The 56,422-nt window shown below is 62.8% G+C and carries 55 protein-coding genes (2 of these 55 cut by a window edge); 20 read left to right on the top strand and 35 right to left on the bottom strand.

Going from position 1 to position 56,422, the window contains the following annotated elements; translation table 11 throughout:
- The 6 genes in view from lepB to rpoE are tightly spaced (at most 59 nt apart) and all read right to left on the bottom strand, a layout consistent with a single transcriptional unit that may run on beyond the window.
- A protein-coding gene (lepB, locus tag K420_RS0113195) for a signal peptidase I (protein ID WP_027458483.1) crosses the window boundary here: on the bottom strand, positions 1–369 show its start. Its footprint begins 420 nt before the window's first position; only the first 369 of its 789 coding nucleotides appear in the window; its start codon is at positions 367–369; its stop codon lies off the left edge, out of view.
- 17 nt (positions 370–386) lie between these two features.
- Positions 387–2,177 carry a translation elongation factor 4 gene (gene lepA / locus K420_RS0113190; protein WP_027458482.1) on the bottom strand — a complete coding sequence of 597 codons (1,791 nt, stop codon included), beginning with the start codon at positions 2,175–2,177 and terminating at the stop codon, positions 387–389.
- 59 nt (positions 2,178–2,236) lie between these two features.
- Positions 2,237–2,470: a glutaredoxin family protein gene (locus K420_RS0113185; RefSeq protein ID WP_269746432.1), complete on the bottom strand. Its 234-nt coding sequence runs from the start codon at positions 2,468–2,470 to the stop codon at positions 2,237–2,239.
- A 1-nt stretch (position 2,471) separates the two neighbouring features.
- On the bottom strand, positions 2,472–3,896 hold the full coding sequence (locus K420_RS0113180; protein ID WP_027458480.1) for a DegQ family serine endoprotease: 1,425 nt from the start codon (positions 3,894–3,896) through the stop codon (positions 2,472–2,474).
- A 24-nt stretch (positions 3,897–3,920) separates the two neighbouring features.
- On the bottom strand, positions 3,921–4,361 hold the full coding sequence (locus K420_RS19005; RefSeq protein ID WP_051453130.1) for a SoxR reducing system RseC family protein: 441 nt from the start codon (positions 4,359–4,361) through the stop codon (positions 3,921–3,923).
- Positions 4,362–4,363: 2 nt separating this feature from the next.
- Complete coding sequence (rpoE, locus tag K420_RS0113170; protein WP_027458479.1) at positions 4,364–4,963, bottom strand: RNA polymerase sigma factor RpoE; 600 nt, start codon at positions 4,961–4,963, stop codon at positions 4,364–4,366.
- A gap of 169 nt (positions 4,964–5,132) precedes the next feature.
- On the opposite strand from rpoE, the gene nadB reads away from it, so the two are divergent.
- Positions 5,133–6,713 (top strand): L-aspartate oxidase, encoded by a 1,581-nt coding sequence (nadB, locus tag K420_RS0113165; RefSeq protein WP_027458478.1) that lies wholly within the window; start codon positions 5,133–5,135, stop codon positions 6,711–6,713.
- On the opposite strand, the gene K420_RS0113160 is transcribed toward nadB, so the two are convergent.
- The 9 genes from K420_RS0113160 to K420_RS0113120 form a co-directional block, all read right to left on the bottom strand.
- The gene (locus tag K420_RS0113160) at positions 6,685–7,113 is read right to left on the bottom strand and encodes a protein YgfX (protein ID WP_027458477.1); all 429 of its coding nucleotides are present in this window, start codon (positions 7,111–7,113) and stop codon (positions 6,685–6,687) included. The two genes, nadB and K420_RS0113160, sit on opposite strands and share 29 nt — an antisense overlap.
- 37 nt (positions 7,114–7,150) lie before the next feature.
- Positions 7,151–8,386, bottom strand: a complete 1,236-nt coding sequence (gene fabF / locus K420_RS0113155) for a beta-ketoacyl-ACP synthase II (protein WP_027458476.1) — start codon at positions 8,384–8,386, stop codon at positions 7,151–7,153.
- Between the two features lie 75 nt (positions 8,387–8,461).
- Complete coding sequence (gene acpP / locus K420_RS0113150) at positions 8,462–8,698, bottom strand: acyl carrier protein (protein ID WP_027458475.1); 237 nt, start codon at positions 8,696–8,698, stop codon at positions 8,462–8,464.
- Positions 8,699–8,771: 73 nt separating this feature from the next.
- Positions 8,772–9,512 (bottom strand): 3-oxoacyl-ACP reductase FabG, encoded by a 741-nt coding sequence (fabG, locus tag K420_RS0113145; protein WP_027458474.1) that lies wholly within the window; start codon positions 9,510–9,512, stop codon positions 8,772–8,774.
- A gap of 4 nt (positions 9,513–9,516) precedes the next feature.
- Positions 9,517–10,443 (bottom strand): ACP S-malonyltransferase, encoded by a 927-nt coding sequence (fabD, locus tag K420_RS0113140; RefSeq protein ID WP_027458473.1) that lies wholly within the window; start codon positions 10,441–10,443, stop codon positions 9,517–9,519.
- A 17-nt stretch (positions 10,444–10,460) separates the two neighbouring features.
- Entirely contained in the window at positions 10,461–11,420 is a 960-nt protein-coding gene (locus tag K420_RS0113135; RefSeq protein WP_027458472.1) for a beta-ketoacyl-ACP synthase III, read from the bottom strand.
- Positions 11,421–12,443, bottom strand: a complete 1,023-nt coding sequence (gene plsX / locus K420_RS0113130) for a phosphate acyltransferase PlsX (protein ID WP_027458471.1) — start codon at positions 12,441–12,443, stop codon at positions 11,421–11,423.
- 54 nt (positions 12,444–12,497) lie between these two features.
- Complete coding sequence (gene rpmF, locus K420_RS0113125) at positions 12,498–12,677, bottom strand: 50S ribosomal protein L32 (protein WP_027458470.1); 180 nt, start codon at positions 12,675–12,677, stop codon at positions 12,498–12,500.
- 18 nt (positions 12,678–12,695) lie between these two features.
- Positions 12,696–13,256: a YceD family protein gene (locus K420_RS0113120; RefSeq protein WP_084019660.1), complete on the bottom strand. Its 561-nt coding sequence runs from the start codon at positions 13,254–13,256 to the stop codon at positions 12,696–12,698.
- A gap of 39 nt (positions 13,257–13,295) precedes the next feature.
- On the opposite strand from K420_RS0113120, the gene K420_RS0113115 reads away from it, so the two are divergent.
- Both K420_RS0113115 and K420_RS0113110 read left to right on the top strand, forming a co-directional pair.
- Positions 13,296–13,877 (top strand): Maf family protein, encoded by a 582-nt coding sequence (locus K420_RS0113115; RefSeq protein ID WP_027458468.1) that lies wholly within the window; start codon positions 13,296–13,298, stop codon positions 13,875–13,877.
- Complete coding sequence (locus K420_RS0113110) at positions 13,877–14,584, top strand: SAM-dependent methyltransferase (protein WP_027458467.1); 708 nt, start codon at positions 13,877–13,879, stop codon at positions 14,582–14,584. Before K420_RS0113115 ends, K420_RS0113110 begins: the two co-directional genes overlap by 1 nt.
- A gap of 1 nt (position 14,585) precedes the next feature.
- Here the strand turns inward: K420_RS0113110 and K420_RS0113105 are convergent, their stop codons facing one another.
- Genes K420_RS0113105 through K420_RS0113090 form a run of 4 tightly spaced genes read right to left on the bottom strand, consistent with a single transcriptional unit; the run spans position 14,586 to position 17,531 of the window.
- Positions 14,586–15,548 carry a S49 family peptidase gene (locus K420_RS0113105; RefSeq protein WP_027458466.1) on the bottom strand — a complete coding sequence of 321 codons (963 nt, stop codon included), beginning with the start codon at positions 15,546–15,548 and terminating at the stop codon, positions 14,586–14,588.
- Between the two features lie 2 nt (positions 15,549–15,550).
- Positions 15,551–15,901, bottom strand: coding sequence for a Rieske (2Fe-2S) protein (locus K420_RS20195; RefSeq protein WP_084019777.1), 351 nt, complete (start codon positions 15,899–15,901; stop codon positions 15,551–15,553).
- Entirely contained in the window at positions 15,880–16,530 is a 651-nt protein-coding gene (locus tag K420_RS0113095; protein ID WP_035854820.1) for an HAD family hydrolase, read from the bottom strand. Before K420_RS0113095 ends, K420_RS20195 begins: the two co-directional genes overlap by 22 nt.
- Complete coding sequence (locus K420_RS0113090) at positions 16,527–17,531, bottom strand: RluA family pseudouridine synthase (RefSeq protein WP_027458463.1); 1,005 nt, start codon at positions 17,529–17,531, stop codon at positions 16,527–16,529. The genes K420_RS0113095 and K420_RS0113090 overlap by 4 nt, the downstream gene beginning before the upstream one ends.
- 400 nt (positions 17,532–17,931) lie before the next feature.
- Between K420_RS0113090 and K420_RS0113085 the strand changes: the two genes are divergently transcribed.
- Positions 17,932–20,571 carry an Rne/Rng family ribonuclease gene (locus K420_RS0113085; RefSeq protein WP_027458462.1) on the top strand — a complete coding sequence of 880 codons (2,640 nt, stop codon included), beginning with the start codon at positions 17,932–17,934 and terminating at the stop codon, positions 20,569–20,571.
- A gap of 76 nt (positions 20,572–20,647) precedes the next feature.
- Here K420_RS0113085 and K420_RS0113080 read toward each other — a convergent pair whose 3' ends face one another.
- A complete protein-coding gene (locus K420_RS0113080) occupies positions 20,648–21,130 on the bottom strand; it encodes a low molecular weight protein-tyrosine-phosphatase (RefSeq protein ID WP_027458461.1) in 483 nt (160 codons plus the stop codon).
- Positions 21,127–23,199, bottom strand: coding sequence for an excinuclease ABC subunit UvrB (uvrB, locus tag K420_RS0113075; RefSeq protein ID WP_027458460.1), 2,073 nt, complete (start codon positions 23,197–23,199; stop codon positions 21,127–21,129). Before uvrB ends, K420_RS0113080 begins: the two co-directional genes overlap by 4 nt.
- 76 nt (positions 23,200–23,275) lie before the next feature.
- Here uvrB and K420_RS0113070 point away from each other — a divergent pair, with 76 nt between their 5' ends.
- Entirely contained in the window at positions 23,276–24,481 is a 1,206-nt protein-coding gene (locus K420_RS0113070; RefSeq protein ID WP_027458459.1) for an amino acid aminotransferase, read from the top strand.
- A gap of 112 nt (positions 24,482–24,593) precedes the next feature.
- Here the strand turns inward: K420_RS0113070 and purL are convergent, their stop codons facing one another.
- Positions 24,594–28,556 carry a phosphoribosylformylglycinamidine synthase gene (gene purL / locus K420_RS0113065; RefSeq protein ID WP_027458458.1) on the bottom strand — a complete coding sequence of 1,321 codons (3,963 nt, stop codon included), beginning with the start codon at positions 28,554–28,556 and terminating at the stop codon, positions 24,594–24,596.
- 120 nt (positions 28,557–28,676) lie between these two features.
- On the opposite strand from purL, the gene K420_RS19000 reads away from it, so the two are divergent.
- The gene (locus tag K420_RS19000) at positions 28,677–29,492 is read left to right on the top strand and encodes a dynein light intermediate chain family protein (protein WP_232422778.1); all 816 of its coding nucleotides are present in this window, start codon (positions 28,677–28,679) and stop codon (positions 29,490–29,492) included.
- Here K420_RS19000 and nudC read toward each other — a convergent pair.
- Both nudC and K420_RS0113050 read right to left on the bottom strand, forming a co-directional pair.
- Positions 29,489–30,277, bottom strand: coding sequence for an NAD(+) diphosphatase (gene nudC / locus K420_RS0113055; RefSeq protein WP_027458457.1), 789 nt, complete (start codon positions 30,275–30,277; stop codon positions 29,489–29,491). The two genes, K420_RS19000 and nudC, sit on opposite strands and share 4 nt — an antisense overlap.
- Complete coding sequence (locus tag K420_RS0113050) at positions 30,274–32,721, bottom strand: sensor domain-containing protein (RefSeq protein WP_027458456.1); 2,448 nt, start codon at positions 32,719–32,721, stop codon at positions 30,274–30,276. Before K420_RS0113050 ends, nudC begins: the two co-directional genes overlap by 4 nt.
- 200 nt (positions 32,722–32,921) lie before the next feature.
- On the opposite strand from K420_RS0113050, the gene K420_RS0113045 reads away from it, so the two are divergent.
- From K420_RS0113045 to K420_RS0113010, 8 genes are all read left to right on the top strand, one after another.
- Complete coding sequence (locus K420_RS0113045) at positions 32,922–34,304, top strand: 3'-5' exonuclease family protein (protein WP_027458455.1); 1,383 nt, start codon at positions 32,922–32,924, stop codon at positions 34,302–34,304.
- 42 nt (positions 34,305–34,346) lie between these two features.
- Positions 34,347–35,372 (top strand): patatin-like phospholipase family protein, encoded by a 1,026-nt coding sequence (locus K420_RS0113040; RefSeq protein WP_051453129.1) that lies wholly within the window; start codon positions 34,347–34,349, stop codon positions 35,370–35,372.
- Positions 35,369–35,854 (top strand): CreA family protein, encoded by a 486-nt coding sequence (locus K420_RS0113035; RefSeq protein WP_027458453.1) that lies wholly within the window; start codon positions 35,369–35,371, stop codon positions 35,852–35,854. Before K420_RS0113040 ends, K420_RS0113035 begins: the two co-directional genes overlap by 4 nt.
- Positions 35,855–36,042: 188 nt before the next feature.
- A complete protein-coding gene (locus K420_RS0113030) occupies positions 36,043–36,336 on the top strand; it encodes a dienelactone hydrolase family protein (protein WP_084019659.1) in 294 nt (97 codons plus the stop codon).
- Between the two features lie 182 nt (positions 36,337–36,518).
- Positions 36,519–37,124, top strand: coding sequence for a TetR/AcrR family transcriptional regulator (locus K420_RS0113025; RefSeq protein WP_027458451.1), 606 nt, complete (start codon positions 36,519–36,521; stop codon positions 37,122–37,124).
- Positions 37,121–38,311: an efflux RND transporter periplasmic adaptor subunit gene (locus K420_RS0113020; RefSeq protein WP_027458450.1), complete on the top strand. Its 1,191-nt coding sequence runs from the start codon at positions 37,121–37,123 to the stop codon at positions 38,309–38,311. Before K420_RS0113025 ends, K420_RS0113020 begins: the two co-directional genes overlap by 4 nt.
- Positions 38,308–39,501, top strand: a complete 1,194-nt coding sequence (locus K420_RS0113015; protein WP_027458449.1) for an ABC transporter permease — start codon at positions 38,308–38,310, stop codon at positions 39,499–39,501. Before K420_RS0113020 ends, K420_RS0113015 begins: the two co-directional genes overlap by 4 nt.
- Before the next feature lies 1 nt (position 39,502).
- Positions 39,503–40,216 (top strand): ABC transporter ATP-binding protein, encoded by a 714-nt coding sequence (locus tag K420_RS0113010; RefSeq protein WP_027458448.1) that lies wholly within the window; start codon positions 39,503–39,505, stop codon positions 40,214–40,216.
- On the opposite strand, the gene K420_RS0113005 is transcribed toward K420_RS0113010, so the two are convergent.
- Positions 40,213–40,710 carry a nucleoside 2-deoxyribosyltransferase gene (locus K420_RS0113005; protein ID WP_027458447.1) on the bottom strand — a complete coding sequence of 166 codons (498 nt, stop codon included), beginning with the start codon at positions 40,708–40,710 and terminating at the stop codon, positions 40,213–40,215. The genes K420_RS0113010 and K420_RS0113005 overlap by 4 nt on opposite strands.
- 176 nt (positions 40,711–40,886) lie before the next feature.
- Here K420_RS0113005 and K420_RS0113000 point away from each other — a divergent pair, with 176 nt between their 5' ends.
- Positions 40,887–41,243: a hypothetical protein gene (locus K420_RS0113000; protein ID WP_027458446.1), complete on the top strand. Its 357-nt coding sequence runs from the start codon at positions 40,887–40,889 to the stop codon at positions 41,241–41,243.
- A gap of 100 nt (positions 41,244–41,343) precedes the next feature.
- Here the strand turns inward: K420_RS0113000 and K420_RS0112995 are convergent, their stop codons facing one another.
- Positions 41,344–42,036 (bottom strand): YecA/YgfB family protein, encoded by a 693-nt coding sequence (locus K420_RS0112995; protein WP_027458445.1) that lies wholly within the window; start codon positions 42,034–42,036, stop codon positions 41,344–41,346.
- 75 nt (positions 42,037–42,111) lie between these two features.
- On the opposite strand from K420_RS0112995, the gene msrB reads away from it, so the two are divergent.
- On the top strand, positions 42,112–42,507 hold the full coding sequence (msrB, locus tag K420_RS0112990) for a peptide-methionine (R)-S-oxide reductase MsrB (protein ID WP_027458444.1): 396 nt from the start codon (positions 42,112–42,114) through the stop codon (positions 42,505–42,507).
- 230 nt (positions 42,508–42,737) lie between these two features.
- Complete coding sequence (locus K420_RS0112985) at positions 42,738–43,949, top strand: MFS transporter (RefSeq protein ID WP_027458443.1); 1,212 nt, start codon at positions 42,738–42,740, stop codon at positions 43,947–43,949.
- Positions 43,950–43,995: 46 nt separating this feature from the next.
- Here the strand turns inward: K420_RS0112985 and K420_RS0112980 are convergent, their stop codons facing one another.
- The 7 genes from K420_RS0112980 to K420_RS0112945 all read right to left on the bottom strand — a co-directional run bounded on the left by K420_RS0112980 (position 43,996) and on the right by K420_RS0112945 (position 53,016).
- On the bottom strand, positions 43,996–45,705 hold the full coding sequence (locus K420_RS0112980) for a cation:proton antiporter domain-containing protein (protein ID WP_027458442.1): 1,710 nt from the start codon (positions 45,703–45,705) through the stop codon (positions 43,996–43,998).
- A 126-nt stretch (positions 45,706–45,831) separates the two neighbouring features.
- A complete protein-coding gene (locus tag K420_RS0112975) occupies positions 45,832–47,406 on the bottom strand; it encodes an inorganic phosphate transporter (protein ID WP_027458441.1) in 1,575 nt (524 codons plus the stop codon).
- 146 nt (positions 47,407–47,552) lie between these two features.
- Positions 47,553–50,222 carry a cation-transporting P-type ATPase gene (locus K420_RS0112970; protein WP_027458440.1) on the bottom strand — a complete coding sequence of 890 codons (2,670 nt, stop codon included), beginning with the start codon at positions 50,220–50,222 and terminating at the stop codon, positions 47,553–47,555.
- Between the two features lie 15 nt (positions 50,223–50,237).
- Complete coding sequence (locus K420_RS0112965; RefSeq protein ID WP_027458439.1) at positions 50,238–51,131, bottom strand: universal stress protein; 894 nt, start codon at positions 51,129–51,131, stop codon at positions 50,238–50,240.
- 32 nt (positions 51,132–51,163) lie between these two features.
- Positions 51,164–51,520 carry an HPF/RaiA family ribosome-associated protein gene (locus tag K420_RS18995; protein WP_051453128.1) on the bottom strand — a complete coding sequence of 119 codons (357 nt, stop codon included), beginning with the start codon at positions 51,518–51,520 and terminating at the stop codon, positions 51,164–51,166.
- A gap of 180 nt (positions 51,521–51,700) precedes the next feature.
- On the bottom strand, positions 51,701–52,591 hold the full coding sequence (locus K420_RS0112950) for a radical SAM protein (RefSeq protein WP_027458438.1): 891 nt from the start codon (positions 52,589–52,591) through the stop codon (positions 51,701–51,703).
- Positions 52,588–53,016, bottom strand: coding sequence for an acyl-CoA thioesterase (locus K420_RS0112945; protein ID WP_027458437.1), 429 nt, complete (start codon positions 53,014–53,016; stop codon positions 52,588–52,590). Before K420_RS0112945 ends, K420_RS0112950 begins: the two co-directional genes overlap by 4 nt.
- Before the next feature lie 79 nt (positions 53,017–53,095).
- On the opposite strand from K420_RS0112945, the gene K420_RS0112940 reads away from it, so the two are divergent.
- The gene (locus K420_RS0112940) at positions 53,096–53,464 is read left to right on the top strand and encodes a YajD family HNH nuclease (protein ID WP_027458436.1); all 369 of its coding nucleotides are present in this window, start codon (positions 53,096–53,098) and stop codon (positions 53,462–53,464) included.
- Positions 53,465–53,471: 7 nt separating this feature from the next.
- On the top strand, positions 53,472–53,885 hold the full coding sequence (locus K420_RS0112935; protein ID WP_027458435.1) for a secondary thiamine-phosphate synthase enzyme YjbQ: 414 nt from the start codon (positions 53,472–53,474) through the stop codon (positions 53,883–53,885).
- On the opposite strand, the gene K420_RS18985 is transcribed toward K420_RS0112935, so the two are convergent.
- Together K420_RS18985 and K420_RS0112925 are read right to left on the bottom strand one after the other, a co-directional pair.
- Positions 53,869–55,263 (bottom strand): sensor histidine kinase, encoded by a 1,395-nt coding sequence (locus tag K420_RS18985; RefSeq protein WP_035854812.1) that lies wholly within the window; start codon positions 55,261–55,263, stop codon positions 53,869–53,871. The genes K420_RS0112935 and K420_RS18985 overlap by 17 nt on opposite strands.
- On the bottom strand, positions 55,250–55,930 hold the full coding sequence (locus tag K420_RS0112925; RefSeq protein WP_027458434.1) for a response regulator: 681 nt from the start codon (positions 55,928–55,930) through the stop codon (positions 55,250–55,252). Before K420_RS0112925 ends, K420_RS18985 begins: the two co-directional genes overlap by 14 nt.
- Before the next feature lie 64 nt (positions 55,931–55,994).
- Here K420_RS0112925 and K420_RS0112920 point away from each other — a divergent pair, with 64 nt between their 5' ends.
- Positions 55,995–56,422: the 5' portion of a TolC family protein gene (locus tag K420_RS0112920; RefSeq protein ID WP_027458433.1), read on the top strand. 814 nt of this gene lie beyond the right edge of the window; only the first 428 of its 1,242 coding nucleotides appear in the window; its start codon is at positions 55,995–55,997; the stop codon falls past the right edge of the window.

Genomic DNA, 56,422 nt, shown 5'->3' with positions numbered 1-56,422 from the left:
GATGTAATCGAGCGAAGGATCTTCCGGATAGCGGAAGACCATCACGTCGCCGCGTTGCGGCTGGTTGATATCGATAATCTTCCTGTTGATGACCGGCAGGCGGATACCGTAGGTGAATTTGTTCACCAGAATGTAGTCGCCAACCAGCAAGGTCGGAATCATGGAACCCGATGGGATCTTGAAGGGTTCGAAGAGGAACGAGCGCAAGACGAAGACGATCAGGATCACCGGGAAGAAACTGGCGCCCCACTCAACCCACAACGGTTCCTTGGCATCCTTGACACGCAACTTGCGGAACTTGAGCACATCCACCGCATACAACACACCGGTAATGACCAGCAGGACGAACAGGATCAGTGCGAAATTCATTGGGTATTCCAGGGTTCCTAGTTATCGACACGCAGGACAGCAAGGAAGGCTTCCTGCGGAATTTCGACGCTGCCAACCTGCTTCATGCGCTTCTTGCCCGCCTTTTGCTTTTCCAGCAGCTTCTTCTTGCGGGTGATATCGCCGCCGTAACACTTGGCCAGCACGTCCTTCCGCATCGCCTTGACGTTTTCGCGGGCGATGATGTGCGAACCGATGGCTGCCTGGATCGCGACATCGTACATCTGGCGCGGAATCAATTCGCGCATCTTGGAAGCCAGCTCGCGGCCGCGATATTGCGAATTGGAGCGGTGCACGATCAACGACAACGCATCGACCTTCTCACCGTTGATCAGGATATCGAGCTTGACCACGTCGGCCGCACGATATTCCTTGAAATCGTAATCCAGCGAGGCGTATCCGCGTGAGCAGGATTTCAGCTTGTCGAAGAAATCCATCACCACTTCGGCCATCGGCATCTCATAGACCAGTTTCACCTGACGGCCGTGGTAGTGCATGTCGACCTGATTGCCACGCTTCTGGTTGCACAGGGTGATGACAGCGCCCAGGTAATCCTGCGGCACGAAGATGGTTGCCTCGATGATCGGCTCACGAACCTCCTCGACCTTCGACACTTCCGGCAACTTGGCCGGGTTCTCGACCTGGATGATCATGCCGTCGCGCTGCACAACCTCATAGACGACGGTCGGGGCCGTAGTGATCAGATCCTGATCGAATTCACGCTCCAGGCGCTCCTGCACAATCTCCATGTGCAGCAGGCCGAGGAAGCCGCACCGGAAACCGAAACCCAGCGCCTGGGAGACTTCCGGCTCGTATTGCAGGGAAGCATCGTTGAGCTTGAGCTTTTCCAGCGATTCACGCAGCGAGTCGTATTGGTTCGATTCGACCGGGTAGAGACCGGCGAATACCTGCGGCTTGATTTCCTTGAAGCCGGGCAGCGGCTCTGCCGCCTTGCGATCGACCGTGGTGATCGTGTCGCCAACCTTGGCCGCCTTCAGTTCCTTGATGCCTGAAATGACAAAGCCGACCTCGCCAGCCCGCAATTCCTCACGCTGCACTGATTTCGGCGTAAATACACCGACCTGCTCGCACAGCTGCTGTGCACCGGTCGCCATGAAATAGAGCTTGTCCTTGGGGCGCATCACGCCATCAACGACACGCACCAGCATGACGACACCAACATAGTTGTCAAACCAGGAGTCAATGATCAAGGCCTTGAGCGGTGCTTCGGCATCGCCCTTCGGCGGCGGCACCCGGGCGACCACGGCTTCCAGGATATCCTCGACCCCCAGACCGGTCTTGGCCGAGGCCAGTACGGCATCGGTGGCATCGATACCGATCACGTCCTCGATCTCCTGGCGGGCGTTGTCCGGATCGGCAGACGGCAAGTCGATCTTGTTCAACACCGGGACCACTTCGACATCCAGTTCGATCGCCGTGTAGCAGTTGGCCACAGTCTGCGCCTCGACACCTTGGGAGGCATCGACCACGAGCAGCGCACCCTCGCAAGCCGACAACGACCGGGAAACCTCGTAGGAAAAGTCCACATGTCCCGGCGTGTCGATCAGGTTCAGGTTATAAACCTTGCCGTCACGCGCCTTGTAGCTCAACGCTGCTGTCTGCGCCTTGATCGTGATGCCGCGCTCGCGCTCGATGTCCATCGAGTCAAGCACCTGGGCCTCCATTTCGCGATCGGACAAGCCGCCGCAGAGATGGATGATCCGGTCGGCCAGCGTCGATTTGCCGTGGTCGATGTGGGCGATGATGGAGAAGTTTCTAATGTGATCCATTGCTGCCAGTAAAAAAGGGCGCTGTCCGGCGCCCTTCCCTTTTCAGAAGACCCTGAATTCTAGCGGATTCCCGACAAATATTCACGGGTTTTGGCTTCGTCCAGAAAGTAGTGGCAAAGCTCGGTTTCTCCATGCAACAAGACCGGCACCAACTCGTCGTACCGGGCTTCCAGATCAGGGTTGGCGTCCACGTCGACGATGGTGACCTGGGCACCGAATTCCTCGGCCAGAGGTTTAATCGCCACCTCCATGTCATGGCACAGGTGGCAATAACCACGGCTGATCAGGGTCAATTCAATTCCCACCGTTAAGGCCCTTGATGGTGATGAAGGTTTGAATCTCGCCACGCCGAATGAGCAGTGTGACGGCACTGCCCTTGTCGAACTGGGACAACAGCTTGTTGAACTGCTCGACGCTCCGAACCTCGGTCGTTGCACCCCGGCTGATCAGGGCAATGATGACATCGCCGGCGCGCAAATCGGAACGGGCGCCAATACCGCGCACATCCTCGATCACTATACCCGAAGCCATCTTGAGTTCGCGCTTTTGCTCGGCAGTCAGTTCGCTGACAATCAGCCCCAGACGATTGGGTGTCTGCTCGGCCGGCTTACTGCCCTTTTGTGATCGGGCGCCACCTTGCCTATCCTCGATCATTTCGCCGACGACGACCGCCACATCGCGCATGGTTCCCTTGCGCCAAACTTGAACCGAGGAGCGCGTTCCCGGTCTCGTCGAACCAACCAGGCGAGGCAGGTCGGCCGACGTATTGATCGCCTTGCCATCGAACTTCAGGATCACGTCGCCAGCCTCAATACCGGCCTTTTCGGCTGGTCCGCCCTTTTCGACGGAATTCACCACTGCTCCCATCGCCCGGTTTAACCCCAGTGAGTCTGCCAATTCCTTGTTGACTTCCTGAATAACCACGCCTAGACGCCCCCGACTGACCTTGCCGGAAGCGCGCAACTGGCTTTGGATATCCATGGCCACATCGATCGGAATGGCGAAGGACACCCCCATGTATCCACCACTGCGGCTGTAAATCTGGGAATTGATGCCGACCACCTCACCTCGCATGTTGAACAAGGGGCCACCTGAATTCCCCGGATTGATCGCGACGTCGGTCTGGATGAAGGGAACATAGTTTTCCTGTGGCAGGGAACGCCCCTTGGCAGAGACGATACCGGCCGTGACGGAATTGTCGAAGCCAAAGGGTGAGCCGATGGCCACCACCCACTCCCCAACTTTCAACTGCGCCGGATCCCCCAGTCTGACCACCGGCAACCCGCTGGCTTCGATCTTGATCAAGGCCACATCGGTTCGTTTGTCCGCACCAATGATCTTCGCCTTGAACTCGCGCTTGTCAGTCAGGCGGACAGTCACTTCGTCGGCCCCCTCGACCACGTGCGCATTGGTCAGAATGTAGCCATCCCCGCTGACGATGAAGCCGGAGCCAAGCGACTTGTTCTCGAAATCACGCGGCACTCCCCCACCTGGAACCCTTGGAATGAAACGCTTGAAGAACTCAAAAGCCGGATCGTTCTCATCGAACGGAAACGGCATCATTTGGGCCTGACCGCGAACGACTTGAGTCGTGCTGATATTGACGACGGCCGGCCCCTGTTTTTCAGCCAATTCGGAGAAATCAGGCAAGCCCCGGGTTTGGGCAAAGGCGCAAGAGGCCAGTAGCCAGAGAAAAAAAAGGCTAGCAAGACGATTCATGCCCATGGCAACCTCCGGAATCTGCTACAAACGGGAAACAATCTGCGGGCGGCTATCCAGGCCGGAAGTGTAGGCATCACGGTTGGATCGTCCCCGGACATAGGCAAATGCGGCCCCCAGACCAGCCAGAGCCCCGAGCATTCCACCCATCTCGCCAAACAACTGCATGCCGACGATGGCACCACCAATCATCCCGAGCAGCGGGACACCGTAGGCCAGATTAGCCGTCTTTCGGACGCTACCGGGCACCGTGGCGATGACCACCTTGTCACCGACATGCGCTCCGATCGTGTTGTCCGCCTCGTAGGTCCGCGGTCCGCTGCAAAACATCTGCGTCAGTTGCTGCCCGCCACAACCTCCCTCTTCATGGCAACGCCCACACCCTCCCTGCTCGACTTCGATCAGAGCCCTACCATCTTCCAGCGCCCGAACGGTGCCACGGACGGTGATCAGTTCATCATTCATGCCTACCAACGCTTGTCTGGTGCCGTATCGAGCAAAGGCCGCAACTTGTTGGCAACCGCTTCGCGCGCCCGAAAGATGCGCGAACGCACCGTACCGATCGGACAATTCATGATTTCGGCGATTTCCTCATAGGAAAGGCCTTCCAGTTCGCGAAGCGCGATGGCAGTGCGCAATTCTTCCGGTAGCGAATCCATCGCAGCGTTGACCGTTTGGCCAATCTGCTTCGACAACAAGAGGCTTTCCGGTGTGTTGATGTCGCGCAGTTGCGATGCATCCTCAAAGGTTTCTGCCTCTTCCGAATCGAATTCCGTGGTGGTCGGGGCTCGCCGGCCCTGCGAAACAAGATAGTTCTTCGCCGTATTGATGCCAATGCGGTAAAGCCAGGTGTAGAAGGCACTTTCGCCGCGGAATGAAGGCAAGGCGCGGTAGGCCTTGATGAAGGCCTCTTGCGAGACATCCTCGACTTCGGCGGCATCGCGAATGAAACGCGACAACAAACGCCCCAGCTTTCGCTGGTACTTGCTCACCAACTGGTCGAAGGCGTGCTGATCTCCGCCTTGCGCCCTTTCGACCAGCAACTGATCGATTTCGCGCTCACTCATGGCTCTGTTTCCCTGAGGGTATTGATTGGTATCTTTATCGGAAAGCAGTATAGCGCACGGAATTTCGGCTGAAGACAGGTATCTGCTCTTAATTGTGACCGAGTGTAACGGGAGGAATCGTTTGCTGCGTGCTATATTTCGTGCCAAACAAACCAAGAAGAGAACAGCCGTGCAGAAATTCGACGTCCTGATCATTGGTAGCGGTCTCGCTGGGCAATCTGCCGCGCTTCGCCTTGCTCCGCACTGTCGCGTGGCTTTGGTCAGCAAGCGTAGCCTGGAAGATTCGGCTTCCGGCTGGGCGCAAGGTGGGATTGCTGCTGTACTCGATAGCCAGGATTCAGTCGAAGCTCACATCCGCGATACGCTGGTAGCGGGAGCTTGGCTCAACGACGAAAAGGCGACCCGATTCGTCGTCGAAAATGGCCGTCGCGCCATCGAGTGGTTGATCGAGCAAGGCGTCCCTTTCACTCAGGACGCGGCCGGCTACCACCTGACCCGCGAAGGGGGGCATAGCGCCCGTCGTGTCATTCATGTCGCCGATGCTACCGGACTGGCCGTGCAGGACACTTTAACCAAGAAAGTTCGTGCCAACCCCAACATCACGATCCTGGAAGATCACATTGCGATCGACCTGATCACTGGCGAAAAACTTGGCCTGCCAGACAAGCGCTGCTATGGCGCCTACGTACTGAACAACCGTACCGGCGAAGTCATCACCATCGGTGCCACAAATACGCTCATTGCAACTGGCGGGGCCGGCAAGGTTTACCTCTATACCACCAACCCGGACACCTCAACAGGCGATGGCATCGCGATGGCTTATCGCGCGGGTTGTCGCGTAGCCAACATGGAGTTCATCCAGTTCCACCCGACTTGCCTCTATCACCCGCAGGCAAAGTCATTCCTCATTTCCGAGGCTGTGCGCGGTGAAGGCGGGCTGCTGAAACTTCCCGATGGAACGCGCTTCATGCTCGAGCATGACGAACGCGCCGAACTGGCCCCCCGCGACATCGTTGCCCGTGCGATCGATTTCGAAATGAAAAAACGGGGCCTTGACTGCGTTTTCCTCGATATTTCACACAAGGGCGAAGAATTCATCCGTAGCCACTTCCCGAATATCCACGCCCGATGCCTCGAGTTAGGTATCGATATCACGCGTGATCCGATTCCGGTGGTGCCGGCTGCACATTACACCTGCGGCGGGGTGGTCAGCGACCTGCACGGGCGGACTGACGTGGCCGATCTCTATGTTGCCGGCGAGGCTTCCTGTACTGGGCTGCACGGCGCCAACCGCCTGGCATCGAACTCTCTGCTTGAGTGCCTGGTGTTCGCTGAAGCGGCAGTAAATGATATTTTGAGCAAACGGGCGGAATCACTCCCCAAACTTCCGCAATGGGATGAAAGCCGGGTTACCGATGCCGACGAGGAAGTCGTCATCTCTCACAACTGGGATGAATTGCGACGCTTCATGTGGGACTACGTGGGCATCGTGCGCACCACCAAACGACTGAAGCGCGCCCAACACCGCATCGGTTTGCTGAAGCGCGAAATTGATGAGTTCTACGCCAATTTCAAGGTTAGCCACGACCTGATCGAATTGCGCAATCTCGTCGTCACGGCCGACCTTATCGTTCGGTGTGCCATGCAGCGCAAGGAAAGCCGCGGCCTGCACTTTTCCCGGGACTATCCTGAACTGGCGATCAAGGCCAGAAACACCGTTCTTAGACGTCGCTTCCCTGTACCGGGTTGAATTTGGCGCGCCAGCGCAGAAATACGCGCAAACGACGAAAATCACCTGGTTCCATCATGTCGCCCGAGACCAGAAGCGAGTGCCGCTCGCCCTGCTCTTCCTGCAGGCGAAGAACCGTCAGCCAGGGATGAACGGTCGCGCCAGGTAAAGCCCTGACATTCCGGAATTCATCCTGGCCGGAAACAGCGATGCGTATCCTGCCATCGCGCTCCAACCGGATTGCCGCCAGACGCGGGGATAGCTGGAGATAGGCAAGCCAACCAGCCAGCAAGGCAACGATCAGACAGCCCACGCGTATCGCCGACGCTACCGGCCAGGCCATGAGCAGGCTGATCGTCAACAGCAATACAAACAGCAGTGCACGATCCAGAAAGTGCGAACGGTGCAGACCGATGGTCATCGGAAACTGCACCGTTCCTACCCCTTTAGCAAAAGGGTCAGACGCGCTTGAAGACCAGCGAGCCGTTGGTACCGCCAAACCCGAAGTTGTTCTTCAGCGCCACATCGATCTTCATCGGCCGCGCCTTATTGGCGCAGTAATCCAGGTCGCACTCGGGATCCTGGTTGAAGATGTTGATCGTCGGCGGCGAGATCTGGTGGTGAATCGCCAACACGGTGAACAGCGATTCGACACCGCCGGCACCGCCCAGCAGATGGCCTGTCATCGACTTGGTCGAGTTCACGACGATCTTGTAGGCAGCGTCGCCAAAAGCTGCCTTGATGGCATCGGATTCGTTCTTGTCACCCAGCGGCGTCGAGGTGCCATGGGCATTGACGTATTGCACGTCAGACGGCGCGACACCCGCATTTTTCAGGGCATTGACCATGGAACGACGCGGGCCGTCCATATTCGGTGCGGTGATATGGTAAGCATCGGCGCTCATGCCATAACCGGCGACCTCGGCGTAGATCTTCGCGCCGCGCGCCTTGGCATGTTCGTACTCTTCCAGTACCAGAACCCCGGCCCCCTCGCCCAGCACAAAGCCGTCGCGATCCTTGTCCCACGGCCGGCTGGCAGTAGCGGGATCTTCGTTTCGTGTCGACAAGGCGCGTGCCGCACAGAAACCGCCCAGCCCCAGCGGCGAAACCGTCGACTCTGCACCACCGGCGACCATCACGTCGGCATCGCCGTACTCGATGATGCGAGCAGCCTCGCCAATCGAGTGCGTACCGGTTGTGCAGGCGGTCACGATGGACAGGTTCGGCCCCTTGAAGCCGAACTCGATCGACAGGTTGCCGGAAATCATGTTGATGATGGAGCCCGGAACGAAGAACGGCGAAACCTTGCGCACACCAGCCGCATTGTATTCGTCCTTGGTTTCCTCGATCAGCGGCAGGCCGCCGATACCTGAACCAATGGCGACACCGACGCGCTCGGGGTCTGCCGCACCTTCCTTGTCCAGCCCCGCATCACGCACGGCCTGCATGCCGGCCGCCAGACCGTAATGGATGAACTTGTCCATCCGGCGGGCATCCTTGGCGGAGATGTACTGGGTGATATCGAAATTCTTGACTTCACCGGCAAACTGAACCGGAAAGGACGAGGTATCGAAACGAGTGATGGGAGCAATGCCAGAAACGCCGGCGATGATGTTCTGCCAGCCTTCTTCGACGCTGTTGCCGACCGGGGAAATCAAACCCAGGCCGGTGATGACGACTCTGCGACGTGCCAAGATGTGCACTCCGAAAGCAAATGTGGCAAGGCCGGCCATCAAGGCCGGCCTTGCCTGGTTCAAACCGGAATTGGCTTACTTCTTGTTAGCGAGGATGTAATCGACAGCCTGCTGCACCGTGGTGATCTTCTCGGCCTGGTCGTCCGGAATTTCACACTCGAATTCCTCTTCCAGAGCCATGACCAGCTCGACGGTGTCCAGGGAGTCAGCGCCCAGATCGTCCACGAAGGAGGACTCGTTCTTGATGTCCGCTTCGTTCACGCCCAGTTGTTCGGCGACGATCTTCTTGACGCGCTCTACGATGTTATCCATTCGAAAAACTCCTTCCCCTCGGGGGTACGAAAAAAAACGTTGAGATTTTACCAAAAGCCGAAGCTTCGGGAAATCAATCCATGAACATGCCGCCATTCACATGCACGGTGGTTCCCGTGACATACGAAGCAGCGGGAGAAACCAGGAAACCGACCGCCCCGGCCACATCTTCCGGCGTGCCGGCACGACCGAGCGGAATGGACGCCAGCATGGCGGCCTTTTGTTCCTCGGTCAAGGCATGCGTCATGTCAGTTGCGATGAACCCCGGCGCAACGCAATTGACCGTAATGTTGCGGCTGCCCAGTTCGCGGGCCAACGAGCGGCTCAGGCCGGCCACACCGGCCTTGGCCGCACAATAGTTCGCCTGGCCCGGATTACCGGAGTAACCGACGACAGAGGAAATATTGACGATACGACCGAAACGCGCCTTCATCATGCCGCGCATGACACCACGCGACAGGCGGAAAACAGCTTTCAGGTTGGTGTCGATCACCGCATCCCATTCGTCATCGCCCATCCGCATCGCGAGGTTATCGCGGGTGATGCCAGCGTTATTGACAAGGATGGTAATCGCACCCAATTCCTTGGCAATATCCGCCAGCACGGCATCTGTCTGAGCAGCATCGGTAACGTTCAGCACGATTCCTCTACCCTTGACGCCGGATTCGGTTAGGTAGGCAGAAATTTTCCCGGCACCATCCTCGCTGGTCGCCGTGCCGATCACTGTCGCCCCCTGCCTACCCAGCTCGAGGGCAATGGCACGGCCGATACCTCGGGTCGCACCGGTGACCAATGCAATCTTGTCGTTCAGCATGATTTCACTCCAGGCCCAGATTGGCTTCGATGGCAGCAGCATCGGCCAGCGCGAGGCCGGCAACGCCGTCGGCACAACGCTTGGTCAGTCCGGCGAGCACTTTCCCCGGACCACACTCGGCCACCGTAGTAATACCCATGGCCGCCATTTTCTGTACGGTCTCCACCCAACGCACCGGGTTATAAGCCTGGCGAACCAGAGCATCCTTGATTCGAGCGGGATCGCTCTCGATCTCGACATCGACGTTGTTGATGACCGGAATCAGGGGGGGCTGCAGCGTCAGTTCGGCAAGTCGGGCTGCCAGTTTGTCCGCAGCCGGACGAATCAGCGAAGAATGGAACGGCGCGGATACCGGCAGCGCCTTGGCCATCTTGGCGCCCCGCGCCTTGCAGGCCTCCATGGCCCGTTCGACAGCGGCCTTGTGGCCGGCGATGACGGTCTGGCCGTTAGCATTGAAATTGACCGGCTCGACAACTTCGCCCTGTGCTGCTTCGGTACAGGCGGCGGCGATGCCGGCGTTATCCAGTCCGAGAACGGCAGCCATCGCACCAGTGCCCAGCGGGACGGCTTCCTGCATGGCTGCAGCGCGCAGGCGAACGAGCGGCACCGCATCCTTGAGATCGATGACGCCGGCAGCAACCAGTGCCGAGTATTCGCCCAGGCTATGTCCGGCGACCACGGTGGGCATCTTGCCCCCCCTTTCGCACCATAGGCGCCACGCGGCAATACCAGCAGTCAGCATGACAGGCTGGGTATTCACCGTCTGTGCCAGGGCTTCGGCCGGACCTTCGGCGACCATTACCCACAAGTCGTCACCCAGTGCGGCAGATGCCTCGTCGAAGGTAGCGCGGACGATGGCAGCATCGCCATAGGCAGCCATCATGCCAACACTCTGAGAGCCCTGGCCGGGAAATACGAAAGCAAAGGACATCGATCAGTCTCCTGATATCAGAATTCGAGCAGGGCCGCGCCCCACGTGAAACCGCCGCCCACACCCTCGACCAGCACTTTTTGACCGCGCTTGATGCGACCATCACGGACCGCTTCGTCGAGGGCAAGGGGGACCGAGGCCGCGGAGGTATTGCCATGGCGGTCAACCGTGACGATGACGCGCTCACGGTCAATACCGAGTTTCCTACCGGTTGCCTCAATGATCCGGATATTGGCTTGATGCGGAATCAGCCAGTCGACACCGGAAGTCTGGATGCCTGCCGTTGTGCAGACCTCTTCGGCGATTTCGGCTAGTACGCGAACGGCAAACTTGAAGACTGCCTGTCCATCCATGCGAAGGAAAGGGTCACCGGTTACCTGGCCGCCACACACCTGACCCGGCACATTGAGGATACCGACCTGGCTCCCATCGGCATGCATGGCAGTCGCCAGGATACCGGGTTTGTCGGAAGCCTCCAGCACCACTGCCCCGGCGCCATCTCCAAACAGCACGCAGGTTCCGCGGTCGTTCCAGTCGAGGATGCGGGAAAAGACTTCCGCCCCAATGACCAGTGCACGCTGGTGGCTACCGGAGCGGATGAATTTCTCAGCAATACCCAGGGCATAGACAAATCCGCTGCAGACGGCCTGAACATCGAAGGCAGCAGCCCCTTTGTTCCCTAGCTTGCCCTGAATAAGGCAGGCCGTGCTCGGAAAAATATAGTCCGGAGTCGACGTCGCCACGATGATCAGGTCGATGTCGGCCGCTGCGATACCGGCCATCTCGAGAGCCCGTTGTGCGGCAATCAGACCGAGTTCGCTCGACGTTGCCCCGGGCTCGGCGAGGTAGCGACTACGAATACCAGTGCGGGTGACGATCCATTCGTTGTTGGTATCGATGCCGCGGCTAGCCAGTTCGTCATTGCTGACCGGCTTGCCAGGAAGACAGCTGCCGGTACCAATCAGACGTGCATACATTCAGACACTCTCCACTGCAGCAGCCGGCATCATGTCGGCAATTCGGCTGGAAATGCGCTCCAGAACGCGGTTTTCGGCTGCATCGCAGGCTCGGGAAATGGCATTGCCGAAGGCCAACACGTCGGCAGATCCATGACTCTTCACCGAAATCCCTTTCAAACCGAGCAGAATCGCCCCGTTGTAACGGCGATGATCGAAACGACGCTTGAAGTTGTTGAGCACCGAAATGGCAATCAGGGCAGCGAGCTTGGTCAACCAGTTGCGCTTGAACTCTTGGCGCAGGGATGACGCCAGCATCTGAGCCAACCCCTCCGAGGTCTTCAGCGCAACATTCCCGACGAAGCCGTCGCAAACGATGACGTCGGCCTCGCCCTTGTAGATGCCGTCCCCCTCGACGTTGCCGACAAAATTGAGGCCCGACGCGCGAAGCAGGTCGGCCGCCGCCTTGACGACTTCGTTGCCCTTGATTTCCTCTTCGCCGATATTGAGGATGCCGACGCTCGGTTGCTCCTTGTGCTCCATCGCCGCCACCAGCATGGCCCCCATGATGCCGAATTGCAGCAAGTGCTCTGGCCCGCAATCGACATTGGCCCCCAGATCCAGCATGTGGGTGTGGCCATTGACGGTTGGCAGGGGGGCACAGATCGCCGGGCGATCAATGCCGGGCAGCATTTTCAGCACAAAGCGGGAAATCGCCATCAGGGCGCCGGTGTTGCCGGCCGAAACGCAGGCATCCGCCTCGCCCGATTTAACCTGATTGATGGCGACCCGCATCGACGAATCTTTTTTGTTGCGTAAGGCAAGCGCTGGAGATTCGTCCATGCCGACAATTTCCGAGGCGTGGACGACGCGAATACGGGAATCCTGGGCATGGCTGCCGAGCAACGGACGAACCACCTCCTCCTGGCCGACCAGGATAAGATTGGCAGACGGATGCTCCGCAAGAAATTGAATGGCCGCCGGCACCGTCACTGACGGACCGTGGTCACCCCCCATGCAATCGATGGCAATGCGGGTTGTCATAGGCAAAATAAAAGGCAGGCGACTCATTGGAGCCGCCTGCCTCTCAGCGAAAAATTACTCGCCCTTGCCCTTCAGGACTTTCTTGCCACGGTAGAAACCGGTGGGGGAAACATGATGACGCAGATGCACCTCGCCGGTGGTCGATTCGACAGCCAGCGGCGGGTTGGTCAGGAAGTCGTGAGCGCGATGCATGCCACGCTTGGACGGGGACTTTTTGTTCTGTTGAACGGCCATGTTGTTACTCCAATAAAATCAGTTCGGCTTGCCTTTAAGCCCGGCCAAAGCGGCAAACGGATTACTCCGCTCACCGGCATCTGCCGCACCAGGCAAACCACATTTTTCGTGCCGCGGCGCCACCGGCAGGGCCAGGAGAATTTCATCCTCCACCAACTCGGCCACATCCAGCTCCTTCGCTACCGGCAGGAAATCCCGGGTGTCGTCTTCCAGCTCGTCTTGCGATAGTTCGGCACCCTCGGGAACGAGTTCCAGCAGGTTGTCGACATCGAGATCGAAAGGCACGGCCTTCAGGCAACGCTGGCACAGCAAGGGGATAACCCCTGTCACCACCAGTTGCAGCAGATACTCCCCGCGCGCCCCCTTGGAACCTTCGAGGCGAAAGGTGACTTCACCTTCCACAACGGCCAGCAAATCATGCAGGCGTTCAAGGGCTGAAAGCGGCAGCGTCCCCTCGAGAACACGCCCTTCCTTGGCAAACCGGAATGCGTCCGTAATCCGTTTCAATCTTGAGCTGTTGCGACTTAAACGATGGATGATATTATTTTTAGCTTTACAAGTCAAAACAAAGTGTCGCATCAAGTTAGTGCCGCAACACTTTGTTGTATTGAGTATTTCATGCCCCAAAAACTGATCCTGGCCTCAACTTCGCCCTATCGCCGCGAATTGTTGGGGCGCCTGGGCCTGCCTTTCGAGGTGGCCAATCCGCAAACCGATGAAACCCCCTTGCCCAATGAAACACCGGAGGCCTTGTCGCTACGACTGGCCGAAGCCAAGGCCCGGGCGGTCGCTGAACACTACCCGGACGCGCTGATCATCGGCAGCGACCAGGTCGCCACGGTCGACGGCCGCATTTATGGCAAGCCCGGCAGCCATGAGCGCGCAGTGGCCCAACTGCGCGAATTGTCCGGCAAAACCGTCAATTTCTTTACCGGCCTCTGCCTGCTCAATGCCACAACGGGCAATGCAGACATACGCGGCATTCCCACGCTGGTTACCTTTCGCCACTTGTCGATTGACGAAATCGAAAACTACCTGCGGCGCGAACCGGCCTATAACTGCGCCGGATCGGCCAAATCCGAGGGCCTCGGTATCGCACTCTTGAGCAGCATGCGGGGCGACGATCCCAACGCGCTGGTTGGTCTGCCGCTGATCGCGCTGTGCGACATGCTGCACCAACAGGGTATGTCGGTGCTCTGATGTTGGGCACGCTCTATCTGATTCCAGTCCCTCTCGGCCCAACACCACCACAGGGCTCCCTGACTGCGAGCGTATTGGCGACCATCCGTCCGCTCACCCATTTCATCGTCGAGCAGGCCAAGACTGCACGCGCCTTCTTGAAGGCCGCAGGCACGGATCGGCCGATCCAGGAACTGCACCTGGCTGAACTGAACGAACACACCAAACGAGAAGCGCTCAGCGAGCTCCTTGCCCCACTTCGCGCCGGGATCGATGTCGGCCTGTTGTCGGAAGCCGGTTGCCCGGCCGTCGCCGACCCCGGATCCAATCTGGTCGCCCTGGCGCAAGAGGAAGGGATCAGAGTTGTCCCGTTGATTGGCCCATCGTCGCTGCTGCTGGCGCTCATGGCCTCCGGGCTGAATGGCCAGCGCTTTGCCTTTCAAGGTTACCTGCCGGCCAAGGAGGCGGAGCGCACCAAAGCCCTGCGCGAGCTGGAGAGCGAATCCCGCAAGCGCGTCCAGACGCAGCTTTTCATCGAAACCCCCTATCGTAACCGGGTGATGTTCGATGCCATCCTGGCTACCTGCCACCCCGGGACGCGCCTGACCATTGCGACCGATCTGACCCTACCTGGCGAAAGCATCCGGACGCTCACCATCCAGCAATGGAAAAAACAAACGCCGCCCGATATCGAGCGGCGTCCAACGGTGTTCCTGCTGCTCGCCTGATTCAGAACAGGCGTACGCCGAGCGCCCCTTCCGACAAACCCTTCCAGAAACTGGCAGCGGTTCCGGCACCGAGGCGCTTGGCAAAGCGTTCAGCGATGTTGTCCTTGACGGAATAGTCGAGGACCTTTTCCGCCTTGATAATGTCGCGCGCCACGGAGTCGACGCTACCGTAGCCGTCGGCCAGGCCGATCTGAATACTCTGCGCCCCGGTCCACATCAGACCGGAGAACATGTCCGGCGTTTCCTTCAGGCGATTGCCGCGCCCTGCCTTGACGACATCGATGAACTGCTTGTGGATGTCGTCCAGCAACAACTGTGCATGCGCCTTGTGCTGCGGCGCCTGTGGTGAGAACGGGTCGAGGAAGCCCTTGTTTTCCCCAGCCGTCAGCAGGCGACGCTCCACCCCCGCCTTGTCCATCGTGCCGGTAAAGCCGAATCCATCCATCAACACGCCAATCGAGCCGACGATGCTCGCCTTGTTGACGTAGATATTGTCTGCGGCAGCCGCAACGTAGTATCCACCGGAAGCGCACATGTCCTCGACAACAGCGTAGAGGGGCTTATCGGGGAATTTCGTGCGCAAGCGGCGAATTTCGTCATTGACGATGCCCGCCTGGACCGGACTGCCGCCCGGGCTATTGATGCGCAGGATCACGCCGACCGCGTTCTTCTCCTCGAAGGCACTATTCAAGGCGGCAACGAGATTCTCGGCATTCGACTCGCCCTTTGCCTCGATCACGCCGATCAGGTTGACCATCGCCGTGTGCCGCTCCTGGTGCTCAGCGCCCGTCCCCCAGTCGACGACCGCAATCAGTACAGCCACGAGGTACATAAAGCCGAGAAGCTTGAACGCAATTCCCCAGCGCCGCCGGGCCCGCTGCTCATCGAGCGCGGCGAAGGCAAGTTTTTCCAGGGTTTTTCGCTCCCAGTTCGGATCGCTATTAGGCGGTTGAGGGGTATCCATCGTTATCTTTCAGACTCCAGCCAAATCATTCCATCGACCTCGCGGACCATCACTGGTTGCAGGCCCTTGCCCTGACAACGACCGCCAAGGCACTGCCCCGAATCCGGAGCATAAAGCGCGCCATGTATCGAGCAAATCAAGTATAGCTTGGAATGATCGAAGAACTCGCCCGGCATCCAGTCCAGCTCAGCCGGAACATGGCCGCATTCGTTCAGGTAGGCATGCACCTGCCCATGGAAACGGATCAAGAAGGCAGGAACCGGGCGCCCTTCCCGTTCGACAACAAAGCGAACACCGCGACCGGCCTCCACAACCTCTCTGCTGAGGCAGATCAGCCGTGCGTCTTCAGCCATTGATCCAGTTCGGCAACCGTGTGCAGGCAGGCAACCGGCTTGTGTTCAAGCAGGTGATCATGGGGATGGGCACCGTATGTCACGGCGAGCCCATCGACCCCGGCATTGCTGGCCATCAGCAGGTCATGCGAGGTGTCGCCAATCATGATGGTGGCCGCGCTGGCCATGCCGAATTCGGCCATCAACTCCTCAAGCATTTGCGGGTGAGGTTTTGAATGGCACTCGTCGGCGCAACGCGACGCCTGAAAATACTGGCGCAGGCCGGAATGATCGAGCGCCCGCTCCAGGCCAGCCCGGCTTTTACCTGTAGCGACGGTCAGCACATGACCAGCCTGCTTCAGGCTGGCGAGCATTTCCGGCACCCCCTCGAACAAGCTCAGTTCATGGTCGCCGGAGAGATAGTGGAAACGGTAGCGATCCACCATGTCCTGATAGCGCTCCGCTGGCAAATCGGGTACGGCGTGGCGCATGGCATCAACCAGGCCGAGGCCAATGACGTGACGCGCCTGGCGATCGGACGGAGGTGGCAAATCAAGATCGAGGCATGCCGCCTGAATGGCACGAACGATGGCGCCAGCCGAATCGAGCAGCGTGCCATCCCAATCAAAAACAAGCAGTTCGTATTTCATGATGCAGCGAGAATCTCTTCGTAGTTTGGTGCGGTGTATTCACGGCCACCCTTCCCGTCAAGAACCGCGAGATACCCGGCGATGCTATCTGGCAAAGGAGCAAGACACGCCATCGGAGCGGCCGTCAGCGGATGATGAAAGGACATGCGCCAGGCGTGTAGCGCCATGCGCTTGAGGCCGTGACGCTTCAATTCCTTGTTCAAGGCGAAATCACCGTACTTTTCATCGCCCAGAATCGGAAAGCCGAGATGGGAGAGATGCACCCGGATCTGGTGCGTGCGCCCGGTCTTCAGTTGCGCCTCAAGCAGACTCGCTTCGGGCCAGCGGGCAAGCAGGCGGAACACCGTATGCGATGCCTTGCCTTGCACATCGACCGAGACCCGGCGCTCACCACTCTCGGTCAGGTATTTGTGCAAGGGCAGTTTGACGTGCTGGATATTGTTCATCCAGCGCCCCTTCACCAGCACGAGATAACGCTTGTCAGCCCCTGCCCCATGCTCGCGAAACATGTCGTGCAAGGCCGTGAGGGCCAGGCGTTTCTTGCCAACCAGCAGAATGCCCGAGGTTTCCCGGTCGAGGCGGTGCGCCAGTTCGAGAAACTTGGCCCGCGGCCTCTGTCGGCGCAAGGCTTCGATGACACCGAAGCTGACACCACTCCCGCCGTGGACCGCAATGCCTTCCGGCTTGTCCACGACCAGCATGGCCTCGTCTTCGTAAATGATCGGCAGGTCGACCCGTTGCTTGGCCACTTCATCCATTTCGTTCTGCGGCCTTGCGGCAATACGGATGGGCGGAATACGAACGCTGTCCCCCGGGCAGAGTCGGTAGGTCGCTTCGACCCGCCGGCTATTCACCCGCACTTCACCACTACGCAAAATGCGGTAGATGTGGCTCTTGGGAACCCCCTTGCAAAGGCGGATCAAAAAGTTGTCAAGGCGCTGGCCTTGCTCTTCATCGCCGATCACGACATGTGCGACTGAATTGTTACCTGCGCCATTCATTTTTCTAATATACTGCCTGCGTTTTACGTCTCGGTTTGCAAGAGATGCCGAACCGTCAGACCGTTCGCCCTCGCGCTGTCAGCGCGACCGCCAAGCGGCAGGTTTCGAAGTCTTTCCTGCGCCAATTGCCCAGGCCAGACCAACGTGAAACGACTGGTTAAGTTCACTCACCAAAAGTAGTGATGTTAATGGATAAGCCCACGGTAAGCACGCACGATTGCCTGTGGCAGGAATTTTCAGGCCGCGCATTTCAATAATAAACACGCGACCATCTGTTGATCAGCACCTTCGAATCGCCTTTGCCCTCATCACCTACATGAACGCAACCCGATAAAGAATTGTCGCTGCCTGCCAAGGCGTTTCGTTGCCGCGTACCAATGTGTGCGGGAGCCCGAAAACAATGAAACGCATGCTCTTCAATGCGACACAGGCGGAAGAACTCCGTGTCGCCATTGTCGATGGTCAGAAACTGATCGATCTCGACATTGAATCCGCCGCCAAGGAACAACGTAAAAGCAATATCTACAAGGGTGTCATCACCCGGATCGAGCCTTCCCTCGAAGCCTGCTTCGTTGATTACGGTGCCGATCGCCACGGCTTCCTACCGTTCAAGGAAGTCTCCCGTGCCTACTTCCAGCCGGGGGTCGAAGCCGGCAAGGCCAAGATCAACGAGGCGCTGAAGGAAGGTCAGGAACTGATCGTCCAGGTCGACAAGGACGAGCGTGGCAACAAGGGCGCCGCCCTGACCACCTATGTTTCGCTGGCCGGCCGCTACCTGGTTCTGATGCCGAACAATCCGCGTGGCGGTGGCGTTTCCCGTCGCGTCGACGGCGACGAACGCGCCGAACTGCGCGAAGTCATGGATCAGCTCGAAGTGCCCAACGGCATGAGCCTGATCGCCCGTACCGCCGCCATCGGCCGCCAGGCCGAGGAACTGCAGTGGGATCTGAACTACCTGCTGCAACTGTGGACCGCCATCGAAGGTGCCGCCCAGCAACAATCGGGGGCCTTCCTGATTTATCTCGAAGGCAGCCTGGTCATTCGTGCCATCCGCGACTATTTCCAGCCGGACATCGGTGAAATCCTGATCGACACCGACGAGGTCTATGAACAGGCCCGCGCCTTCATGGGTACGGTCATGCCGGGCAACGTCAATCGCGTCAAGCGCTACCGTGACGATGTGCCGCTGTTCTCGCGCTTCCAGATTGAACACCAGATCGAAACGGCCTTCGCCCGCCAGGTCAACCTGCCCTCCGGCGGCGCCATCGTCATCGACCATACCGAAGCGCTGGTGGCAGTGGACGTTAACTCGGGCCGCGCCACCAAAGGCTCTGATATCGAGGAAACGGCACTCAAGACCAACCTCGAAGCAGCCGATGAACTGGCCCGCCAATTGCGCCTGCGCGACCTTGGCGGCCTGATCGTCATCGACTTCATCGACATGGAAAGCAGCAAGAACCAGCGCGAAGTCGAAAACCGCCTGCGCGATGCGCTGCGTTACGACCGGGCCCGCGTTCAGATGGGCAAGATCAGTCGCTTTGGCTTGATGGAACTGTCGCGCCAGCGCCTGCGCCCGGCTCTCGCCGAAACCAGCTACATCCCCTGCCCGCGCTGCACCGGGACCGGCCATATTCGCTCGACCGAATCGGCTGCGCTGCATATCCTGCGCATCCTCGAAGAGGAAGCGATGAAGGAAAACACCGGCGCCGTGCACGTTCAGGTTCCTGTCGATGTCGCCACCTTCCTGCTCAACGAAAAGCGTCCGGATATCCAGGCCATCGAGTTGCGCCACAAGGTCACCATCCTGCTCATTCCGAACGTCCATCTGGAAACGCCGGCCCACACCATCACCCGCCTGCGCCATGACGACCTGAACCATGACGATTCGCGCGAGCCGTCCTACAAGATGGTCGACATGCCGATCGAGGATGCGATCAAGCAGGCTACTCAGCAGGAAGCCGCCAAGCCGCGCCAGGAAGCGGCCATCAAGGGTGTCTCGCCCGAGCAGCCGGCTCCGATCATGCCAGAAAAGACCGAAGCTCCTGCCCCGGCCCCGGTTGCTGCCAAGCCGGAGGGTGGCCTGTTCTCGCGGATTTTCTCGTGGTTCCGCTCGTCGCCCCAGCCGGTCGAACCCGTTGCTGCCCCCGAGCCGACCAAGAAGCCACGGGAAGCCCGCTCCGACAACCGTCGCGAGCGCGATGGTCGCCGTGGCGGCCGTAACGGCAACCGCCGTGATGAAGAGCGTGGTGAACGCAAGGAACGCCCCGGCCGCGCCGAGCGCCCGAGCGAGAAGCCGGCCCAGGACGAAGCCGCGGCAGGTACAGGCGACCGCCAGGAGCGCCGTCAACGCGGTGAGCGGAAAGAGCGTCGCGAACGCCAGCAGCCGGAAACGGTTGAAAACAAGCTGACCGTCGTTGCCGCGGAAACGATGGCCAACACCGCACCAGTTACCGGTAACGAAACACCGGAGGTGAATGGCAACGAGGAACAGGGTGGACGTCGCCGCGGTCGTCGTGGTGGTCGCGGTCGTGGCGAGCGTCGCAGCGAAGGCGAGAACGCCATCGTCGCGGCCGGCGAATCCGTTCCGGCAGCGGCCGAAGCGGTCGCCGCCCCGGTGGACCAGGAGCCGGTCGTCGTCGTCATTCCGGCAGCCGAACCGATTTCGGAAGCGCCAGTGGTCGTCGAGCCGGTTGCCGCCGTTGAAGCTGTTACGGAAGTCGTGTCCGTACCGAGCGCAACGGTTGTTGCCGAACAAGCGGCTGTCGTTGAAGCCGAGCCGCTTGTCGCTGTTGTCGCCGAGCCGGTTGAAGCGATCGCCGAAGCCGTGGCCGAGCCGGTCACCCCGGCCGTTGTCGCCGAACCGATCGACGTCACGTCGGCACTCGCCGACAGCGGCCTGGTGATGGTTCAGACAACCGCTGCACCGGTTGCGGTGGCTCCGGTCGAGCCGCCGGTCAAGTTGGGACGTCCGCGCAAGCAGAACCCGCTGGCCGCTCAGGCTGACAGCGAACCGCTGGTCATGGTGGAAACGAGCAAATAAGCGTTTTCACCAGCAGATAAACCAAGGGGCACCCTCGGGTGCCCCTTTCCTTTTCTAGCTGCCGAAAATGAGTGCGTCAGCCACGCCCGAGGCGTTGCTTGATGTCCTCGATCAGGCCCAGCGAAGCGTCCTCGACCATGTCGAGTACGAGATCGAAACCATGACCGAGGCCATAGTAGGGATCCGGTACCTCGTCGTCATCGAAGTTCCTGGCGTAGTGCATGAACAGACCAATGCGCTCCTGCTGTTCCGGTGTTGCCATGCGCCGCAGGTTGTCGAGATTGCTCTTGTCCATGGCAAGAATCAGGTCGAAATAATCCAGATCCTGGCGCGCCACCTTGCGCGCTCGCAGTTGCGACAGGTTGTAGCCCCGGGCTGAGGCGGCACGCTGGGTACGCGAATCTGGAGCTTCGCCGACGTGGTAGCCGTGCGTTCCCGCAGAGTCAACTTCAACTTTATCACCCAACCTATTGTTTTTAATGAAGTGACGCAAAACACCTTCTGCAGTTGGGGAGCGGCATATATTCCCCATGCAGACCAGTAGCACGCGAAAAGTCATTTTGTCTCATCTCCGTCAGGGTCGTGCCGGGCCGCACCGAACACCCGCTCCCTGAGCCGGAAGAGTTCGTCGCGGGCCGCCGCCGCTTTTTCGAATTCCAGGTTTTTCGCGCACTCCAGCATCTGTTTTTCGAGCCGCTTGATCTCCCTGGCAACTGCTTTTTCGTCCATGGCATCGTAGGTTGCCTGCTGCTGGGCAGCCTTCAGTTCGGTCTGGGCCGTTTCGACATCGTAAACGCCGTCGATGATGTCCTTGATCTTCTTCGACACCCCGCGCGGCGTAATACCGTGCCGCTGGTTGAAGCTGATCTGCCTTTCCCGCCGCCGTTCGGTCTCGGCGATGGCACGCTGCATGGATTGCGTAACTGTATCAGCATAGAGGATCGCTGTGCCATGGATGTGTCGCGCCGCCCGGCCTATGGTCTGGATCAGCGAGCGCTCGGAGCGCAGAAAGCCCTCCTTGTCGGCGTCGAGGATGGCAACCAGCGATACTTCCGGGATATCCAGGCCTTCACGCAACAGGTTGATGCCGACTAGGACGTCGAATTCGCCCAAGCGCAGGTCGCGGATGATTTCGACGCGTTCGACGGTATCGATATCGGAATGCAGATAGCGGACCTTGATGCCGTTGTCGCCGAGGAAATCGGTCAGGTCTTCGGCCATGCGCTTGGTGAGCGTCGTGACGAGAACCCGTTCGCCAACGGCGATACGCTTGCCGATTTCGACCAGCAGATCATCGACCTGGGTCGAGGCCGGGCGAACGATGACACCCGGGTCGATCAGGCCGGTCGGCCGGACAACCTGTTCCACCACCTGCCCGGCATGCTGCTGTTCGTAATCGGCGGGCGTCGCCGAAACGAACACCGTTTGCCGCATGCGGGCTTCGAATTCATCGAATTTTAGCGGCCGGTTATCCAGGGCTGACGGCAGACGAAAGCCGTAATCGACAAGGTTTTCCTTGCGCGAACGGTCGCCCTTGTACATGCCGCCGACCTGTCCAATGGCGACGTGCGATTCGTCGATGAACATCAACGCATCTGGCGGCAGGTAGTCGATCAGCGTCGGAGGCGCCTCGCCCGCCTTGCGCCCGGAGAAATGCCGGGAATAATTTTCGATGCCCTTACAGAAGCCGATCTGGTCGAGCATTTCAAGATCAAACTTGGTGCGCTGCTCGATGCGTTGCGCTTCAACCAGCCTGTTGTTCGCAGTGAAGAAATCGATCCGCAGGCGCAACTCCTCCTTGATCGCCTCGATCGCGCGCAACACCGTGGTACGCGGCGTGACGTAATGCGAGGCGGGGAAGACCGTGAAGCGGAGGGCCTTGTGCAAGAGGTGGCCGGTGAGTGGATCGAAGAACTGCAGGCCGTCGATTTCATCGTCGAACAGGGAAACCCGGATGGCGTGTTCGGCATGTTCGGCCGGGAAAATGTCGATCACATCGCCGCGCACGCGGAAGGTGCCGCGATGGAAATCCATCTCGTTGCGCTCGTACTGCATGTCCGACAAGCGCTTGATGATCGAGCGTTGGTCGAGTTTGTCGCCGACCCGCATGGTCAGGATCATGTTGTGATATTCGTCGCGGTCGCCGATGCCGTAGATGCAGGAAACGGTGGCGACGATCACCACATCACGCCGCTCGATCAGGCTCTTGGTCGCCGACAGGCGCATCTGCTCGATGTGGTCGTTGATCGCGCTGTCCTTCTCGATGAATAGATCGCGCGACGGCACGTAGGCTTCCGGCTGGTAGTAGTCGTAATACGAAACGAAGTACTCGACGGCGTTTTCCGGGAAAAACTCCTTGAATTCCGAATAGAGCTGGGCAGCCAGCGTCTTGTTCGGGGCGAGTACCAAGGCCGGGCGCCCCAGGCGGGCAATGACGTTGGCCATCGTGTAGGTCTTGCCCGAGCCCGTTACACCGAGCAAGGTCTGGAAGGACAGGCCGTCCTCGATTCCTTCGGCCAGCAAGCGAATCGCCTCGGGCTGATCGCCGGCTGGCGGAAACGGTTGATGCAGACGGAAAGGACTGTCCTCGAAGGTGACGACCGGCGTGCAGGTGTTCGTTTGGCTCATGCTAGAATTCTTCGGTTTTCTCTCGCGCAGCCAGCGGGCGGCGTGATCATTGTTCGTATTATTCCACGGAGTTCCTATGTCCTCTTCGATCTTCGCTGCGGTGGAAATGGCCCCGCGCGATCCTATCCTCGGCCTGAACGAAGCTTTCAACGCCGATACGCGCACCACCAAGGTCAACCTGGGCGTTGGCGTGTATTTCGACGACAACGGCAAGATTCCGCTGCTGGCTGCCGTCAAGGCCGCCGAGGATGCCCGCGTAAAGGCAGCCCTGCCGCGCGGTTACCAGCCGATCGAAGGCAACCCGGCCTACAACACCGCCGTCCAGCAGCTACTGCTCGGCAAGGACTCCGAACTGCTGGCCAACGGCCAGGTGATCACCGCCCAGGCCCTGGGCGGCACCGGCGCCCTGAAGATCGGCGCCGACTACCTAAAGCGCCTGAACCCGAACGCCAAAGTCTATATCAGCGACCCGTCCTGGGAAAACCATCGCGCCCTGTTCGAATCCGCTGGTTTCGTGGTCGAGAATTATCCGTACTACGATGCCGCCACGCGTGGCGTGAACTTCGCTAGCATGATGGCCTGCCTGAAGGGCCTGGATGCCGGTTCGGTGATCGTCCTGCACGCTTGCTGTCACAACCCGACCGGCGCCGACCTGTCCGACGCCCAGTGGGCCGAAGTGGTTGCCGTCTGCCAGGAACGTGGCCTGGTGCCCTTCCTCGACATGGCTTACCAGGGCTTCGCCGACGGTATCGATGCCGATGCCGTCGCCGTTCGCGCCTTCTCCAAGTCCGGCCTGCAGTTCTTCGCTTCCAGCTCGTTCTCCAAGAACTTCTCGCTGTACGGCGAACGCGTCGGCGCCCTGTCCATCGTCACCGCCTCCAAGGAAGAAGCCGGCCGCGTCATGTCGCAGGTCAAGCGCGTCATCCGCACCAACTACTCCAACCCACCGACCCACGGTGGCGCCCTGGTGGCCAGCGTTCTGGCTTCTGCCGAACTGCGCGCCCAGTGGGAAGCCGAGCTGGCCGGCATGCGTGACCGCATCCGCGCCATGCGCAGTGGCCTGGTCGATGCCATCAAGGCAACCGGCTGTGCCCAGGACTTCTCCTTCGTCGCCCAGCAGCGCGGCATGTTCTCCTACACTGGCCTGACCGCCGCCCAGGTTGAACGCATGAAGGACGAGTTCGGCATCTACGCCGTGTCGACCGGCCGCATCTGCCTGGCTGCGTTGAATACCAAGAACCTGGATTACGTTGCCAAGGCCATCGCCGCTGTGACCGCCTGATCAGCTTGCTGCAATCCACATGAAAAAGGGAGCCGATTGGCTCCCTTTCTTTTTGGCCTCCCGCATCCAGTTGAAAGATGCGAGAGGCTTCTTTCCTCTGGTCGATGCGGCGTTAGCCAACCCAGCGGCGGGCGTTACGGAACATGCGCATCCACGGCGCATCCTCGCCCCAGTTGGCCGGATGCCAGGACATCTGCACGGTTCGGAAAACGCGCTCCGGGTGCGGCATCATGATCGTAAAGCGGCCGTCCTCAGTGGTCACGGCGGTCAGGCCACCCGGTGAACCGTTCGGATTGTAGGGATAGACCTCAGTCGGCTCGCCCTTGTTGTCGACATAGCGCAGCGCCGACAGGCACTTGGCCTGATCAGCCGGGTTATCGAAGACGGCGCGGCCTTCGCCGTGCGAGACGACGATAGGGATCAGCGAGCCTTCCATGCCGGTAAAGAAGAGCGACGGCGAGGCCAGCACTTCGGTCTGTACGAAGCGGGCCTCGAACTGTTCGACGCGGTTGCGGCGGAACGCCGGCCAGTGTTCGGCGCCGGGGATCAGCGACTTGAGGGCGCTCATCATCTGGCAGCCGTTGCAGACGCCCAGCGCGAAGGTGTCCTTGCGGTTGAAGAATTCGGCGAACTCGTCGCGGCAGCCTTCGTGCATCAGGATGGTCTTGGCCCAGCCCTGGCCGGCACCGAGCACGTCGCCGTAGGAGAAGCCGCCACAGGCGACCAGGCCCTTGAAGTCCTTGAGATTGACGCGGCCGGCGAGGATGTCGCTCATGTGCACGTCGACCGAGGCGAAACCGGCACGATCAAACGCCGCCGCCATTTCGTAGTGGCTGTTGACGCCCTGCTCACGCAGGATGGCCATGCGCGGCTTGGCGCCGAGCTGCAGGTAGACCTTCGTGAAATCGTCCTGCGGATCGAAGGTCAGCTTCGGCGACAGGCCGGGGTCACTGGTGTCGAGGATGCGGTCGTATTCCTGCTGGGCACAACTCGGGTTGTCACGCATCGCCTGCATCTGGTAGCTGGTTTCCGACCAGGCACGCTGCAGATCGACACGCTTCTCACGCAGTAGCTTCTTGGCATTGCGGATGACGCGAATTTCATCCCATTCGTTGAGCATGCCGACAAAGTGATAGGCCAGCCCAGCCTCGCGCAGCGCGGCGGTGACGGTGGAGCGGTCGTCGCGCTTGACCTGGATCAGCGCACCGACTTCTTCGTTGAACAGGACACGGACGACCTTTTCGAAATCGCGGCCGGCCATCAGGTCGGGGCGCTTTTCGGCGCCGTCGACATCGAGGGCGGCAGCATCGAAGCAGATGCCGTCGAGATCCAGTGTCACACCGCAGCGGCTGGCGAAAGCCATTTCGGCCGCAGCAGCGAACAAGCCACCATCAGAACGGTCGTGGTAAGCGCGGATCAGGCCATCGGCATTGAGCTTCTGAACCGTATCGAACAGGGCTTTCAGCTTGGCCGGTTCGTCGACATCCGGCGCATCGTCGCCGGTGGCGTTGTACACCTGCGCCAGGCAGGAGCCGCCGAGGCGGTTCTTGCCGAGATCGATCAGGATCAGGTCGGATTCACCGCACTCGCGGTCGAGTACCGGGGTCAGCGTCTTGCGCACGTCGTTCACGGCGGCGAACGACGTGATGATCAGCGATAGCGGCGACACGACCTGCTTCTTCTCGGCGCCCTCTTCCCAGGCGGTACGCATCGACAGCGAATCCTTGCCGACCGGGATCGAGATACCGATCTGCTTGCACAACTCGGAAATGCCCTCGACGGTGGCGTACAGGCGGGCATCCTCGCCCGGCACGCCGCAGGGGGCCATCCAGTTGGCAGAGAGCTTGACCTTGTCGAGCATGCCGACATCGGCAGCGGCCAGGTTGGTCAGCGATTCGGCGATTGCCATACGGCCGGAGGCCGGTGCGTCGAGTACGGCGACCGGGGTGCGCTCGCCCATGGCAAAAGCTTCCCCGAGGTAGCCCTGGTAGCCCATGGTGGTCACGGCGACATCGGCCACCGGCACTTGCCACGGCCCGACCATCTGGTCGCGGGCGGTCATGCCACCGACCGAGCGGTCACCAATCGAAATCAGGAAAGTCTTGTCGGCGATGGCCGGCAGTTTCATCAGGCGATAGGCGGCGTCCTTCAGTTCCAGCGAGACGGCGTCGAAGGGCACGAAACTGCTCGGCAGCGTGGTCACGTCGCGCGTCATGCGCGGCGGTTTGCCGAGCAGTGCCTCCATTTCCATGTCGACCGGGTTCACGTTGAAGTGACGGTCGGTGACGGTCAGGTGGCCATCGCCGGTCGCCTCGCCAACCACGGCGAACGGGCAACGCTCGCGTTCGCACAGGGCACGGAATTCGTCGATACGGCCCGGCGGAATGGCCAGCACGTAGCGTTCCTGCGATTCGTTCGACCAGATTTCGGCCGGCGACATGCCCGGTTCGAGGATGGGCACTTCGCGCAGTTCGAACTTGGCACCGACTTCGCCGGAATGGGCCAGTTCCGGTAGTGCGTTGGAAACACCACCGGCACCGACGTCGTGGATCGACAGGATGGGGTTGCCGTCGCCCGGCTGCTGGATGTCGACCTTCGGGGCGCCCATCTGCCAGCAGCGGTCGATGACTTCCTGCGCGCGGCGCTGGATTTCCGGGTTGCCGCGCTGGACGGAGGCGAAGTCGAGGTCTTCGGCATTGACGCCGGCGGTCATCGACGAGGCCGCGCCACCGCCGAGGCCGATCAGCATGCCGGGGCCACCGAGTTGCACGAACAGCGTGCCGACCGGGAAGGTCGGCTCTTTAAAGGACTGCTCGGCCTGGATGCTGCCCAGGCCACCGGCGATCATGATCGGCTTGTGGTAGCCACGCACCACGCCAGCCACATCCTGCTCGTAGGTACGGAAGTAGCCGGTCAGGTTCGGGCGGCCGAATTCGTTGTTGAAGGCGGCGGCGCCGATCGGGCCTTCGAGCATGATGTCAAGGGCGGAGGCGATGCGCGACGGGCGGCCGTAGGCCTTTTCCCACGGCTGCGGGGCATCCGGCAGGTTGAGGTTGGAAACCGAGAAGCCACAGAGGCCGGCCTTCGGCTTGGAGCCCTTGCCGGTAGCGCCCTCGTCGCGGATTTCACCGCCGGAGCCGGTGGAGGCACCCGGGAAAGGCGAGATCGCCGTCGGGTGGTTGTGCGTCTCGACCTTGGTCAGGATGTGGGTCAGCTCGTCCTTGTAGCTGTAGCCGCGGTCGGCATCCGGATAGAAGCGCGGAATGGTCGCGCCTTCGATGATCGAGGCGTTGTCGGCATAGGCCAGCACGGTACCCTGCGGGTGGGCCTGGTGCGTCTCGCGGATCATGCCGAACAGGGTCTTGTCCTTGGCCTGGCCATCGATGATCCACGATGCGTTGAAGATCTTGTGACGGCAATGCTCGGAATTGGCCTGCGCGAACATCATCAGCTCGACATCGGTCGGATTGCGGCCAGCCTTGGTGAAGATGTCGAGCAGGTAGTCCACTTCATCGTCGGACAGGGCCAGGCCCAGCGTACCGTTGGCGGCGACCAGTGCAGCCTTGCCGCCGGTCAACACATCGACGGTCGACAGGGGCTTCGGTGCGACATGGCGGAACAGTTCGCCGGCGTCGGCGAAAGCCTTGAGCACCGATTCGGTCATCCGGTCGTGCAGCAGGCCGGCGACAGTCTTCTGCTCATCGGCCGTCAGGGAACGACCGTTCCTGACGACAACATGGAAAGCGACGACGCGCTCGATACGCTCGATGGCCGGCTCCAGGTCGCAATTGAAAGCGATGTCGGTCGCCTTCGACGACCACGGGGAAATGGTGCCGATGCGCGGCGCGACCAGGAACAGTTCCCCCTTGTCTTCGCCGACCGGGACTTCTTCCAGCAACTTGGCCAGCTTGGCGCGCTCGTCGGCAGACAACGCGCGCTTTTGCGCAATGACGTGCCAGTAATCGGCGGTCACCGATTCGATGTCCGACACCGCCGCCGTAAGGCGGGCGAGCAGGCGTTGCAGGCGGAAAGCAGAAAAGGCGGCGTCGCCCTTGAGGCAAAGAATGTCGGCCATGGAATGGTGATTTCTGGTTAGGCGGAGAGGCGGGCATTATACCCGACCAAGGGATGGGGACCGGGCCAGCGCGTCGCATTTGCTGCACAGACAGGCACTTGGCCGCATAGAATGCCGCCGATGTCCTCTTTCGAGCCCACCGGCAAGCGGCGCGGACTGCCATCGGCCCTCGCCGTCTCGCTGGCGATCCACGCCCTGCTGCTTTTCCTGCCGCACGATGAGCCGGCCGGCACCCCGCCGGCCGCCCCACCATTGCAGGCCAGGCTGGCGTCCCGTCCACGGCCGCCGGAGCGTAGCGTCGAACCACCGGCCCGCTCGTCAGAAGCGAAGATCAGCAAGGCCGCGCCTCGCACCCGTGTGATGACGACCGACAAGGGACATCGTCCGCAGGCCCAACCGGCCTGGACGGCCGCCGAAAAAGCCGAGATGGACGGTTTCCTGAACGAACTGGCCGAGCAGGCACGGAAGACGCCGCAGCCGCCGCTGGCCGAGCGTTCGCTCGCCATGGCGCGCCAAGCCGGGCAACAACTGGCCCGCGAGGATGCGGCAGCCGAAGCCCTGCTTGAATTGCGGCCGAATGCCCCGCCAGCCGATCCGTTCAGTGTGGAACTGTACATGGACGGCCTGGTCCGCCGCCTCAATCGGAGTGCCGGTTTCGTCAATAACGGGCGTCGTCATCAGGGCGTACAGACTGCTGCCGTGCAGTTCCGCCTGAATCCGGATGGTTCGCTGAAATCCTTCACCGTGCTGAATGCAGCCGACCAGGCGGATGAAGTCGCCTTCATCCGGGCAGTGATCGAGCGTTCGCTGCCGTTTGCGCCCTTTCCGCCGGACATCGACCGGGCAGCCCGCTCGCTGGGTGTGACCATCTGTATCCGGCCGGGACGCAACAACGATCCCGGCTTCAGCCGCATGCGGGGCAATCGCTGCTACTAGGCGCGGCGATGGGCCGAATGGAGCTCGGCACAAGCCGCGTCGATCAGGCGTCGCGAAATGCTGACCGGATCGGGCAACAGCGGCAAGGCCCCCGGTGAGAACCATCCGGCCGCCTCGATTTCGGCTGGTTCCGGCGTGATCTCTCCGCCTGCGTAGTCGGCCAGGAAGGCGACCATCAGCGAATTCGGAAAGGGCCAGGGCTGGCTGGCGAAGTAACGAAGATGGGCAATGTCGATTCCGACCTCCTCGCGCACCTCGCGGCGGGCACATTGTTCCAGGGTTTCTCCCGGTTCGACGAAACCGGCCAAGGCGCTGAACACGCCAGGCTTGAAGCGCGGGCTGCGGGCGAGCAGTAACTGGTCGCCCTTGCAGACCAGCACCATGACGGCCGGCGATATGCGGGGGTAGGCGATCAGGCCACAGGCCGGGCAGCGCGTGGCGTGCTCATGCTCCAGACGCTCGGTCGGCGTGCCGCATTGGCCGCAGAAGCGGTGCTGCCGCTGCCAGTCGAGCAGCTGGACCGCCCGCCCGGCGAGCGCGAAGGCCGCGTCGCCGGCCAGCTCGAACACGCTGCGCAAAGGCGCAGCCTCGCCGTGGGCAAGCCGGGGAAACGCCATCACGTCGGCCGCCAGGCAGGGGACGCCCTGCCATGTCCCTACCGCCAGAGGGCTGGCCGGGGAACCCATCTCGATCGGCAAACCGAACGGGAATGGCGCAGCCCCGTCGCCGTCGACGATCAGCAAGCGGTTGTCGCAACGCAATACCCAGTAGGCCGGCGTTGTCATGCCGCGGCGTCCCGCATCGGCATCGCTGCCGCGAAGTCGCCGGCCGCCACGGGGTGGCCGAACAGAAAGCCCTGGTACTGCCGGCAGCCGATCCCGGCCAGGAAGCGTAGCTGCTCCTCGGTCTCGACCCCTTCGGCGATCACCTCCAGGCCTAGACTGTTGCCGAGGGTGACGATGGTTTCGGCGATGGCGGCATCGTTGGGGTCGCTCAGCACGTCGCGGACAAAGGAGCGATCGATCTTCAGCTGGTTCAGCGGCAGGCGCTTGAGGTAGGCGAGCGACGAATAGCCTGTCCCGAAATCGTCCAGCGCGAAATGGATACCGAGTTGCTTGAGCTCCGCCATACGGCCGATGACCGCCTCCGCCTCTTCCTGCAGCAGGTTTTCGGTCACTTCCAGCTTCAAGCGTTGGGCCGAGGCACCGGTTTCGGCCAGCAGTCCGCGCAGTTGCTCGGTAAAGCTGGCTTGCCTGAATTGCCGGACACTGACATTGACCGCCAGCGTCAGCCCGGCGGTTGCCGGCTGCCCGGCCCAGGCCGCCAGTTGCCGGCAAGCGGCGGTGAGCACCCAGCGGCCGAGCGGAACGATCAGGCCGGTTTCCTCGGCCAGGGTGATGAAGCTGGCCGGCAACACCATGCCCCGGACCGGGTGCATCCAGCGCAACAGGGCCTCGGCACCGACCGGGTGTCCGGCGGCATCCACCTGCAGCTGGTAATGGAGCTGGAATTGCTCCTGGTCGACCGCCTGACGCAACTCGGTTTCGAGCGCGGCGCGCAGCGTCACAGCCGCCTGCATCTCGGGATCGAAGAAACGCAGCGTATTGCGCCCCGCCGCCTTGGCCTGGTACATGGCGGTATCGGCCCGGCGCAACAGCTCCTCAGCAGTGACCTTGACGCCGTCGAAGAGCGCGATACCGATGCTGGACGAACAGTGGTAATCGACTGGACACGCATTGGGCAGGCCGGCCAGGTTAAAGGGTTGGTTCAACTCGACCCGGATACTCTCACCGATCAGCTCGGCCTGGATGGAGCCATCCAGCGTACCATCGATGTCTTCGAGGATGACGACGAATTCGTCGCCGCCCAGACGGGCAGCCGTATCCCCTTGCCGGATACGCTTTTTCAGGCGTTTGGCCACTTCGATCAGCAACTGGTCGCCCACTTCATGACCATGCGTGTCGTTGAGATACTTGAAGTTGTCGAGGTCGATGAGCAGCAAGGCACCGTAGCGCTTGCGCCGGCCGCTGCCGATCAGCGCGTGCTGCAGGCGGTCGAACATCAGCCGCCGGTTGGGCAGGTGCGTCAGCGGGTCGTAGAAGGCCAGGCGATGGATTTCGTCCTCGGCCCGCTTGCGGTCGGTGACATCCTGGTTGAAACCGACGATGCCGATGATTTTTCCATCCACCTTGATCGGCGCCACGACATTGCGAAAAACCCTGGCCTCGCCCTCGACCCGGTATTCGACCTCGTCCTCGACCACTTCGCCCTGGTAGGCCCGGCGGTTGTTGTCCAGCCACAGGGCGAGCTCTTCCGGACTGGCGCTGGAATCCTGGGGCAGCTTGCCGAGCAGGCTGCCCCAGTGCCTGACGATCAGCGCATTTTCCATGATGCAGCGACCATCGAGATCGCGCGCCCAGTACTCGACCGGTGTGTTGTCCACGATGGCCCGCATCAAGGATTCGCTTTCCCGCAAGGCGTGCTCGGCATTCTTGCGGTCGGTGATGTCGCGCGAGAGCACGATGAAATGCGGCAGCTGCTTGTCCGGACTGGCTTTTTGCGCCACCGACAACTCGAACCAGCGGGCGCCTTCCGGCAAGAGCAGGCGGAACTGCGAGCCAGTCGAGATTCCCTTGTCCTGCGCTTCGTGCAGGGCATGCATGCAGGTGGCAGCGACATCGGGCGGCAGCACCTCATGCACCGTGCGGCCGATCAGGTCATCCCGGGGGGCGGCCAGCAAACTCTCCTGGCGCGCATGACAGTCGATGTAACGGCCTTCGAGATCCACTTCGAACATCAGGTCCGGCAGGGCCTGCAGGGTCGCGGCGAACTTGTTCTTGAGGGCGACCAGTTCAAGTTCCTGCTGTTTGCGGTCGGTGATGTCGGTGGCGATGCCGGCCAGGCCGACCAGTGCGCCATGGGTATCGTGCAGCGGCTGCTTGACGATCCAGTAGCAGCGTTCGCCGCCGCTGCCGTCGGGCAGCACGAATTCACACGCGACCTGGCTGTCGCTCCGTAGCACCCGGGCGTCGCAGGCCTCCAGCCTGGAGGCCAGTGAATCGCCGAACAACGCGCGGTCGGTCCGGCCGAGGATCTCATCCCGTTGGCGCCCCAACATGATGCAGGCCATGTCGTTCACATAGGTGTACTGCCCGTTCAAATCCTTGGCACAGACCGGTGCCGCCAGGCTATCGAGCAAGGCGGTGTGGGTGATCGGAGATTCAGTCATCGCTGGCCTGCGGCATTCCTGTGTATCGCCCCATCGAATGGACAGCGCCTCGCCCTTGCGGTGGCGCGGACTGTTGTTGATATCGGATTACTCTGCCTCGAATCGGAATATAGCCCTGTGGATTTATTAACGCTCCGCTTCCCGACAGGCGTATGTATACCATGGCGGGCGGCCTGTTTTTTCTATGAGAAAATGTCGACATGCCTGCCCTTGCCTTTGTCGACCTCGAAACCACCGGCGCCACCGCCACCCACGACCGCATCACCGAAATCGGCATCATCGCGGTGGATGACGACGGAACGGTCCGCGAGTGGCAGCAACTGGTCAACCCCGGCATGCGGATTCCGCCCTTCATCGAGCAGTTGACCGGCATCAGCAACGCCATGGTGGCCGACGCCCCGCCATTCGAAGCCATCGCCGATGAAACGCTGCGCCGCCTGGAGGGGCGCCTGTTCATCGCCCACAACGCCCGCTTCGACTACGGCTTCCTGAAAAGCGAGTTCAAGCGCCTGGGCATTGATTTCCGCAGCACGGTGGCCTGTACGGTCAAGCTGTCGCGGGCGCTCTACCCGGAACATCACCGGCACAACCTGGACAGCCTGATCGAACGCCATGGCCTGCGCGCCGAGGCGCGCCACCGGGCACTGGCCGATGCGCAGCTGATCCACCAGTTCTGGCAGAAAATCCACGCCGAACGCAGCGACGCAGATATCGCCGCCGCCCTCAGCAAGCAGAATGCCCGCCCCAGCCTGCCGCCACATCTCGAGGCCGGCATCCTGGATGACCTGCCGGACGGACCGGGCGTTTACTTCTTCTACGGTGAAAACGACCTGCCGCTCTATATCGGCAAGGCCAAGGACATCCGCCAGCGCGTGCTGTCCCATTTCTCCGCCGACCTGCGCTCGGCCAGGGAAATGGCGCTCGCCCAACAGGTCAGGCGGATCGACTGGCTCGTCACCGCCGGCGAGATTGGCGCCCTGCTCCGCGAGTCCGCCCTGGTCAAGCAACTGCAGCCGACGCAGAACCGCCAGTTGCGCAAGAACGAGGAGGTCTGCACCTGGATGCTGGTCGATGAAGGCCAAGGCTGGCTACGGCCGCAACTGGTTCTCGCCGACGACATCGATTTCGGGCTGGCGACGGCCTGCTACGGCCTGTTCAAAAATGCCAAGGAAGCCAACGCCATCCTGCGCCAGTTGGCCGAGAGCCACAACCTGTGCGACATGCTGATCGGCCAGCAGCCGATGAAACCGGGAAAGCCCTGTTTCGGCCACCAGATCCGCCGCTGCAAGGGGGCCTGTGTCGGCAAGGAGCCGCTCGCCAAGCACACCATGCGACTGATGACCGCGCTCACCGGGCTGAAGCTGGTTTCCTGGCCCTTCCCCGGCCCGGCTGTGATCCGCGAGGGTGACGAGGTGCACCTGATCAACGGCTGGCGCTATCTCGGCACGGCAAAAGCCGAATCGGAACTTGCCGAGCTGCTCGACGGACCGCACCCGACCTTCGACCGCGACACCTACAAGATCCTCGCCAAGCACGTCGGCCGAATGTCGCCGCTGCCACCCGGAAATTTTCGATCGTCATAAACCGGTGGCACACTGTCGCCAGATCCATCTTCGGAGAATGTCATGGCGACCAGACCGCGCAAATCCCCAGCCAAGCCGGCGGCCGATGCCCGCCGCCGGATCGTCATCGCCTGCCAGGGCGGCGGCAGCCACACGGCGTTCACTGCTGGCGTCCTGCAGGCCCTACTGCGCCGGATCGACCCGGCCCACCATCGCATCGTCGGCCTTTCCGGCACCTCGGGCGGCGCACTGTGCGCAGCACTGGCCTGGTACGGGCTACTGCTCGGCGAAGCAGACGATGCGGCGAGGCGGCTGGAGGATTTCTGGGGTGACATGGCGGCAACACAGATGCCGGACCTCCTCACCAACCAGCTTCTGGTCTGGCTGCAGCGCAATCACGGGCTGATCGGCCTGCCCGAAGTCAGCCCCTATCTGCTGCCGAACAGCGGCCAGGATTACCTCGGGCAGATCATTGGCCGCCACCTCGATTTCCAGCGCCTGCCGGCCTTGCTCCAGGCGGATTCGCCCCGCCTGATGATCGGCGCCGTCAATGTGCTGAATGGCGCATTCACCGTCTTCGACTCGCGCCAACAGGCCAGCGCCATGGGAATCAGCCTGGGCGCCCTGCTTGCTTCGGCCGCCATCCCCGAGTTGTTCCGCGCCGTGCCGGTCGGCGACGGTTTGTACTGGGACGGCCTGTTTTCGCAGAACCCGCCAATTCGCGGCTTCCTGTCCGGTTTCGCGTGCTGCGCAGACAAGCCGGACGAGATCTGGGTCATCCGCATCAACCCGGAACGCATTGCCGAGGAGCCTCGCTCCTCCAGCGATATCATCGACCGCCGCAACGAACTGGCCGGCAACCTGTCGCTGCAACAAGAGTTGTATTTCATCGAGCAGGCCAACGACTGGCTGCGGCGCGGCTGGCTGCCGGCCGAACGCTTCAAGCCGATAGAATTACGCACCATCGCCCTGCCGCTCGATCTGGATTACCCCTCCAAACTCGACCGCAGCCCGGGCTTCATTGCCGCCCTGCTCGAAGAAGGCCGCCAGCAGGGCAATTTGTTCATCGACCGGATTGCCACGCCATGACCTTTTTCCGCCCTGCCCCCCTGCTCCGCCTGACGGCCAGCCTGTTGCTGGCCGGCGGCCTCACCACCGCCCAAGCCGAATCCGAGGAAGTCGGCTGCGTGACAACCACCTGGAAACTGATCGGGGCCAACCACCGCGTCTGCATCTATGCCTACGACGACCCGAAGGTGCCGGGCGTCACCTGCCACGTCAGCCAGGCACGCACCGGTGGCGTGAAAGGCAGCCTCGGCCTGGCGGAAGACCCCTCGCAGTTCTCCATCGCCTGCCGCCAGGTCGGCCCCATCGTGCTGCCGGCCAAGTTGCCGGACGACGAGGTGGTGTTCAGTGAAGACACCTCGCTGATGTTCAAGGAAACCAAGATCCACCGCTTCTACGACCGCAAGCGCAACGTGCTGATCTATCTGGCGATCAGCCGGCGGATCATCGAAGGCGCGCCGGCCAACGCCATTTCATCGGTACCGATCCAGAACTGGCAGCGCTGATTTCGCCCCTAGTTGACTGATGACAAGGCTGTTTCGCGCTGATTCCGCTATAAATGATCCAGACCCGATGAAAAGAAAGGGGTAGCAGCCATGATGCCACGCGCAAAACTCATTCTCCCGCTGATGCTCAGCCTGCTCTGCAGCGTTGCCGAAGGGCAGGTGCCGGTTACCCCGGCCGCTCGCCCCTCATGGTCTTTGCCGGATCAGCTGATGACTGGACTCCAGCCAGTGAATGCGAAGGGGTGCAATCGAGCAAGGCCCCGGTGGAAGTCAAGACTTATGCCGGGGCTGCGCATTCGTTCGACCTCAACATCATCCCGCAGCGTTACCTGGGCAAGATGATCGGCCACAACCGTGAAGCAGCCGAAGACAGCCGGCAGCGGATGGTCGATTTCTTCGTCGAGCATACGGTCGGCGTGGACTGGACGAAGGTTCGGCTTTCCAAGACGGGTAGCGAACTGGCTGGTATGGCTGGACAGTGATTCCAGGTTGACCGCCTGAAAACGGCGGCACCTTCGCAAAAATCAAACGCACCGGTTCTTGAGGTGCGTTTGGCTTTTGGGGCAGCATCCCAAGCCGGTGAACAATTCGGTCTGTTGATGAATTAGAAAAAACCGGTTTGCCGGCTATACTTGTAAGTAAATTATTACTTACATCGTTCACCATGACCTCCAAGCCCCGGCAAACGACTGAATCGCGTCAGGCAGAAATCATCGCCACGATGGTGCGCCTGTCAGCCGCGCACAGTCCAGCCGACATCACCACGACGGATATCGCGAACGCCATGTCCGTCACGCAGGGTGCCCTGTTCCGCCATTTCCCCAACAAGGAAGCCATAAGGCTGGGGGTGATCGACTGGATCGAGGCGCAACTGCTCGGCGAACTGAACCGGGCAGGCCGCGAGGCACCCGATGCGCTGGCTGCGCTAGAGGCCATGTTCATGGCCCATGTCGCCTTTGCCGAGGTTTATCCTGGTGCGCCACGCCTGATCTTCGGCGAACTGCAGCAGCCGGATGCCTCGCCGGTCAAACAACGCGTGCAGCAACTCATGCAACGCTACCGGGCCCTGCTCTCGACAACCCTGACAACGGCGGCGGAAGCCGGGCTCGTCCGGCGCGACCTGGATGGCGATTCGGCCGCAGCCCTCTTTCTCGGCGGCATCCAGGGTCTGGTCATCCAGGCCATGCTTGGCGGGGCGGCAACACCGATTCAACCGATGGCTGCCGGGGTATTCCGGCTTTACCGCGATGCCATCAAGGAGGTCGCATGAAAATCACCCAACCGTCCGGCAGCAGCCTCGGTCTGGGCCTTCTGGCTGCCGTTCTGCTCGGTGGATTCGGGCTAGTCGTGGCCCGCTCCGGCCCGCTGGCGCCAACCCAGGTGACCGTCGCCCATGCCGAAGAGCGCGCGTTGCGCGCCGAACTGTTCGGCATCGGCACCGTCGAAGCCCGCCGCAGTTATTTCATCGGCCCAACCGCCGCCGGACGCCTGAAGGCGGTCCATGTCGATGTCGGCGATCGCGTCAAGGCCGGGCAGTTGCTGGCCGAGATCGACCCGGTCGATCTCGATGAGCGCCTGCGTTCGCTGGAAGCCGCCTATGCCCGCGCCCAGAGTGCCGTCTCGGCGACGGAAGCACAGCGCAAGGACATGCTGGCCCGACGGGAGATTGCCGGGTTGAATGCCCGGCGTTATCGCGATCTTGGCGACCAGCATTTCGTCAGCGCCAGCGCCGTCGAAAGCCGGCAACAGGAACTGACCTCGGCCCAGGCTGCGGTCGACGCGACCGAAGCGAACCTGCAGAGCGCCCGTCAGGAACTCACCCGGCTCAAGGCCGACCAGGATGCCCTGCGCGAACAACGGCAAAACCTGCGCCTGCTGGCGCCGCGCGACGGCATCGTGACCAGCCGCGACGCGGAGCCGGGCTCGACGGTCATTGCCGGCCAGGCGGTGATCCGCTTGATCGAACCGGATAGCCTGTGGGTCAAGGTGCGTTTCGACCAGGGCCGTTCGCGCGGGCTGGCGGTTGGCCAGGCGACCCGCATCACCTTGCGCAGCAATCCGGGCCAGCCGCTGGCCGGCCAGGTGGCACGCATCGAACCCTTGAGCGACAGCGTGACCGAGGAACGCATCGCCCAGGTCGGCTTCGACCAGATTCCACCGGGCCTGAGCGTTGGCGAAATGGCCGAAGTCACCGTCGAGACGACGGTCGCCCTGGCCGCTTTGGCCCTGCCCAACGCCGCGGTCAAACATACCGCCCGCGGCACCGGCGTGTGGACACTGCAGGACGGCAAACCGGCCTTCACCGTGGTCCGCCTCGGCCAGGCCAGCCTGGATGGGCTGGTCGAAGTGATCGACGGCATCCGTCGGGAAGATGCCGTCATCGTCCATAGCGAACGCGACCTGGCACCGGGCAAGCGCATCAAGGTTGTCGAGCAACTGGCCGGAAGCCTGAAATGATCAGCCTCGCCGGGCGCGACATCCTGCACTCGTGGTCGAAGTTCGTCTTCACCGGCATCGGTCTCGGCCTGCTGATCGGCGCGACCCTGACCATGGCCGGCGTTTATCGCGGCATGGTCGATGACGCCAAGGTGCTGCTCAACAACAGCGGAGCCGACCTCTGGGTCGTGCAGCAGGACACCCTCGGCCCCTATGCCGAATCCTCCAGCATCCACGACGATGTCTATCGCTCCCTGCTCACCCTGCCGGGCGTTGCCCGGGCCGCCAACGTGACCTATCTGACCATGCAGGTCCGGCGCGGCCAGCAGGATGTCCGGGCCATGGTCGTCGGCTTCGAAGCCGGCCAGCCGGGGGAACCGGAATATCTCGTCGCCGGCCGCCAGTTGACCCGCAGCCACTACGAGGCGGTGGCCGACGTCAAGACCGGCTTCCGGCTGGGCGACCGTATCCGGATTCGTCGCCACGACTACACCGTGGTCGGCCTGACCCGGCGCATGGTTTCCTCCGGCGGCGACCCGATGGTGTTCATTCCGCTGAAAGATGCCCAGGAGGCGCAGTTCCTCAAGGACAACGACGCCATCCTCAACGAGCGGGCCCGGACGGCGGCCAACCCGACCCTCAACCGCCCTGGCGTGCCGGGCCTGCTCGATGCCATCCAGGCGTCGCAGACGGCCAACCGCAACGTCAATGCCGTGCTCGTCCAGCTGGCGCCCGGTGCGGCGGCCGAACAGGTGGCCAGCGCCGTCAAGCGCTGGAAGCACCTGCAAGCCTATTCCCGTTCGGAAATGGAAGAAATCCTGGTTGCCAAGCTGATTGCCACCTCGGCCCGCCAGATCGGCATGTTCCTGGTCATCCTCGCCGTGGTCAGCGCTGCCATCGTCGCTTTCATCATCTACACCATGACACTCGGCAAGATTCGCGAAATCGCCGTGCTCAAGCTGATCGGCACCCGCAACCGGACGATCGCCGGCATGATCCTGCAGCAGGCGATGGGGCTGGGCGTCATCGGTTTCATCGTCGGCAAGACAGTCGCCACCCTCTGGGCGCCCTACTTTCCGAAATACGTCCTGCTCGAACCAGGCGACGCGCTGCGCGGTTTCCTGGCGGTGATGCTGATCTGCACGCTGGCCAGCACCCTGGCCATCCGCGCTGCCTTGCGCGTCGATCCGGCAACGGCGATTGGAGGCTGACATGGACGGTTTCGGAATCCGCATCGAAGGCTTGCGCAAGCGCTACGGCGAGGGCGACACGGCCATCACGGCGCTGAAGGATGTCAACATGACGGTGGCGCCCGGCGAGGTCGTCGGCCTGATCGGCCCCTCCGGCTCGGGCAAGAGCACGCTGCTCAAATGCCTGGGCGCCGTGATCGAACCGACGGCCGGCCGCATGACGCTGGGCCAGGAGATCATCTACGACAACGGCTGGCGCCTACCCGATTTGCGCGCGCTGCGCCGGGATCGCATCGGCTTCGTCTTCCAGGCGCCTTACCTGATTCCCTTCCTCGACGTGACCGACAACGTCGCGCTGCTGCCGATGCTGGCCGGCCGGCCGAACGGCGAGGCGCGGAAGCGGGCCGGGGAATTGCTCGAAGCGCTGGACGTCGGTCATCGCGCCAAGGCGCAGCCATCGCAACTCTCCGGCGGCGAGCAGCAGCGTGTCGCCATCGCCCGTGCCCTGGCCAACCAGCCGCCAGTCATCCTGGCCGACGAGCCGACCGCGCCGCTCGACAGCGAACGGGCACTCGGCGTGGTGCGCATCCTGAACGACATGGCACGGCAATTCCGCACTGCCATCATCGTCGTCACCCACGACGAGAAGATCATCCCGACCTTCAAGCGGATCTATCACATCCGTGACGGGCAAACCTTCGAGGAGCCGGGCAAAGCCCGGGAGGCACCGATCTAGGCGAGCTCCGCCGCCATGCCCGGCAGGGCCGCCAGCGCCTCGGCCAGACCACCGGCGACGAGACGCACCGGCACGGCCAGCATCAAATTGAGCGGCAGGCCAAAATCCTCGACGCACAGGCCATCCCGGTCGACCGGGCGGCCATCCTGCCGGCGCAGTGCTTCGCCCTGCCAGCGTTCAACCCGCTCAACCGTCGTCACCGGTTGAGCCAGGTAGCCGATCACCGGCTTGCCGAGGGCCAGCGCGAAGCCGACTTCGACACAGGTGCCGGAATCCGGCTCGCAGCCGCGAAACGGGTTGAGATTGGCCAGGACCACATCGGCCGCCCGGATCTGTCCGATATTGGCCTGGTAGATGCCGGCAGCGGTCGTTTCGATGCCGTCGAGCGGGATCAGTGCCTCGTGCCCGGCCTTGCGGCAGGCTTGCCTGGCTACCTCCGCCCAGTGCAGCGCATCGGGCCGGAATACGTCCGGGCCGGCGAGATAGAGCTTCATCGTCAATTCCTCATGCTCAACAAATATCGGAAGCGCCCGAAAGTATCGGTTGCGCAAAATCGGTTGGCAAACCCGGGGTCGCGGGTGTATTTTCCAAGGCTTACGTTGTCCGGCCCACCCGGTTTCCAGCCGGGTCCGACGGGCAGCCCATTTGTCGAATTATCGAAGATCACACCATGAAATTACGCGCCCTGACCCTGGCCGCCGCGCTGGCCCTGCCTTTTGCCGCTTCCGCCGCCGAGCCGGTCAAGTTCGAGGTTTATCTTGGCGGAGAACTGAAGCACTCGATTTCCCTCGCCGGCCCCCACTCCAAGTTCAAGTTCTCGCCGGCCGGGCTGGCCGATACCACACTCGAGTTCCGCCTGATCGCCCCGGAGCCGCTCATTCTCGAAATGACGGAATCCACCGCCAACAACACTGCTCCGGAAAACGTCGGGCGCATTTCGCTGATCAAGCCGGGCAGCTCGGTGACCGTCTCCGACATCAAGGGCACCCATTTCAAGCATCCCTACGTGCTGGTGCGCGCCGAATAAGCCCTGCCGCCTCGCCGGTTGGCGACGCCCCCGGCAGTCATGAAAATGGCCGTTCGATCGAACGGCCATTTTGCTTTGCGGTACGCCGCATGCTCCAGCGTCAGTTGAGCTTTTCCGGGCTGCCGCAGCACTGCTTGAATTTCTTGCCGCTGCCGCAGGGACAGGGGTCGTTGCGCCCAACCTTGTCTTCGCTGCGCTGCACGATGCCGCCGGCACGCTTGTTGCGCCAGAAGTTGTACAGCGTTTGCACGATGACCGGCAGGTTGTCCTGGATATCGGCCACCAGCCGGGCTTCTTCGGCCGGCGAGAACCAGCGCTCACCGGTCTTCTCCGCGTCTTCCTTGAGCATGCCGTTGAGCAGGAACATCGGTTCGAGCAGTTCGGACAGATCGTCGGCGTGCTTGCCGGCCAGTTCGTACCAGTCGCCGCCGAGGCCGGCGCCGAAGATGTAGGAATCGGCCCAGGCTTCGAAATCGTATTCCTCGCAGCTTTCATCGACCGGGTAGAGGATGGGCGAGACGGTCTCGTCGGCGAGCAGCGCCGCGGCGATATCGTTGTTCAGGCGCATCAGCAGTTCGATGGTTTCGGCAACGGCCGGATCTTCCGACTGCATGCCCTGGCCCAGCACCTCGGGCAGCCAGACGTTCGGCGGAATCGGCTCCGGGCTGCTGACGACGGCGCAGATCACCGCCTGCGCTTCGTCCAGGCGCATCGCGTCGCCCTGGAAAGCCGGGTGTTCGAGCATTTCTTCGAGCCGGTCGTAATCGGCTTCGGTCAAGGGATTGGGGTTCATGTACGTTATCCTCCGGAATCCTTGAATCATAGCCCAGTTTGCCGGTCATACCGACCAACCCTACCGGAGATCGACATGCCGAAAATCGAAAAAACCGACGCCGAATGGCGTGAACAGCTGGACGACATCCAGTTCAACGTCACCCGCCGCAAGGGCACCGAGCACGCCTTTACCGGCCGTTATTGGGACTGCCACGAGCCGGGCACCTACCGCTGCATCTGCTGTGGCGCGCCACTCTTCCGTTCCGAGGCGAAATTCGACTCGGGCTGCGGCTGGCCGAGCTTCCACACACCGAACGACCCGACCCTGATCGACGAACATGCCGACCGCAGCTTCGGCATGATCCGCACCGAAGTCACCTGCCATGACTGTGGCGCCCACCTCGGCCATGTCTTCGACGACGGCCCGGCACCGACCGGCCTGCGCTACTGCATCAACTCGGCCTCGCTGGCGCTGGACCGGGACGAATAGGCGGCGGTGCTGTAAGGGGGACCCTTACCCCCGCCACCAAGGCGCGAAGAACATCAAAGCGGGGGACTACACCGGGCTGTGGATTACCGTTTGTTTCCTGTTTTCTTTCCGTACCCCCTACGCCTCGGCAATTGGTTTTCCGAATTTCAACCGCCCTTTCTTCAATGAAGGGCTCCCCCGATGCGCTGCTTGGGTCTAAACTCGCCCCCCTTCCGCCTGCCCGCCCGACCATGACTGCCGCCGCCCTGCCCCCGCCAGCCACCACCCAGGATCTCGAAATCATCACCCTGATTGGCTTCGTGCATGGTGTCTCGCATTTCTTCCACCTCCTGCTGCCGACGCTCTTTCCCTGGCTGATGCCGGAGTTCGGCCTCAGCTTCACCGGCATCGGGGCGACGACCACGGTCTTCTTCATCGTTTCCGGCATCGGCCAGGCCATGGCCGGCTTCCTCGTCGACCGCTTCGGCGCTGCCCGCGTGCTGGCCGGCGGCATCACCTGCTTCGCGCTGGCCGGCATCACCCTCCACTTCGCCACCGGCTATCCGATGCTGGTCGCTGCAGCCGCCTTCGCCGGGCTGGGCAATGCCGTCTTTCACCCGGCCGACTTCACCGTGCTCAATCACCGCGTATCGCCGGCCCGCCTCGGCCATGCCTTTTCGGTCCATGGGCTGTCCGGCAACCTGGGCTGGGCAGCCGCACCGCTCTTCATGACCGGGCTGGCCACGGCCTTCGACTGGCGGACTGCCGCGCTCGGCGCCAGTGGTGTCGCAGTGGCCGCCCTCGTCCTGCTCGCCTGGCGCCGCCGCGTCATTGCCGAACCGGCCGAGCACGCTGCCGCCAAGTCGGCAGAAGAAACAGGCTCCACCTTCGCCTTTCTCGGTTCGCGCGCCGTCTGGCTGTGCTTCCTGTTCTTCTTCCTGATCACAGCCGCCTTCGGCGTCATCCAGAACTTCGCCAGCCCGATCCTGCAGGCACTCTACGGCCTGTCGCTGACGACCGCCGCCCTCGCCCTGTCCACCTATCTCGTCGGCGGTGCGGCCGGCATCGTGCTCGGCGGTTTCCTGGCCCAGAAGCAGGCCCATGAATGGCTGATCACCGCCGCCCTCGGCCTCGCCGCCTGCCTGGCCATGCTGCTCGCCAGCGGCCTGCTGCCTGGCTGGATCATCCTGCCGCTGATGGGCGGCATCGGTTTCTGTACCGGCGTCGCCGGCCCCTCGCGCGACCTGCTGGTCCGCAAGGCGGCCACTGCCCGCTTCGGCAAGGCCGCCTACGGGCGGGTCTATGGCTTCGTCTATTCCGGCCTCGACCTTGGCCTGGCCCTGGCCCCGGTCATCTTCGGCGGCCTGATGGATGCCCGGCGCTTCGGCAGCGTGCTGGTCGGCATCGCCATTTTCCAGACGCTGGCGATCTTCACGGCCTTGCGGGTCGGTAAGGCAGATTGAGGATGTCAGCTGCCCGAGCCTGAACGAAGCAGCTGGTAGCGGGCCGTCACCGGGCCTCCTCCGGGAGCGGCTGTTCGATCACCGGCTGGTAATCCCAGTCGCGGATGTCCTGCAGCATCTGGTCAATATCGACCGTCGGCACCTGCAACATCCGCAAGGCAATGGCGCCGAGGCGCAGGCTCGATTCGATGGCCTCGGGATAGGCATGGCTCGCCCCGGCACTGATCAGGGCTGAACTGGCCTGGAGATCGCGCGCCCGGGCAATCACCGGAACCTGCGGACAATGCTGGCGCAGCGAGGTGACTGCCCGCAAGGCGACGGCATGGCTGTCGACGGTGACGATCGCCAGACCGGCCTGCTCGGCCCGTGCGGCGGCGAGTAGCTCGGGGTCGGCAATATCGCCGTAGAGGACCGCATGGCCGTCGCTCCGCCCCTGCTGCACCCGTTTCGGATCGCTATCGAAGGCGACGAAATCAACACCGCTCGACTTGAGCAGCACGGCGATGGTGTGGCCGACCCGGCCGTAACCGCCGATCAGCACGCGCGGGGCCGGCAGGCCGGCGAGCTGCTCGGTGAGCGGCGGCAGTTCGCTGGACGGCCGGGCCAGGCGGCTGGCGATGGCCTGGTTGTAGCGGATGAGCAGCACGCCGCCGATCAGCGAGAAAAGGACGGCATTGAGCACGATCTGGCCGGCCTGCGGGTCGAGCACGCTGGCATCGAGGGCGATGGCGAGCAGCGCGAAACCGAACTCGCCGCCCACCGCCAGCAGCAAGGCAGTCCGCCAGGCAGCGACGACCTCCATGCCGCTGCGCCGGACGATCAGGACGACGACAAGGATCTTGCTGAGCAGGAGCAGCAAGGCACCGAGCAGCGCCCAATGCCAGATGCGGGGCAGCGCGGCCGGCTCGATCAGCATGCCGATGCCGACGAAGAACAGGCCGAGCAACACGTCGCGGAACGGCCGGATGCTCGACTCGACCTGATGCCGGAACTCGGTTTCGCCGAGCATCATGCCGGCCAGGAAGGCACCGAAGGCGAGCGACAGGCCCAGACTGTGGGTGGTCCAGGCTGCCAGCAACACGACGAGCAGGACGGTCAGGGTGAACAATTCGGCCGAACGGCGCTCGGCGACCAGGTGAAAGAGCGGGCGCAAGGCCCAGCGCGCGGCATAGAAGACCAGGGCGAAGGCGAGCACGGCCTTGGCCATGGCCCACCCCAGCTCGCCGGCCAGCTTATCCATGCCGGTGGCGGCGCCGAGCACGGGTATCAGGATCAGGAACGGGACGGCGGTGACATCCTGGAACACCGAAATGGCCAGGCCAAGCCGGCCATGCGCCGTGGCATCCTCACCCTGCTCCGCCAACTGACGGCCGATGATGGTGGACGAAGACTGCGCGAAGACGGCGCCGACGACGAAGGCGAGTACCGGTGGCTGGCCGGCCAGCCAGAGCAGCACGGCGACCAAAGCGGTAGTGAACACGACCTGCGCGGTGCCCAGGCCAAGGATCTGATGGCGCATCGCGTGCAATTGCGGCAGCGAATAAGCCAGCCCGATGGAAAAGAGCAGGAAGACCACGCCAAACTCGGCCAGCACCTTGAATTCCGCCACATGCACCGTCGGCCCGATGGTGTGCGGCCCGAGGATCAGGCCGACCAGCAGATAACCGAGGCTGGTCGGGACATGCAGCCGCTGGAAGACGATCATGGTCGCCACGGCAACGGCCAGCAGGAGGATGATTTGTACAAGATGATCCATCAGACGATCAGACTTCCAGTTTGTTGTTCATGAGGCATGGTCCAACCCGCCGCTTCTTACTTCCCCAGCCTGATCCCGCCCTTCTCCGGCCATCCACGCGCCAGCCCGGCCGGTGGACGCCAGCCCTCAGGGCAGCAGAGCACCGCGCAAGGCAAAGAAGAACAGCGCTCCCAGCAAGGCCGAAGCCGGCACGGTAATCAGCCAGGCAGCAATGATCTTGTGAAGGTGGGCGCGCTTGATCAATTCACCGCGATAGACCTTGCGCAGGCCCTTTCGATCCTCGCGCGACAACAATTCGGGCGCGCCACGCTTCTTGGCTTCACGCTTCAACTGGTCGAGCATGACGGCCTTTTCCTGCGGCGTCGCCCGGTCGAAGCGCTGCAGGTAGTCCTTGATCGGCTCGGCATCGCCATCCGGATGATGGGCGAGAATGTCATCGACCATGCGGGCGTAGCTCGATTTGAGGTATTCCCGCAGGAAGCCGACACCGAACACACCACCGACGGCGATATGGGTCGAGCTGACCGGCAGGCCCAGCTGGCTGGCGATGATGACGGTGATGGTGGCCGACATGGCGATGCAGAAAGCCCGCGTCTGGTCGAGCTCGGTGATTTCCGAGCCGACGGTGCGGATCAGCTTGGGCCCGAACAGGGCCAGTCCGAGACAGATGCCGATGGCGCCGACCATCATCACCCAGAGCGGAATCTGGGCCGACTTGCTGACCGCCCCCTTGCCGAGCACATCGGCAATGCCGGCCAGCGGACCGACGGCGTTGGCGACATCGTTGGCACCGTGGGCAAAACTCAAGAGTGCCGCCGCGAATATCAGCGGGATGGTGAACATCACATTGACGCGTGCCTTGTCGTTCGGCGCGGCACTGTTCGACTGCCGGGCAACGCGCGGGCGCACCACGACATAGGTGAGCAGCGCGACGACACCGCCGGCCACGGCGGATTCCACAAAGCCCACCTTGAGCACCGCCCGCACGCCCTTGAGCATCAGGTAGGTGGTAAAGGCCCAGGCCATGCCGGCCACCAGCAAGGGCACGACGCGACGCGCCGCGGCCATGACATCCTGACGGTAGAGAATCCGGTGCTTGATGAAATAGAGAAAACCCGCCGCGATCAGGCCGCCCATCAGCGGCGAAATGATCCAGCTGGCGGCGATCGAGCCCATGGTTCCCCAATTGGCGACGTCCCAGCCACCGGCCGCGACCCCGGCGCCGAGGACACCGCCGACGATGGAATGGGTGGTCGACACCGGCGCTCCGGAAGCGGTGGCGATATTGAGCCAGATGGCACCGGCGAGCAGTGCGGCAAGCATCAGCCAGACGAAGACATCGGCACTGGCCACTGCACTCGGCGCGATGATGCCGCCCCGAATGGTGGACACCACGTCGCCGCCGGCGATCAGCGCACCGGCCGCCTCGAAGATGGCGGCGATGACCAGGGCGCCGCCCAGGCTCAGGGCGCGCGAACCGACGGCCGGCCCGACATTGTTGGCGACGTCGTTGGCGCCGATGTTCAAGGCCATGTAGCCGCCGATCATCCCGGCGACGATGAGCATGATGTTGCCGCCGCCGGACGCCCAGGTGTAGAACATGATGCCGATGACGAAGAGCAGGGCCAGGCCGAAACGAAGCAACTCGGGGCGCGACTTTCCGGCAGCCTGCTCGATGTGGTTGATATCCCTGATTTCCATAGTGCGCCGCAACCTCAATCAAACCCTGCATCGCGCGATGCAGAAAACGGGAGAGGATACCAGCCCAGGTCGCCACCCCCACCCCGTTTCGCGCACGCCCACCGCTGCGACATCAGCCTCCTCCCCCACCCGCCAACCGGGCCAGCCTAGGGGCGGCGCCAGAAGCGCTTTTCCAGCTCCACCGCCAGCAGCACGACAACACCGGCCAGCACGACGCGCAACCAGGTTTCGGCGTCGAGATGCTCGGTGCCGAACAGCGCCTGCTTGAACGGCAGGTGCGTCATCGCCAGTTGCAGCCCGACCAGCACGGCGACCGCCTTGAGCGCGATGGGATTGCCGAGGAAACCTTCCTTCGACAAGATCGAGCCAGTCAGCCGGCGGCAATTGAAGAGATAGACGATCTGCCCCATGACCAGCGTATTGACTGCGGCCGTGCGGGCGAACTCCAGGCTCATGCCGCGCCCGGTTTCCCAGAGGAACATGCCGAAGGAGGCGGCAGCCAGCAGCACGGTGACAAAGACGATGCGCCAGAGCATGAAACCGTTGACCAGCGGCTCCCGTGGGTCGCGCGGCGGCCGGGCCATCAGGCCGGGTTCGGGGCGCTCGAAGGCGATGGCCAGCGAGAGTGTCACGGCGGTGACCATGTTCACCCACAGGATTTGCACTGGCGTGATCGGCAGGGTCATACCGAGGAGCACAGCGATCAGCACCATCGAGGCCTGGGCCACGCTGGTCGGCAAGACATAGACCACCGCCTTGCGCAGGTTGTCGTAGACGGTGCGGCCTTCCTCGACGGCGGCGGCGATCGAGGCGAAATTGTCGTCGGCCAGCACCATTTCGGCCGCCTCCTTGGCCGCCTCGGTGCCCTTGTGCCCCATGGCGACGCCGACGTCGGCACGCTTCAGGGCCGGTGCGTCGTTCACTCCATCGCCGGTCATCGATGCCACCTCGCCGTTGGCCTGCATCGCTTCCACCAGGCGCAGCTTGTGCTCGGGGCTGGCGCGGGCGAAGACGTCGACCTCGCGCACGGCCTGGCGGAGTGCCGTTTCATCCAGGGCTTCGATCTCGGCGCCGGTCAGCGCCCGGTCGCCTGCCACCCGCATCCCCATGGCGCGGGCAATGGCGGCGGCGGTCACGGCATGGTCGCCGGTGATCATCTTGACGCGGATGCCGGCGGCATGACAGGCCGCCACAGCGCGGATCGCCTCCTCGCGTGGCGGATCCATGATGCCGGCCAGGGCGAGCAGGGTCAGGCCGCTTTCGACATCGGCAAAGGCCAGTTCGCGCTGCCCCTTCCCCATCGGCGCCATAGCCAGCGCGAGGACGCGATAGCCCTCCGCCGCCAGCGCGTCGATCCGCGCCTGCCAGTATGCCGGGTCGATCGGCTCGTCCTGGCCGGCTCGCCGTTGCCCGGCGCACATGCCGATCAGGCGCTCCGGCGCGCCCTTGACGAAGACGAAGGCATGCCCGGCGTGGTCGTGATGCAGCGTCGCCATGAAGCGGTGCTCGGATTCGAAGGGGATGACATCAATGCGCGGCAGGGACGCGGCCTCGAAGCGCGCATCCAGCCCGGCCTTCATGGCCAGCGTCAGCAGCGCGCCTTCAGTTGGATCGCCTTCGAGCCGCCATTCACCGTCAGTCTCGCGCAGGATGGCGTCGTTGCAGAGCAAGGCGGCACGGGCGATGTCGGCCAGTTCGCTACCGTCGACGCTGCGCCCGGCCGCCGTGAAGGCGCCGCGCGGGGCATAGCCGACGCCGGAAACCTCGATCACCCCCTCCGCCGTCACCAGGCGCTGAACGGTCATTTCATTCCGGGTCAGCGTGCCGGTCTTGTCGGAACAGATGGTCGTCACCGCGCCCAGCGTTTCCACCGCCGGCATGCGGCGGATGATGGCGTTGCGCCCCGCCATCCGCTGCACGCCGATGGCCAGGGTGATGGTCATGATCGCCGGCAGGCCCTCGGGAATCGCCGCCACGGCGAGGCCGACGGCGGCGAGGAACATCTCGCCGGCCGGCTGGCCATGCACCAGCATGCCGAAGGCGATGGTGCCGGCGGCCAGCGCCAGGATGCCGGCGGTCAGCCAGCGGCCGAACTGCGCCATCTGCTTGAGGAGCGGCGTATCGACCGCTTCCACGTCGGCTAGCAGGCGGCCGATGCGGCCGATTTCCGTCAGGTCGCCAGTGGCGACGACCACGCCGCACCCCTGGCCGAAGACGACCAGCGTACCGGAATAGGCCATGCCGGTCCGATCGCCGATGGGCGCCTCCGCGGCCACGGCTGCGGTGGATTTCTCGACCGGCTCCGATTCACCGGTCAACGCGGCCTCCTCGATGCGCAGGTTGCGCAATTCGATCAAGCGCAGATCGGCCGGCACCTTGTCGCCGGAGGTGAGCACCACGATATCGCCTGGCACCAGCTCGCTGGCGTCGATCTCCTGCCGCGTGCCGTCGCGCATCACGACGGCACGCAGCGACAGCATGTTGCGGATGGCGTCGAGCGATTTTTCCGCCTTGCCTTCCTGAATGAAGCCGATCAGGGCGTTGATGACCACCACGCCGAGAATGACGCCGGTGTCGACCAGATGGCCGAGCGCCGCGGTTACGACGGCGGCACCGAGCAGCACGTAGATCAGCACATTGTGGAACTGCAGCAGGAAGCGCAGCAGCGGCCCGCGCTTCTGTGGCGGGGTCAGGCGGTTCGGGCCGTGGCTGGCCAGGCGCCGGGCGGCTTCGGCGGCGCTCAGGCCGGCGCTAGCCGTTCCTTGTTCGGCCAGGGCGGCAGCGGCGGCCCGGGCGTGCCAGAGGTCGTGGGACATGATGCATCTCCATGCTCAGGGTACAAGCAGTACGTTGCAGTCGGCGTGATACAGCAGGTTCTGGGTGACGCTGCCGAGCAACCTCTCGTCCAGCATCGTGCCGCCATGCTTGCCGATGACGACCAGTTCGGCGCCAGAGCGCTCGATTTCCCGCAGCAGCACGGTTGCCGGGTAGCCCTGCACGATCAGTTTGCCGAGCGGCGCATCGCTGCGCAGGATGTGCATCTGCGCCTGCATGCGCTGCTCGGCCCGCGCCAACTCGTCCCGGCGATAGCCTTCGATGTGTTCGAGCGAGACGCCGGCCATGCGCATGCGCCCCTCGAAGGCAAGCGTACAGGCATGCAGCAGCCGTTGCCGGATATCGGGGAACCAATCGAGGGACAGTTGCGCCGCGCGCGTCGCGTTGTCGGAAAAATCGGTCGCCAGCAGAATGCAGGAAAACTCGGCGCTGACTGCTCGGCGCACCAACAGCACCGGCAAATCGGCACGGGCCAGCACGCGCTGGGCGGTGCCGCCGAGTACCGCTTCGTCGATCCAGCCTTCGCCCTGCTCGCCCACCACCAGCAACTGGGCGCCCTGCTCGCGGCAAAATGCAGCAATCTCGCTCGCCGCCCGCCCCGTCCGGGTCTCGCCGCGCGCCCTGACGCCATGCCGCGCAACGATTTCCCTCACCTGCTGCGACAGGCGGTTGCGGGCCAGCAGCACGGGCTCGGCCCCGGCCCACAATTCGCTCTCGTAGATGGCGGTAAGGGTCGCCCAGACGCCATCGTTGAACACATGCAGCAGCACCAGGTCGGCATCCCAGCGCCTGGCCAGCACGGCCGCCTGATCGACAGTGATTTCCGAGGCCGGCGACAGGTCGGTCGCCACGACCACGGTGCGAACGGCTTGTGGGGGCAGCGTGTCCATGGGGCGCTCCGCTCGATGGGTGGGTGAATCGCTCAGGCTGCCGCGGCAACCAGGCTGCTCTGGCGGATGCCGGCGCGTTCGACGCGGGTCAGGCGGGACAGTTGCCTGGCCACCGTATGATGCAGGCGATCGGCAACGCGATCGATGACCTCCACCATATTGACGCCAAGATCCTCGATCACCAGCACGGAGTTGTCCTTCAGGCGCAACACGACACGGCACAGCTTGTCGACACCGCCCCGCTCGGGGCCGTTGATGTCATGCAGGCGCATGCTCACCTCCTGAACGGCATGGGAAAACCGCCCCAGCGCGACATTCAGCTTGGTGGCGGCAAAACTGCGCAAGCGGGAAGCGCTTGCCAGACCCTTGACCTGAACTTGAACCAGCATTTGGAATCTCCTCTTCGCAAGAGCAGCATTCGCTGCGGGAGACTCCATTTAACCCTGATATACCCGGTACTCTGTTCGTATTTATGGTCACGACCCTGCGAGAATTCCGGACTATTCCTGGACGACGGCGCCGCCCCGTTAGCCTTTTCGCCAGGCCGCCCGGCTGGCGCCCGAGATGACCTACAACCCGCGTGCCCAAGCCGGCCGCAGATGGGCGGCTTGCGGCGCGCTGATCGCCTGGCGTACCTGCTGCAACAGGCGTTCCTTGTCGCTACCGAGCGTGCCCTTGAGAACCAGCCAGTTCGAGGCATGGTCGCTGCGGAAGACGGTACGCTTCAGTTCCAGCCCGGACAGGAAGCGCTCCATCTCGATGAAGAGTCCCTGCTGGCTCAGCGGCTCCCAGCCCGGGAAGCCGGCGCGCAAGCGCTGTTCGCCCTGCGGGAAGCTGACGACCAGCGTCGCCAGGTATTCCGGCTGCGTGGCGTTAGCCAGGCGTGCCGAGTTGTCGGCATGCAGCGCCGACAGCGCCTTGCCGCCCAGGCCGTTGAGGATCATCACCGAGCGCGTGATGCCCGCCGCGCCCAGCTTGTCGAGTGCTTCGCAGGTGGTGTCGAAGGTTTCCCCCTTGTGGACGGCAGCCAGCACGGCATCGTCGCCCGATTCGGCACCGACATAGGCCATGGTCAAGCCGGCTGCGGCCAGTTCGTCGATGTCGGCCTGGCTCTTCTTGCGCAGGTTGCGCGGCAGGCAGTAGGACGAAATGCGGCGCACTGCCGGCATATGGGTGCGGATGGCTTCAAGGAGGGTGAGCAGACGCCGGGTCGGCAGCACCAGCGCGTCGCCGTCGGCCAGGAACACGCGGCGGATCTGGTCGCCATAGCGCTGGCCGGTCAGGCGGATGCTCTCCAGCACCTCCTCCTCGCTGCGTGCCCGGAATTGCTTTTGCGGCGCGGTGTACATCTCGCAGAAAGTGCATTGGTTCCACGAGCAGCCATCGGTTACCGGCAGGATCAGCGACTCCGCCTCGCTCGGCGGGCGGAAGACCGGCTCGACGTAGCGGATCGGGATCATGCCTGCTGCGCCTTGGCGACGAAGGCCGGCGGCACCGAGGTCGCCTTGCGGGCCGTGTAGTCGAAGAAGATGATGCCGTGCTTGCCGCGCGCCACTTCGCGGCCAGTGGCCTGGTCGCTCAGGCGCCAGACGAGATCGCAGCCGTATTTGTTGAAATCGTTGGCGGTCATTTCGACGTGCAGCGTTTCGCCGTGGAAGGCCTCCGAACGATATTGCGCTGCCACGTCGGCAACGACGATGCCGACACCTTCGACATCGAGTTCGGAATAGCCCATCGACTTGAAGTAACGCACCCGCGCCTCGGAAACCAGCGAGATCAGCTGGGCGTTGTCGAGGTGGTGGCCATAGTTGATGTGGCCGATGTAGATCGGGATTTCGGTCGAGAAGGTGAAGGATTCGGGCAGGTCGATCTTGATACGTGGCATGGCGGTAGCGGGAAGAAAATGGGGAGAAATCCGATTTTAGGGCTTGCGGCGTAGAATCGAAAAAACTCAGGAGACCCGCATGAAGAAAATCGACCACGCCCGCCTCGACCAGGTCGTCCTTGCCGCCCGCCAGGCGGCCGACGCCCGCGCCGAGGGTTACCGAGAAAAAGCGCTCAAGCTCTACCCGTGGATCTGCGGCCGCTGCGCCCGGGAATTCACCCACGCCAACCTGCGCGAGCTAACCGTCCATCATCGCGACCACAACCACGACAACAACCCATCGGATGGCAGCAACTGGGAACTGCTCTGCCTCTATTGCCACGACAACGAGCACCAGAAGCAGATCGAGGCCGATCGTGGCTACACCGATGCCCGTTCGGGCCGCGGCGGCGGCGCCACCCACAACCCGTTCGCCGCGCTGCAGGGCCTGCTCAAGAACAAGGAATGAGCCGTTGATGGCTGACCAGCACCGCCTGAGTATCCCGACACACGGCCGGGGCAGCATCGAAATCACCGACGCGGTGGCCGCCGTGGTCCGCCAGGCCAAGGCGGCAAACGGCATCGCCCATGTCTTCGTGCGCCACACCAGTTGTGGCCTGGCAATCACCGAAAACGCCGATGCCAGCGTCCGTGTCGATCTGGAAACCCTGCTCCGGCGCTGGGCGCCGGATGGCGACCCGGCCTACCTGCACGACCTGGAGGGCGACGACGACATGGCCGCCCACGCCCGCGCCCTGCTCACCGGCGTGTCGCTCAGCGTGCCCTTTGCCGATGGCCGGTTGCTGCTCGGCACCTGGCAAGGCATCTACCTGTTCGAACACCGGGCCCAGGGTCACCGGCGCGAGGTGGTGGTCACCCTGCTCGGCTGAACGCCGGCACCGCTTCCGGGAAATCGACCCGCATCAGCGCACCGCCCAGGCGCGGCGAGCGGTCGATGTGCAGGTCGCCCTGATGCTGGCGCGCGATTTCCCGGACGATGGCCAGGCCGAGGCCGCAGCCGTCGCCGGTCTGCCCGGCCGGTCGATAGAAGCGCTCGCCGATCCGGCCGCGCTCGCTTTCCGGGATGCCCGGGCCGCTGTCTTCCACGCTCAACCAGGCCCGCCCATCAGCCAGGCCGCAGGCAACGGTCACCACGCCGCTGGTCGGTGTGTGGCGCAGGGCATTGTCGAGCAGGTTGGCCAGCAATTCCTGGAGCAGCAATTCGTTGCCATGCAGGACAGCCGGCTGCAATTCAAAACCGAGGTCGATGTCCTTGCTAATGGCCTTGGGCAGCCAGTTTTCGGCCACCCGGTGCACCAGGTCGACCAGCGACACCTCGCCCGAGGCTTGGGCCAGGCTGGGTTCGGCGCGGGCCAGGGCGAGCAGTTGTTCGACCAGGTGGCCCAACCGCCCGGCCGCCGCGTGGATGCCGGACAGGACGCCCTGACGCGCACTCCCGGCCTCCTGCTGGGCCGCCTCGACCTGGGCGAGCAGCGCGGCAATCGGCGTACGCAACTGGTGGGCGGCATCGGACACGAAATGGCGCTGGCTGGCCAGCGCCGTATCCAGTCGCTGCAACAGGCCGTTGATTTCGGTGACGACCGGCTGGATTTCTTCGGGAACCGCCACGGTGACCGGGCGCAGGTCGCTCTGCGAGCGGTCGGCCAGCTCGGCCTGCAGAGCTTCCAGCGGCTGCAGGCCGGAGCGCACGCCAAACCAGATGACAGTCGCGGCGACCAGCACCAGCAGGATTTCGGGCAGCAGCATGCCAAGCAGGATGTCGCGCACCAGTTCCCGGCGTTTGACCAGCGTCTCGCCGGCCAGGACGGTGACGGTCTGAAAGCCGAAATGGCGCTGGTAGGCGGCGAGGCGGATGGATTCCTCGCCCAGCGTGCCGTCGTAATACCAGCGCCCCTCGCTGGCCAGTTGCGGCAAATCTTCCAGGGGGGGCATGGGCAGTTCGGGGTTGCCGTCGAGCAATTCACCCGCCTCGTCATGCACGGCATAGAAGACACGGTCGAACTTGTCAGTCAGCAACACCGTGCGGGCCTGTTGCGTCAGCGGCAGTTGCGGCCTGCCGTCGACCATCTGCAACTGCTCGGCAATGGCGAAAGCCGTATCGAGCAGGCCGCGGTCGTAGGCCTTGGTGGCCGCCCGCAAGGCGACCCAGTTGGCCGACAGCGCACCGACCAGCAGCAGGCCGAGCATCGCCGGCAGCAGCCGGTCGATCAGCATCCAGCGCAGGCTGCTGGCATTACGCTTCGGCATCGTCCGGCTTTTCGAGGTAGTAACCCAGCCCGCGCACCGTCCGGATCGTGATCCCGGCCACTTCGAGCTTGCTGCGCAGCCGCGAGACGAGCTTTTCGATGGCATTGGCCGAAATCTCGTCCTGCCAGTCGTAGAGTGCCTGCATCAACTGTTCCTTGCTGACGATGCGATTGACCCGCGAGGTCAGGAAAGCGAGCGCCGCCCATTCCCGCGCATTGAGGTCGAGCGCCGTGTCGTCAAGCCAGGCACGCTTGCCGACGGTGTCCAGGCGCAAGCGGCCGAGCATGACGTCCGGCACCGCCCCGCCCTGCCCACGCCGGATCAGGGCGCGTACCCGGGCTTCCAGTTCGTCGAGGCGAACCGGCTTGACGACGTAATCGTCGGCCCCGAGGTCGAGCACGCGCACCCGCTCCTCGACGGCCAGCCGGGCGGAAAGCACGAGAACCGGCGTCGGCTGGCGCCGGGAACGCAGGCGCCGCAACACCTCACCACCGTCCAGGCCGGGCAGGCCGAGGTCGAGGATGGCCAGCTCGTAGGTGTTCTCGGCCAGCATGGCATCGGCCAGTTTGCCGTTGTCGGCCAGGTCAACAACATAGCCGGAATGGCGCAGGGCACGGGCCAGTCCATCGGCCAGCAGGGCGTCGTCTTCGATCAGCAGGATACGCATCGGATGGTCAGAAAGCGGTCAGGCGAACTCCATACGATAGCACGGCAACCCTGAGTCCTCCCTGATGCGACACCTGCTGACACTCCTGCTTTCCCTGCCCGGCCTGGCTGTTGCCGGCAGCCCCCTTTCCCTGTCCCTGCATGATGCCGAAGCCCTTTGGCGCGAACACAGCCGCGAACTCCGCCTGGCGGATACTGCCGTGACCGGCGCCGTGGCCGACATGCAGGCCGCCGGCCAGCGCCCCAACCCCGACTTCTCGCTCAACGCCCTGTCGGTCAGCCCGCAATCCGGCCTGGGCGGCGGCGCGCTGAAGGACAAGCGGATGGACACCCAGTTTCGCCTCGAACAGCTGATCGAGCGCGGCGGCAAGCGCGACCTGCGCGTCAGGGGTGCCGAGGCGCGCCTCGATGCCGCCCGGCTGGAGCGCGACGACACGGCCCGCCAGCAGCTCGGCGACCTGCACCAGGCCTATTACAACCTGCGTCTGGCGCA

It is taken from the genome of Dechloromonas agitata is5, from assembly GCF_000519045.1.
Lineage (GTDB): Bacteria > Pseudomonadota > Gammaproteobacteria > Burkholderiales > Rhodocyclaceae > Azonexus > Azonexus agitatus.
This window is presented reverse-complemented; position numbering and strand designations above follow the sequence as displayed.

Excerpts from the sequence above, each read along its gene's own strand:
- uvrB (WP_027458460.1), bottom strand. The coding sequence starts at position 23,199 with ATGAGCCAAACGAACACCTGCACGCCGGTCGTCACCTTCGAGGACAGT.
- K420_RS18995 (WP_051453128.1), bottom strand. The coding sequence starts at position 51,520 with ATGCTGGTTCAAGTTCAGGTCAAGGGTCTGGCAAGCGCTTCCCGCTTG.
- K420_RS0112980 (WP_027458442.1), bottom strand. The coding sequence starts at position 45,705 with ATGGATCATCTTGTACAAATCATCCTCCTGCTGGCCGTTGCCGTGGCG.
- K420_RS0113085 (WP_027458462.1), top strand. The coding sequence starts at position 17,932 with ATGAAACGCATGCTCTTCAATGCGACACAGGCGGAAGAACTCCGTGTC.
- K420_RS0113180 (WP_027458480.1), bottom strand. The coding sequence starts at position 3,896 with ATGAATCGTCTTGCTAGCCTTTTTTTTCTCTGGCTACTGGCCTCTTGC.
- K420_RS0113015 (WP_027458449.1), top strand. The coding sequence starts at position 38,308 with ATGATCAGCCTCGCCGGGCGCGACATCCTGCACTCGTGGTCGAAGTTC.
- K420_RS0113045 (WP_027458455.1), top strand. The coding sequence starts at position 32,922 with ATGCCTGCCCTTGCCTTTGTCGACCTCGAAACCACCGGCGCCACCGCC.
- K420_RS0113010 (WP_027458448.1), top strand. The coding sequence starts at position 39,503 with ATGGACGGTTTCGGAATCCGCATCGAAGGCTTGCGCAAGCGCTACGGC.
- K420_RS0113070 (WP_027458459.1), top strand. The coding sequence starts at position 23,276 with ATGTCCTCTTCGATCTTCGCTGCGGTGGAAATGGCCCCGCGCGATCCT.
- K420_RS0113110 (WP_027458467.1), top strand. The coding sequence starts at position 13,877 with ATGTTGGGCACGCTCTATCTGATTCCAGTCCCTCTCGGCCCAACACCA.
- K420_RS0113095 (WP_035854820.1), bottom strand. The coding sequence starts at position 16,530 with ATGAAATACGAACTGCTTGTTTTTGATTGGGATGGCACGCTGCTCGAT.
- K420_RS0113025 (WP_027458451.1), top strand. The coding sequence starts at position 36,519 with ATGACCTCCAAGCCCCGGCAAACGACTGAATCGCGTCAGGCAGAAATC.
- K420_RS0112925 (WP_027458434.1), bottom strand. The coding sequence starts at position 55,930 with ATGCGTATCCTGCTGATCGAAGACGACGCCCTGCTGGCCGATGGACTG.
- K420_RS0113120 (WP_084019660.1), bottom strand. The coding sequence starts at position 13,256 with ATGCGACACTTTGTTTTGACTTGTAAAGCTAAAAATAATATCATCCAT.
- K420_RS0112935 (WP_027458435.1), top strand. The coding sequence starts at position 53,472 with ATGGCTGACCAGCACCGCCTGAGTATCCCGACACACGGCCGGGGCAGC.
- K420_RS0113105 (WP_027458466.1), bottom strand. The coding sequence starts at position 15,548 with ATGGATACCCCTCAACCGCCTAATAGCGATCCGAACTGGGAGCGAAAA.
- acpP (WP_027458475.1), bottom strand. The coding sequence starts at position 8,698 with ATGGATAACATCGTAGAGCGCGTCAAGAAGATCGTCGCCGAACAACTG.
- K420_RS0113040 (WP_051453129.1), top strand. The coding sequence starts at position 34,347 with ATGGCGACCAGACCGCGCAAATCCCCAGCCAAGCCGGCGGCCGATGCC.
- K420_RS0113080 (WP_027458461.1), bottom strand. The coding sequence starts at position 21,130 with ATGACTTTTCGCGTGCTACTGGTCTGCATGGGGAATATATGCCGCTCC.
- K420_RS0112965 (WP_027458439.1), bottom strand. The coding sequence starts at position 51,131 with ATGGACACGCTGCCCCCACAAGCCGTTCGCACCGTGGTCGTGGCGACC.
- msrB (WP_027458444.1), top strand. The coding sequence starts at position 42,112 with ATGCCGAAAATCGAAAAAACCGACGCCGAATGGCGTGAACAGCTGGAC.
- K420_RS0112945 (WP_027458437.1), bottom strand. The coding sequence starts at position 53,016 with ATGCCACGTATCAAGATCGACCTGCCCGAATCCTTCACCTTCTCGACC.
- K420_RS18985 (WP_035854812.1), bottom strand. The coding sequence starts at position 55,263 with ATGCCGAAGCGTAATGCCAGCAGCCTGCGCTGGATGCTGATCGACCGG.
- rpmF (WP_027458470.1), bottom strand. The coding sequence starts at position 12,677 with ATGGCCGTTCAACAGAACAAAAAGTCCCCGTCCAAGCGTGGCATGCAT.
- K420_RS0112975 (WP_027458441.1), bottom strand. The coding sequence starts at position 47,406 with ATGGAAATCAGGGATATCAACCACATCGAGCAGGCTGCCGGAAAGTCG.
- K420_RS0113090 (WP_027458463.1), bottom strand. The coding sequence starts at position 17,531 with ATGAATGGCGCAGGTAACAATTCAGTCGCACATGTCGTGATCGGCGAT.
- K420_RS0112985 (WP_027458443.1), top strand. The coding sequence starts at position 42,738 with ATGACTGCCGCCGCCCTGCCCCCGCCAGCCACCACCCAGGATCTCGAA.
- K420_RS0113050 (WP_027458456.1), bottom strand. The coding sequence starts at position 32,721 with ATGACTGAATCTCCGATCACCCACACCGCCTTGCTCGATAGCCTGGCG.
- rpoE (WP_027458479.1), bottom strand. The coding sequence starts at position 4,963 with ATGAGTGAGCGCGAAATCGATCAGTTGCTGGTCGAAAGGGCGCAAGGC.
- fabG (WP_027458474.1), bottom strand. The coding sequence starts at position 9,512 with ATGCTGAACGACAAGATTGCATTGGTCACCGGTGCGACCCGAGGTATC.
- K420_RS0113000 (WP_027458446.1), top strand. The coding sequence starts at position 40,887 with ATGAAATTACGCGCCCTGACCCTGGCCGCCGCGCTGGCCCTGCCTTTT.
- K420_RS0113035 (WP_027458453.1), top strand. The coding sequence starts at position 35,369 with ATGACCTTTTTCCGCCCTGCCCCCCTGCTCCGCCTGACGGCCAGCCTG.
- K420_RS0113160 (WP_027458477.1), bottom strand. The coding sequence starts at position 7,113 with ATGACCATCGGTCTGCACCGTTCGCACTTTCTGGATCGTGCACTGCTG.
- K420_RS0112970 (WP_027458440.1), bottom strand. The coding sequence starts at position 50,222 with ATGTCCCACGACCTCTGGCACGCCCGGGCCGCCGCTGCCGCCCTGGCC.
- K420_RS20195 (WP_084019777.1), bottom strand. The coding sequence starts at position 15,901 with ATGGCTGAAGACGCACGGCTGATCTGCCTCAGCAGAGAGGTTGTGGAG.
- nudC (WP_027458457.1), bottom strand. The coding sequence starts at position 30,277 with ATGACAACGCCGGCCTACTGGGTATTGCGTTGCGACAACCGCTTGCTG.
- K420_RS0113030 (WP_084019659.1), top strand. The coding sequence starts at position 36,043 with ATGGTCTTTGCCGGATCAGCTGATGACTGGACTCCAGCCAGTGAATGC.
- purL (WP_027458458.1), bottom strand. The coding sequence starts at position 28,556 with ATGGCCGACATTCTTTGCCTCAAGGGCGACGCCGCCTTTTCTGCTTTC.
- K420_RS0113020 (WP_027458450.1), top strand. The coding sequence starts at position 37,121 with ATGAAAATCACCCAACCGTCCGGCAGCAGCCTCGGTCTGGGCCTTCTG.
- K420_RS0112950 (WP_027458438.1), bottom strand. The coding sequence starts at position 52,591 with ATGATCCCGATCCGCTACGTCGAGCCGGTCTTCCGCCCGCCGAGCGAG.
- K420_RS19000 (WP_232422778.1), top strand. The coding sequence starts at position 28,677 with ATGTCCTCTTTCGAGCCCACCGGCAAGCGGCGCGGACTGCCATCGGCC.
- K420_RS19005 (WP_051453130.1), bottom strand. The coding sequence starts at position 4,361 with ATGAATGATGAACTGATCACCGTCCGTGGCACCGTTCGGGCGCTGGAA.
- K420_RS0112940 (WP_027458436.1), top strand. The coding sequence starts at position 53,096 with ATGAAGAAAATCGACCACGCCCGCCTCGACCAGGTCGTCCTTGCCGCC.
- K420_RS0113005 (WP_027458447.1), bottom strand. The coding sequence starts at position 40,710 with ATGAAGCTCTATCTCGCCGGCCCGGACGTATTCCGGCCCGATGCGCTG.
- K420_RS0113135 (WP_027458472.1), bottom strand. The coding sequence starts at position 11,420 with ATGTATGCACGTCTGATTGGTACCGGCAGCTGTCTTCCTGGCAAGCCG.
- K420_RS0113115 (WP_027458468.1), top strand. The coding sequence starts at position 13,296 with ATGCCCCAAAAACTGATCCTGGCCTCAACTTCGCCCTATCGCCGCGAA.
- plsX (WP_027458471.1), bottom strand. The coding sequence starts at position 12,443 with ATGACAACCCGCATTGCCATCGATTGCATGGGGGGTGACCACGGTCCG.
- K420_RS0112995 (WP_027458445.1), bottom strand. The coding sequence starts at position 42,036 with ATGAACCCCAATCCCTTGACCGAAGCCGATTACGACCGGCTCGAAGAA.
- lepA (WP_027458482.1), bottom strand. The coding sequence starts at position 2,177 with ATGGATCACATTAGAAACTTCTCCATCATCGCCCACATCGACCACGGC.
- fabD (WP_027458473.1), bottom strand. The coding sequence starts at position 10,443 with ATGTCCTTTGCTTTCGTATTTCCCGGCCAGGGCTCTCAGAGTGTTGGC.